Below are 54,737 nucleotides of genomic sequence, written 5' to 3'. Positions count from 1 at the left end.
CCGATGCCTATCGCGAGGGCTTTGCACCGATCGCGAGCGAGGCGGGCATGGACTGGAAGCTGCGCCGCAAGTCGGACCGGGTGAAAGTCCTGATCATGGTCTCGAAATTCGACCATTGCCTTGCCGACCTGCTCTATCGCCACCGCATCGGCGAACTGGCGATGGATGTCGTCGGCATCGTATCAAACCACCCGCGCGACGCGCTGGCCAATCCGCCGCGCGCCGAATTTCCCTATCACCACTTCCCGGTGACCAAGGATACGAAGTCGCAGCAGGAAGAGCAGATCAAGCAGGTCGTGGCCGAGACCGGCGCGGAACTGGTCGTGCTCGCCCGTTATATGCAGATTCTGTCGGACGACATGGCCGCGTTCCTGTCGGGCCGGTGCATCAACATCCACCACTCGTTCCTGCCCGGTTTCAAAGGTGCGAAGCCCTATCATCAGGCCCACGCGCGCGGGGTGAAGATGATCGGTGCGACCAGCCACTACGTCACCGAAGACCTCGACGAAGGGCCGATCATCGCGCAGGACGTAGAGGCGGTGACGCACGCTGACACGCCGGAAATGCTGGTCGCGCGTGGCCGGGACGTCGAACGCCGGGTTCTGGCCCGCGCGGTACGGGCGCATATTGAGGATCGGGTTTTCCTGAACGGCGACCGGACGGTGGTCTTCGCCTGAACCGGCGTTACTCCGCCAGAGTATCCGCCAGCATCGCCTCTGTCCGCGCGCCGGACCAGTCGTGCCCGCCGATCATGCGCCAGACTTCCTTGCCTTGCGCATCATACAGCACCGTCGTCGGCAGGACCTGCGTCGCATAGTCGAAGCCCAGCTCGTTCTGCGGATCCAGCCACGGCTCCAGATTGGTGAAACCCTTTTCCTTGAACCACGGGGCGACGACTTCGGCTCCGTCCAGATCCTGCGACACGGTCAGCACTTCCAGCTTGTCGGGATAACGCCCCGCCAGTTCGTCCAGCATCGGCATTTCCAGCACGCAGGGGCCGCACCATGTCGCCCACAGGTTCACCAGTACCGCCTTGCCTTTGAAATCGGCCAGCTTCTTGGTCGTGCCGTCGGGCAGGACAATCTCTACATCGGGCATCTCCGCCCCGCGCTGCGAAATGTCGAGCGTGCCGTTAAAGCCGCTTTCCTTTGCTTCGGCGTCGCTCGCTTCCGCTTCCGGTTGCTCCGGAGCCGCGCTTTGCCTATCGCACGCGGAAATCGCCAGCGATCCGGCAAGGAGAGCAACGGCGGCGAGGGAAATTTTGGACGGACGCGAAAGAATGACGGGCAAGACTGCCTCCGATAACAAGGCCGCCGTGGCAGCCAACCAGATGTGGGGCGGACGTTTTGCCCAAGGGCCGTCCGCGATCATGCGCGAGATAAACGCCTCGATTCCCTTCGACAAGGCGATGTGGCGTCAGGACATCGCCGCCAGCAAGGCGCACGTCGCGATGCTGGGTGCGCAGGGCATCGTTTCGGCAGACGACGCGGCGCTAATTTCGGATGGTCTGGACACCATCGCGGGCGAGTACGAGGCGAACGGCGTGCCCGAGGATTGGGACCTTGAAGACATCCACATGGTGACTGAGGATCGGCTGACTCAGCTGATCGGGGCCGCCGCCGGACGACTTCACACCGCGCGCAGCCGCAACGATCAGGTGGCGACCGATTTCCGCCTCTGGGTCCGCGATGCGATGGATCAGGCCGAGGCCGGTCTGCTCGCGCTGCAAAAGGCGCTGGTGACGCGGGCGGGTGAAAATGCCGATTCGATCATGCCCGGTTTTACGCACCTGCAAACCGCGCAGCCGGTGACGCTGGGCCATCACCTGATGGCCTATTACGAGATGTTCCGCCGCGACCGCTCGCGCTTTGCCGATGCGCGGGCGCGCATGAACGAATGCCCGCTGGGCAGCGCGGCGCTGGCGGGGACAGGCTTTCCGCTGGACCGGGGAAGCACGGCGGGCGCGCTGGGTTTCGACAAGCCGACCGACAATAGCCTAGACGCCGTATCGGACCGCGACTTCGCGCTCGATTACCTGCAGGCCGCGGCGCAGTGTTCGCTGCACCTGTCGCGGCTGGCGGAAGAGATGATCATCTGGGCCAGCCAGCCCTTCGGCTTCGTGCGGATGCCCGATACGCTTTCGACCGGCAGCAGCATCATGCCGCAGAAAAAGAACCCCGACGCCGCCGAACTGGTGCGCGGTCATGCGGGGCGGATCGTTGGTTGCCTGACCAGCCTGATGGTCACGATGAAGGGCCTGCCGCTCGCCTATTCGAAGGACATGCAGGATGATAAACCGCCCGTGTTCGAGGCGGCTTCTCTGCTGGCGCTCTCCATCGCGGCGATGACCGGCATGGTCGCCGACGCGACGTTCAGGACAGACCGGATGCGGCAGGCCGCGGAGCTTGGCTATGCCACCGCGACCGACCTTGCCGACTGGCTGGTGCGCCAGGCGGACATTCCGTTTCGCGAGGCGCACCACATCACCGGCGCGGCGGTCAAGCTTGCCGAAAGCAAGGGCGTGGCATTGGACCAGTTGTCGATGGACGAGCTGAAGGCGATCGACACGCGGATCGACGATCGGGTTTATGATGCGCTGTCGGTAGAAGCATCGGTCGCTGCGCGTTGCAGCCATGGCGGCACCGCGCCGTCCGAAGTGGCAAAGCGCGTGGCCGAGGCGAAGGCAGTTCTAGGAATGGAGCAGGGCGCATGAAGCGGATCGTTTTAGGCGGGGCGGTGCTGGCGCTGACGCTGGGGGCCTGCGCGAAGCAGACCGATCTTGAGCCGACACCGGGTGCCTCTCTACCGCCGCAGCCCTATGGCGCGCCGGAACAGCCCGACGCCGACGACCTGCTGGACCGCCCAACGCAGGCTGCGCCCGAACGCAACCGGGAACTGCGCACCCGTTCGGAAGAGCGCAAGCAGGACCCCTTCGACCTGCCGCCGGAGGGCTGACCCCAGGTGGACCATTTCCAGTACCGTGATGGCGTGCTTTTTGCCGAGGACGTTGCCCTGCCGACCATCGCCGAGACGGTGGGCACGCCGGTCTATGTCTATTCCGAAGCGACCCTGCGCCGCCATGCGCGTGTGTTCCGCGAGGCGTTGAGCGGCGTTCCGCGTACGCATTTCGCTTTCGCGGTTAAGTCGAACCCGAACCTCGCCGTGCTGCGCGTGTTGAAGGACGAAGGTTTCGGCGCCGACGTCGTCTCCATCGGCGAAGCGCGCCGGGCGCTGGCGGCTGGGATGCCGGCAGCGGACATCGTGTTCTCTGGCGTGGGCAAGACCGATGCCGAACTGGACGAAGCGGTCGAGGCCGGCATCGGGCAGTTCAACCTCGAAAGCGAGGAAGAGGGAATCGAGCTAGCCCGCATCGCGCATGAAAAGGGTCTGACCGCGACGGGGGCGCTGCGTGTGAACCCCGATGTCGATGCCGGGACGCATGACAAGATCAGCACCGGCAAGGCCGACAACAAGTTCGGCGTGCCGATCTTTGCGGCCAAGGAAATTTTCGCCCGGCTGGCGGCTCTACCGGGCATGAACCTGCGCGGGCTGGCGGTGCATATCGGCAGCCAGATCACCAACCTCGATCCCAGCCGCGCCGCGTTCGGGAAGATTGGCGCGCTGGTCGCGGAACTGCGCGCGGATGGCCACACGATCACCCACGTCGATCTCGGTGGCGGGTTGGGCGTGCCCTATCGCGCGGGCGAAACACTGCCGACACCGGCGGAATACGGCGCGCTTGTCGCGGAAGTTACGGCGGACTGGGACGTTACCGTCATGTTCGAACCGGGCCGCGTGATTTCGGGCAATTCGGGCGTATTGGTCAGCCAGGTAATCCGGGTAAAGCGCGGGGCGAACCACCCTTTCATCGTCGTCGACGCCGCGATGAACGACCTTGCCCGCCCGGCGATGTACGACGCGTGGCACGATGTCGTCGCGGTGGAGCCGAAGGGCGAGCGGCTGACTGCCAACGTCGTCGGCCCGATCTGCGAGAGCAGCGATACCTTTGCCAAGAACCGCGAGATGGACGCGGTCGAGACCGGCGATCTGGTCGCTTTTCGAACTGCCGGGGCCTATGGCGCGACGATGGCCAATACCTACAACTCGCGCCCCCTGGTGCCGGAAGTCTTGGTCAGCGGCGACCGCTATGCCGTGGTCGCCAACCGCATCGAACCGGCGACGATCCTTGCCGCCGAACAGGTGCCGGACTGGCTGAAATAGCATGAACTCGCTCCCGCTCTTCTTCCGCATCCGGGACCGCAAGGTCGTGGTGCTGGGTGAGGGCGAGGCGGCGGAGGCGAAGCGGCGGCTCGTTATTCGCGCGGGCGGCGAATGCGTGGGAGAGCCGGAGGCGCATCATGCCGCGCTGGGCTTCGTTGCGATGGAAGACGAGAAACAGGCCGAGGCGGCGGCGATCCGGCTACGCTGCAAGGGGCTGCTGGTCAACGTGACCGACCGGCCCGCTTTGTGCGATTTTACCGTACCGTCGATCGTCGATCGCGATCCCGTGCTGATCGCGGTGGGCACGGGCGGGGCGTCGGCGGGGCTGGCCAAAGTTCTGCGCCTGCGGATCGAACGGATCCTGCCGCAGAGGCTGGGGGCATTGGCGAGGGCATTGGGCACGGCGCGTGCGGCGATGAAGGCACGCTGGGCGTCGCCTGCACAGCGTCGCCGGGTTCTGGATGTCGCGCTGGATGCGGGCGGTGCGCTGGATGTGTTGGCCGAACATGATGACGATGCGGTGGGTCGGTGGCTCGCGACGGACGATGCCGAGACTGCCAGCGGGACGCACCGGATCGACTTGCGCTCGCACGATCCCGAAGACCTGACGCTGCGCGATGCGCGCCTGCTGGGAAGCGCCGATGTCGTCGCTCACGATCCGCAAGTGCCCGAGGCGATCCTCGTTCGCGCCCGAGCCGATGCAATTCGTTGCGGCATCGGTGAGGAGCCGGACGAAGGGCTGGTGGTTGTGATCCACGCCGCGCCCTGATCGCTATGCTTACTGGTCGTTAAGACCTCTCACATATCCTGTTAGCACTTGAACGTCCCTACAGGAGTTACGACCATGATGATCGCCGCTGCCGCCCTTGGCACCTTCGTCAGCTTCGTCGGCGCCGCGCTGGCCACCAAGACCATCGCCGAAGCCGATGCCGTGAAGGCTGCCGCCAAGGCCTGAACCCGTTACCGGCCCCTCCGTCAGTCGGCGGGGCGGGCCGTATCGGCCTTAATCGAGCCCGTCCTGAACCAGCGCGTCGAGCGCGGCTTGCAGGATTACTGCCGCCGCATGGCTGTCGATGCGTTCGGCTCGCTTGGCGCGGCTCATGTCCTGTTCGATCATCGCGCGTTCTGCGCCCACGGTCGACAGACGTTCATCCCATAACAGGATCGGCAGGTCGAAAGCCTGCTCCAGATTGCGGGCCAGCGCGCGAGTCGCTTGCGCGCGCGGACCTTCACTGCCGTCCATGTTGCGCGGCAGCCCGATGACGATTGCAGCGACCTTGCGCTCTGTGCGGATCGTATCGAGCGCGGCCCGTAGCGCCTCGAACTTGCCGCGCGGCAGGGTCTTGCCTGCCGTCGCGAATCGCCAGCCAGCGTCACATGTCGCCACGCCAACCGTCTTCGTTCCCGGGTCCAGTCCCAACAATACGCCGCCATGTGGCAGCGCAGCGGCCAGATCGCGCGCGGACTCGGTGATCATTGCGCTGCGGGTGAAGGCGCGGGCATGATCGGCCGCGGCTGCGGCGTAATCGGCGGGGTGGGGTTGATCACCTGATCGCTCCGCCCGTGCGCTTCCAGCCAGGCGATCTCGCGCCGCTCGAAATCCTTGCGCAGGTTCATCCAGAACAGCGGAATGTCGTAAACGTGGTAATTGTTGCCCGGCAGCACTGCGTTGCCCATTTCGGGCGGATCGCCGATCAGCAACAGCTTGTCCGGCCCGCACCGGGCCGGGACCGCGCCTGCCACCAGTTCGCCATCGGTAAAGTCGGCGTTCGGCACCAACGTGCCGAGGTTCGCGCTGGCCGGAGCGTCGCCGTCGACGCTGCCGGTCAGCGGATTGACGCAGAGCGTGTCTTCTTTCGCCAGAGGCTTTCCATCCAGCGTCGGCCCACGCTGATAGGCATCGAACAGCGCCTCCGCGTCGGCAGGCTCGGCATAGCTTTGCCAGCTGAGTACGCAGCCGGGCTGGCTGTCCGTCGCGCAGGCAGGCAGACCCATGGCGGGCAAGTCGCGCTCCATCGATACGGGCCAGCCGGCGACGTAAGCCGCCACGACTCGGTCGGCCAACGGCGTGCCTGCGACCTTTTCGGCGAGCACCCGCTTCAGCAGCAGCGCCCCTTGGCTATGCCCGGCCAGCACAATGGGCGTATCGGGGCCGATGCTAGCAACGAAATAGTCGAACGCTTGCGCGATATCGCCATAGGCGAGGTTCAGCGCATTGGTCGTGTTCTCTCCGCCGACAAGGAACGCCCCCACTGCCGCCTGCCGATAGCGCGGTGCCCAGATTTCCGGCGCGCGGTTGAAGGCACTGGCCAGCCCGCGAACATAGAGTTCCGCCCCCGACCGCGACTTCGCGTCGTCCAGCGGCGCGTTCCAGTTGTCCCGCTCCAGATAGCTGGTCGGGTGGATGAAGAAGACTGCCGCCTGCGACGGCACTTCGTCGTCGGGCAGGGTTTCGGGCCGCCAGCGGGCCGGATTGCTCGACGCCGTGCCGGGGCGGCTGATCCACATCGCCGGGTCTTCGTAAGCATTGCCCTCCAGCGGATCCTGCGCGACGTAATCGCCCTCTGGCGTGAAGGCGAGCTCGGTCAGCTCCTTCGACCAGATGGTCAGTACGAATCCGGCGGCGATGACGAGTACGATGCAGAATGCGATGAAATAGAGAAACTTGCGGACCATTATCGGGCAGGCTCCGGATCGGGGAATGTGTCGTGCGTGCCGCGCCCGGAATGCTCGCTACGGTGTTCAAGCATAACTTTCGCCATCGCCACCAGCGGATCGGCCAGCGCAAGGCCGAGGATGCCGAACAACAGTCCGAGGATCAGCTGCATGGCCAGCACCAATGCGGGGGCAAGATCCACCGTCTTGCGCGCAATCAGGGGGATGACGACATAGCCGTCGAACGTCTGCACGACGAAATAGACGCCTACACAGTACAGCGCCATGTCGGTCCCGCCGGAAAAGCCGACCAGCACCATCAGCAGCCCCGAAATCACCGCGCCGATATTGGGGATGAAGGCCAGCAACCCGGTCAGGATGCCCAGCAATGCCGCCATCGGCACGCCATAGAGCGCCAGCGCAGCCCAGGTCAGGATGCCTTCGAAAACCATGCCGACGATTCGCCCGAACATCAGGCGGCGCAGCGAATAGGCCATTTTGTCGGCCATTTCGAGGAAGCTGTCCCGGCTCTCGTTCGGGAGCATCCATGCGAAACCGCGTTCGTAAAGGCGCGGCTCCAACGCGATGTAGATGCCGATGATCGCGATGAGCAAAAGGGTCGTGAACCCACCGATGATCCCGCCGACCGCGCGGGTCAGCTGGCCGATGCCGCCTGCCGTCTGCTGCACGATATTGGTCAGGTTGTCGGAGTTGATCGCAAATCCCTGGTCGTTGAGCCAGTCGATCAACCGCACCGCCTGCGTCTCGACGATGGCGGGGAATTCCGCCGCCTGCTCTGCGATCTGCGTTCCTGCGAACAGGCCCAGCCATGCTAGGAATGCGAGGCCCAGTAATAGGACGATTCCGATCCGCAGGCCGCGCCCTATCGGCAGGACCCGGCCCAACAGTCGCGCGCCGCCGTCGATGATCGCGGCGAAGACCAGCGCGCCGAACACGACCAAAAGCGCCTGCGCCATGTAGATCGCTACGCCGACCAGCACGACGACCAATGTCCAGACCAGCGCGCGCCGCGCCTCGAACCGCAGTTGCGGATCAGAGATCGTGGTCGGGCTGTTCGATTGCGGATGGGGATCGGGAACGTCCATCAGCGACCCGCTTCCTGCATAAGCTTCATTGCTCCCCCTCAGCCGCAGGTTCGCGGATTACCGGACGCAGACTGCGCCACGCGCGCCCTTCGCGCAAGGCACCCCACCACGATAGCGGGTTCCATCCCTCTGACCCGTCGAGCGAGAAGGTGATGAACTCGGCCCGACCGCCGACATTGGCCAGCGGAACGGGGCCGTTCAGACCTTTGCCCGGTGTCATTTCACGGCTGTCTGCGCTGTGATCGCGGTTGTCGCCCATCAGGAACACGTGATCTTCGGGCACGACGATTTCGGGAAAATCATCGAGCGGTTGGCGTTCCAAATGATCGAGAATCAGATAGCTGGCACCGTTGGGCAGCGTTTCGCGCCGCATCGGCAGTTCGCAGACCTGCTGGCCCGAAGGTAAGCGCCGACGCAGGAACGGGAAGGTGTAATCGTCGCATGGCGCATTGGCGTCTACCGGCAGGTCGAGCGGCGGCTCTACTTCTTGCGGCACCATCTCGCCGTTCAGGATGATGCGCCCGTCGCGCACCTCGATACGGTCGCCGGGCAGGGCGACGACGCGCTTGATCCAGTCGTCCTTGGCATAGGGCGGCACGACGATAACGACGTCGCCATATTCGGGCGTGCCCGGCAACACGCGCCAGTCCGCGCGCGGCAGGACGTGGAAACTGGCCGAAACCCACGACCAGCCATAGGGATACTTGCTGACGATCAGCCGGTCGCCGACCAGCAGCGTGGGCATCATCGAGATCGAGGGGATGTAGAACGGCTTGGCGACAAGGCTGTGAAACCCGATCACCGCCGCCAGCATGACCATCAGGCCGAACAGTTCCTGCAACCAAGAAGTGCGTTCTTCGCGGTCCTGCGTCAGGCTTTGCGGGGCGGGCGGCACGGTTTCCCGCTTACGAAACAGCGGCATCAGGTGCGCACCATGATCGTCGGTCTCGCCTCAAGCACGACAAAGGCCTGAGCCCACGGATGATCGTCTGTCAGCGTCAGGTGGACGTGCACTTCGTGCCCATCCGGTGTCAGCTCTGCCAGCCGCAAAGCTGCCCCGCCGGTAAGCGCCAGCGTCGGCGCGCCCGAGGGGGCGTTCACGACTCCGATGTCTTTCATGAACACGCCGCGTTTGAACCCTGTGCCGACGGCCTTGGAAAATGCCTCTTTCGCCGCGAAACGCTTGGCATAGGTGCCCGCGATGGTGAACGGTCGGCGCTGCGCCTTGCGGCGTTCGATGTCGGTAAAAACGCGCAGCTCAAACCGCTCGCCAAAGCGATCCAACGAGTTCTGGATACGTTCTATATTGCAGAGGTCGGAGCCCATGCCGATGATCATTTTTGCCACCACCACAGACATTCACGATGTCCGAGTAAAAAATTGAACCACCGCCGTAACATTCCAGCGATTAGAAATGCGAAACACGCAAATAGTATACACGCAATGACAAAACCGAAAAAAGACCAGGTTGAACGGGAGCCATCGCCGGATTCGCAATAACTCAACGCGAATAGCGGCATCATAACGGTTACAAAGATCGCAAAGTTCCGCGTTGCACGCCATTGTGCTTTTAGAAGCGAGTTTGATCTCACCTACTCTCGTCCATCAGGCTCCGCATCCGGCGCACCGCATTCTCGAGCCCGACGAATATTGCTTCGCCGATCAGGTAGTGCCCGATGTTCAGTTCCGCCAGTTGCGGGATCGCCGCGATTGGCTGGACATTCTCATAGGTCAGGCCGTGCCCGGCGTGCGGCTCGATCCCGTTTTTTGCAGCCAGCGCGGCCATGTCGGAGATGCGGCGCAGTTCGCGCGCCATCTTTTCCGAATCGCCGTCGATCTGGGCATGGGCATATTCGCCGGTGTGAAACTCTACGACCGGCGCGCCCAACTTCATCGCGGCCTCGATCTGGCGTTCCTCGGCCTCGATAAACAAGGACACGCGAATCCCTGCATCGGCCAGCCGCGAACAGATCGGGGCAAGCCGATTATGCTGGCCCGCCGCGTCCAGCCCGCCCTCGGTCGTGCGCTCCTCGCGTTTTTCCGGGACGATGCAGGCGGCATGCGGGGCATGGCGCAGCGCGATTTCCAGCATTTCGTCGGTGGCCGCCATTTCCAGATTGAGCGGCAGGCCGGTAGCGGACTGAATGCGGGCGAGGTCGCCGTCGCGAATGTGGCGCCTATCCTCACGCAAGTGCGCGGTGATGCCATCACCACCGACTGCCGCGACGATTTCCGCCGCGCGCACGGGATCTGGATGGTCGCCGCCGCGGGCGTTGCGGATCGTGGCGACGTGGTCGATGTTTACGCCCAAACGCAATCTATCGGGCCGGAGACGTTCCGTCATGGCGCTCAGGCCTTGCGGCTGCCCGGCTTCACCGCCGGAGTCGCGGCCAGTTCGGGGGGCAGTTCGTCACCTGCATAAGTCGGGAACGTCAGGGACACGAGCGGGTGAAAAGGTACGTCCAGCTCCAGCTCTCCACCGGTGCGGTCGACCAGACAGGCCAGCGCGATGACCTTGCCGCCCTCTGCCTCTACAGCCTTGATCGCTTCGCGGCTGGACAGGCCAGTGGTGACCACGTCCTCTACCATCAATACCTTTTCGCCCGGCTCTATAGAGAAGCCGCGGCGCAATTCGAACGTGCCGGTGGGGCGTTCGACGAAGATCGCATCGACGTTCAATGCACGGCCCATTTCATGCCCGATGATCAGCCCGCCCATCGCAGGCGACACCACTTTATCGATCTTAGCGCGCAAGTCGCGCGGCAGTTTCGCGGCCAGAGCCACGGCCAGCCGACCGGCGCGGTCGGGGCTCATCAATACGCGCGCGCATTGTAGGTAATGGGCGCTGTGGCGGCCCGACGAGAGCAGGAAATGCCCCTCGAGCAAGGCGCCGGCGGCGCGGAATTCGGATAGGACGTCTTCGTCGGTCATTGGGCCAATTGACTTTCTTGAGCGATGGGCCGCGAAGGGCCCTTCGGTTTCGCTGCGATGGCGTTCATTCCGCCGCGGTGCAAAAATATCCCCTAGAGGTGCTTGAGACAGGCCGCAAGCGCGCGTATAGGCCCCCTCGCAAGCGGACCTTGAGGGGGTGCGCGCAATCGCCCTTGGGCCGGTTTCGCGCAGGAAATCCACACTTGGACCGCCGATTGAAGTTGAAGATTATTCAGGAAGGCATCGGACTGGTGATGGGATTGCGCCGCGCAGTTGAGACCTTGGCCGCAGGCGGCCTTGCATTGGCGGCCCTGCCGCAAATCGCACTGGCGGCCGTGACCGCTACCGACGCTCCGGCCCCAACCGGGACCGAAGCCGCTGCGGAGCCGGTTGCCACGGCGACCGCAGCCGCGACCGGCGGTTATGTTCCGATGGCCCCGACTCCGGGCAAGGGCATGCCGACCGACGGCGCGATCTGGTTCCAGGACCAGTATTCCCCGATCGGCGATTACGGCCTGTGGATGCACGATGCGCTGCTGATGCCGCTCATCACCGTGATTTCGCTGTTCGTGCTGCTCTTGCTGCTGTGGGTGATGGTGCGGTACCGCCGGGGCAAGAACCCGACGGCGTCGAAGACCAGCCATAACACCTTGATCGAAGTGATCTGGACCGGCGTTCCCGTGCTGATCCTGTTGGGCATCGCAGTTCCGTCGATCGACCTGCTGGCCAAGCAGTACGAAAGCCCGCCCGAAGACGCGGTGACCGTAAAGGTCAATGGATACCAGTGGTACTGGGGTTACGAATATCCCGACAACGGCGGGTTCGAAGTGATCTCGAACATGCTGGACGAGGAAGAGGCGATCGCCCGTGGCGAGCCTTCGCAACTGGCCGTCGACAATCGCATGGTCGTGCCCGTTGGCGTGCCGATCCGCATCCAGACGATGGGCATGGACGTCATCCACTCGTTCTCGGTCCCCTCGCTGTGGTTCAAGCTGGACGCGGTGCCGGGCCGGTTGAACGAAAAGACGATGTTCATCAAGGAACCGGGCGTTTACTACGGCCAGTGTTCGGAACTGTGCGGCGTGCGCCACGGCTATATGCCGATCGCGGTCGAAGCGCTGCCCAAGGAACAGTTCGAGGCATGGGTTCTTGAACAAGGTGGCGAACTGGCCGGTGCCGCAGAAGTGCCGGAAGCGGCCAACGACAACGAAGCTGATGCCGCCGAAGAAGCCGGAGTCAGCACCGAGGGCGAAGAGCCCGCCGCCGACTCCGTGACGGCCTGATCAGATTTTCGCATAGGGCAAGACGATGGCTACGACAGCAACCCCCGAAACCCTTCCCGCGCACGACGATCATGCCCACGCGCATGACGATCACGGTGCGCCGCCGTTCTTCCAGCGGTGGTTCATGTCGACGAACCACAAGGATATCGGCACGCTCTATCTGATCTTCGCCGTCATGGCCGGGATCATCGGTGGCGGCATTTCCGGCATCATGCGCATGGAACTGGCAGAGCCGGGTATCCAGTACCTCGGCTGGTGGACGAATTTCCTCGGCGGCGACGCGGCGAATTTCGACGAAACACTGCACCTGTGGAACGTTCTGATCTCGGCGCACGGCCTGATCATGGTCTTCTTCATGGTCATGCCCGCGATGATCGGCGGTTTCGGCAACTGGTTCGTGCCCATCATGATCGGCGCGCCGGACATGGCGTTCCCGCGCATGAACAACATCTCATTCTGGCTGACGTTCTTCGCGTTTCTGTCGCTGATGTTCTCGGCATTCGTGCCGGGCGGCACGGGTAACGGCGCGGGTACGGGCTGGACGGTCTATGCCCCGCTTTCGACCTATGGTTCGCCCGGACCGGCGGTCGATTTCGCGATCTTCTCGCTGCACCTTGCCGGCGCCGCGTCGATCATGGGTGCGATCAACTTCATCACCACCATCTTCAACATGCGCGCGCCGGGCATGACCCTGCACAAGATGCCGTTGTTCGTGTGGTCGGTGCTGGTTACCGCGTTCCTGCTTCTGCTGGCGCTTCCGGTTCTGGCCGCGGCGATCACCATGCTGCTGACCGATCGTAACTTCGGCACGACGTTCTTCGATCCGGCCGGTGGTGGCGATCCGATCCTGTACCAGCACCTGTTCTGGTTCTTCGGTCATCCCGAAGTGTACATCATGATCCTGCCCGGCTTCGGCATCATCTCGCAGATCGTCTCGACCTTCAGCCGCAAGCCGGTCTTCGGCTACCTCGGCATGGCATATGCCATGGTCGCGATCGGTGTGGTCGGCTTCATCGTGTGGGCGCACCACATGTATACCGTCGGCCTCTCGGTTAACGAGAAGATGTACTTCACCGCCGCCACGATGGTCATCGCGGTGCCCACCGGCATCAAGATTTTCTCGTGGATCGCGACGATGTGGGGCGGCAGCCTTGAGTTCAAGTCGCCCATGTGGTGGGCCCTCGGCTTCATCTTCCTGTTCACCGTGGGCGGCGTCACCGGCGTCGTCCTGGCGAACGGCGGCATCGACGATAACCTGCATGACACGTACTACGTCGTCGCGCACTTCCACTACGTGCTGTCACTGGGTGCGGTTACCGCTCTCTTCGCTGGCTGGTGGTACTGGTTCCCGAAGATGTTCGGCAAGATGCACTCCGAGTTCCTTTCGAAGCTGCAATTCATCGTCTTCTTCGTGGGCGTGAATACCCTGTTCTTCCCGATGCACTTCCTGGGTATGCAGGGTATGCCGCGTCGCTATCCCGACTACACCCCGGCGTTTGAGCTGTGGAACTGGGTCGCGACGAAGGGGTACGAGATTATGGCCGTGTCCATGGTCATTTTCTTCATCAACGTTTTCTACTCGCTGATCGCGGGCAAGAAGGCGGAAGGCAACTACTGGGGCGAAGGTGCGACGACGCTGGAATGGACGCTGTCCAGCCCGCCGCCGTTCCATCAGTTCGAGACCCTGCCGGTCATCGACGACAAGGCCGGAGCCCACTAAGGGAACCGGGACACCGTGATCACCACAGGCGCCCCGGGATATAATCCCGGGGCGTTCTGTTTGAACGGTGCCGCAATTGAGTAACCGGGCCCAACGGTTCATAGGACGATGATGATCACCGCCGACCATTCCGTGATTGTCCCCAGCGACTGGCGCGACTTCCTTGCGTTGACGAAGCCGCGGGTGATGACGCTCGTGGTGTTTACCGGCCTTTGCGGATTGCTGGCCGCGCCGGGGCATATTCATCCGGTGATAGGCGCAATCGTTATTCTTTGCATCGCGGTCGGCGCGGGCGGCGCGGCGGCCCTGAACCAGTGGTACGAGGCAGAGATCGACGCGCAGATGAAGCGCACGGCGCAGCGCCCGATCCCCGCGGGCCGCATGGACAAGACCAACGCGCGCGATTTCGGCATCGCACTGTCGGCCGGTTCGGTGATGGTCATGGGTCTCGCTGCCGGTTGGCTGACGGCGATCCTACTGGCCGTTTCAATCGTATACTACGCAGTCGTCTACACCATCTGGCTAAAGCCCCGCACGCCGCAGAACATCGTCGTCGGGGGCGGGGCAGGGGCGTTTCCACCGCTGATCGGCTGGGTCGCGGTGACGCAGGACGTGACGCTGATGCCGATCGTGCTGTTCGCGATCATCTTCATGTGGACGCCGCCGCATTTCTGGGCGCTCGCGCTGTTCGTGAAGACCGATTACGCCAAGGTCGGCATCCCGATGATGCCCGTCGTCGCGGGTGAAGCTTCGACCCGCCGCCAGATCCTTGCCTATGCCGTTCTGCTTGCGCCATTCGCGCTGGCACCATGGTTCCTTGGCGGCGCTGGCTTGATTTACGCTATCGTGGCTACGGTACTGTCGCTGGCGTTTATCGCGCTGTCGGTGCCGGTGGGCACGCGCCGCAGTGTAGAGGATGACGCGATGAAGCCTGAACGGCGCCTCTTCGCATTCTCGATACTCTATCTATTCGTCCTGTTCGGCGCGCTCGTCGCCGACAGGCTGGCCGCGCAAATGGGATGGATCGCATGACGCCCGAGGAAGAGACGCAGTTCAAGGCCCGGCAAAAGAGCCGCAACAAGGCGCTTGGCTTTGTGCTAGTCGGCCTGGTTGTGCTGTTTTTCGCGCTGACGATCGTGCGTTTTCCCGATGCAGAGGATCGTGCGGCGTTTGAGAAAGAAAAGGCGGAGGCCGGACAATGAGCGCGATTTCGCTACCCGAAAACAAAAACACCCGCGTTGCTTTGACGATGCTCGGCATGGCGCTGGCGATGTTGGCGCTCGGGTTTGCATCGGTCCCGCTCTATCGCATCTTTTGTCAGGTAACAGGCCTTGGCGGCACGACGCAGCGGGTAGGAGAGGCGCAGGCGGCCACCGTCGCCGCTACCGACCGTCAGATCTCGATCCGTTTCGATGCCAACACCGCGCCCGGTCTATCGTGGGATTTCCGGCCCGAAAAGCCGACGGAAACCGTAACAATCGGCGCGCGGGACATGGCGATCTTCCTTGCCAAGAACAATTCGGATCGTCCGATAACGGGCACAGCCACCTTCAACGTGACGCCGACGCAGGCGGGGCAATATTTCAGCAAGATCCAGTGCTTCTGCTTCACCGAACAGACCCTGCAACCCGGACAGGAAGTGCGGATGCCGGTGCTTTTCTATGTCGATCCGGCGTTCATCGATGATCCGGACACCGAAACAGTGGACCAGATCACGCTGAGCTACACCTTCTACGAAAGCAAGAAGGGCTGATTGACCGGCCAATGCCCCGTTTGAATGGGTCATAGGTCGAAATACCCGCGCAAAGGCTCTGGACCGGTCGCGCAGGCGGGGTTAAAGGCCCCGGCAGATTAATCCTCGCGCGGGGCGTCCAGACCCCGTTGCAACAAGGCTGACTTTCAGGGGACCAAGACCGATGGCCGGTGCGAAGAACCACGATTATCACATTCTGCCGACCGATCCCTGGCCGTTCATCACGTCGCTTTCGGCGCTGGTGATGACCTCTGGTCTTGCGCTGTACATGCACGACTATCCGTTCGGCACATACCTGTTGATCGCGGGTCTGCTTGGCGTGCTGATCTCGATGTTCAGCTGGTTCTCGAACATCATCAAGGAAGCGCGTGCGGGCGATCACACCCCGGTGGTGCAGCTGCACCAGCGGTACGGCATGATCCTGTTCATCGCTTCGGAAGTGATGTTCTTTGTCGGCTGGTTTTGGGCTTTCTTCGATTTCTCGCTGTTCCCTTCGGCCATTTCCGAAGTTGTCGGCGGGCAGTTCCCGCCCAAGGCGATCGAAGCGGTCATGGATCCGTGGGACCTGCCGCTGCTCAACACGCTGATCCTGCTCTGCTCGGGCACAACGGTTACGTGGGCGCACCACTCGCTGATCCACGGGGATCGCGACGGCCTGAAGAAGGGCCTTTGGGCGACGATCCTGCTGGGCCTGCTGTTCAGCTCGATCCAGGCTTACGAATATATCCACGCGCCGTTCCCCTTTGGTGAGAACACCTATGGCTCGGCATTCTACATGGCGACCGGCTTCCACGGTTTCCACGTCATCGTCGGTACGATCATGCTGATCGTGTGCCTGATCCGCACCTACAAGGGCGACTTCACGCCGAAGCAGCACTTCGGTTTCGAGGCTTCGGCCTGGTACTGGCATTTCGTCGACGTCGTGTGGTTGTTCCTCTTCGTCTCGATCTACATCTGGGGCAGCGCGGGTGCCCCCATCCACTAAGATGTCTGGACATTGATGAGCGATACGCCGGAAAGGGAAGGCGGGGGCCTGCCAGAGGTGCCCGCCGCCGCCTCGGTAATGAAGGCCGCTGCGCTAGGGAAATGCCCGCGCTGCGGCTCTCGCACGATGTTCGCAGGGTTGGTCAACTTCGCCGACAAGTGCGGCCAATGCGGTCTGAACTATGCGCGGTTCAACGTCGGTGACGGTCCGGCGGCATTCCTGACGCTGGCCATCGGTGCGGTGCTGGCGCTTTTTGCGATCCTGTTCGATCAGGCGGTGCATCCGCCTTTCTGGGTTCATGCCCTTATCTGGGTGCCGCTGACCGCGGCGATGGTCGTATACGGCCTGCGCATCGCCAAGGGCGCTCTGCTGATCGTCGAATACCGGCGCGATGCCTATGAGGCGGGCAGCCTGGAAACCGACGGCACGCGCCGCGACGATCCCCGCGCCGACCAGTGAGCACCATTCAGGCGAAACGCCGGATTCCCGTGGTCGCGACCATCGTGGTCATCGCTGCGGTTGCGACGATGATCGGGCTGGGCGTGTGGCAATTGCAACGGCTGCACTGGAAAGAGGCGTTGCTGACGCAGTACGCCGCGGCGCTGGATAACGACACGCCCATCGCATGGCCGACCGATGCTGACCGTTTTGAAACGGCGTACTTTCGCCGCTCCTCGGTCACATGCGCAACCGATGTGAAATTGAACGGGATCGCCGGACGTAACGCAGAGGGGGAATCGGGCTGGGTGCACATCGTTTCCTGCATGACACCAAATGCCGATCCGGCGGCGATCCAGTTGGGGTGGAGCCGCAGTCCCGAGCCAATCACGTTCAGTGGCGGCAGCGCCAAGGGCCGCATCGCACCCTATGGCGATTCGCTGCGCCTTGTGGCCGATCCGCCGCTCGCCGGGCTGGAGGCGAATGCCGCCCCCGATCCGCGCGACATACCCAACAACCACTTCGCCTATGCCATGCAGTGGTTCTTCTTCGCAGGCACCGCGCTGATCATCTATGGCATCGCGCTGCGGCGACGGGTTGCGCAGGGGCACAAGGCGGACTAGGCGCGCGGGCCATGGACTATGTTTCGACACGGGGTAGCGCACCGGCGCTCGATTTTCGCGGAGTAACGCTGGCTGGGCTGGCGGGCGATGGCGGGCTCTACGTGCCGCGTAGCTGGCCGAGCTTTTCCGCCGACGAGATCGCGGCGATGGCCGGTTTGCCCTATGCCGAACTGGCGGCGAAAGTCATGCAGCCGTTCGTCGGTGCTTCGATTGCGCCGGACCGTCTGCTCGAACTGACGACACAAGCCTACGGCCGTTTCGCGCACAAGGCGGTGACGCCGTTGAAGCAGTTCGATGAGACGCAGTGGCTGCTCGAACTGTTCCACGGCCCGACGCTGGCGTTCAAAGATGTGGCGCTACAATTGCTCGGCCTGTTGTTCGAGGAATTCCTGAAGGACAGCGGCCAGCATCTGACGATCGTCGGTGCGACCAGTGGCGACACCGGCAGCGCCGCGATCGACGCCGTGGCGGGGCGGGATAAGATCGACATCTTCATGCTGCACCCCAAGGGCCGCGTGTCCGATGTGCAGCGCCGCCAGATGACCAGCGTGATCGCGCCGAACGTCCATAATATCGCCGTCAAGGATGCCAGCTTCGACGATGCGCAGGCGATGGTGAAGCGGATGTTTGCGGACACCGCGATGACCGACCGGTTCCGCATCAGCGCGGTGAACTCGATCAACTGGGCCCGCCTGATGGCGCAAGTGGTCTATTACTTCGCCGCCGCCGTGCAACTCGGCGCGCCCGCTCGCAAGGTCGCCTTCAGCGTGCCGACCGGGAACTTCGGCGATGTCTTCGCCGGGTACGTCGCGGCCAAAATGGGCCTGCCGATCGAGAAGCTGGTCGTTGCCACCAACGTCAATGACATCCTGCACCGGGCGCTCTCGACCGGCGACTATTCGGCGCATGGCGTCACGCCGACCGATGCGCCATCGATGGATATTCAGGTGTCGTCGAACTTCGAACGCCTGCTGTTCGATGCGGGCGGGCGCGACGGGATCGCGCTGGCCGACCAGATGCGCGGGTTCGAAGCGTCGAAGGCGATGCAGCTGACCAATGCTCAGCGCGACGGGGCGGCGGCGCTGTTCACTTCGGCCCGCGCCGACGCCGCGCAGACTGCCGACGCGATGCGCTGGGCATGGGACAATTGCGCCGAGGTGATCGATCCGCACACCGCGATCGGCCTGCACGCGGCGCTGAACACGAAATTGCCCGCTGGCGTACCGATGGTGACGCTGGCTACTGCGCATCCCGCCAAGTTCGCTCCGGCGGTTGAGAAGGCCATCGGCGAAACGCCGGCATTGCCGCCGCGCGTGGGCGACTTGTTCGAACGCGAAGAACGCTACGACGAGCTGGACGGCACGTACGAGGCGGTCGCGGCCTATGTCGCGGGACGGGCGACCGAAAGCCCGCTGTAAACATGGCCGCGCTGGTCGAGACCCCGATCCTGCTTACCGGCGAGGGCTGGGACGGATATCGGCTGCTTGACAGCGGTGAAGGGCGCAAGCTGGAGGCCTACGGCCCCTATCGCTTCATCCGTCCCGAACCGCAGGCGATGTGGTCGCCGCGCCTGTCCGACTGGCGTGCTGACGGGGAATTCATTCCCGCCAGCGACGAGGATGGCGGTGGGCGCTGGCATTTCGACAACGCAGTGCCGCGCGAAGGCTGGCCGCTTGGCTGGAACGAGGTGAATTTCACTGCGCAGTGTACGCCATTCCGGCATCTTGGCTTCTTCCCCGACATGGCGCCGGTGTGGAGCTGGATGGATGCGCAGCTTGCCGGGCTGGACGATCCGCAATCGCTCAACCTGTTCGGCTATACCGGCGTCGGCAGTCTCAGCCTCGCCCGCAGAGGCCGGGTGACGCACGTCGATGCCAGCAAGAAATCGGTGGCACAGGCGCGAGAGAATGCTGCGCTGTCCGGTATGGAAGACGCGCCGATCCGCTGGCTGATCGACGATGCGGTCAAGTTCACGGCGCGAGAGGTGCGGCGCGAGCGGCGCTATGACGGCATCATCCTCGACCCGCCGAAATTCGGGCGGGGACCGGGCGGAGAGGTCTGGCGCATCGAAGAGGGGCTGCCCGGCCTGGTCGGTGACTGCCGCCAGTTGCTCGACGGCAACTCGCGCTTCCTTTTCCTGACTGCCTATGCGGTGCGGATGAGCTCGCTCAGCCTCGCGGGCTTGCTCGCCGAAAAGTTCGAGAGTCTGCCGGGCCGGATCGAACACGGCGAACTTGCGGTGCGGGAAGAGGGCGCTAATCCCCGCATCCTGCCCACCGCGATTTTCGCGCGCTGGGTCAACAGTGGAACCGCAGCATGACCGACAGCCTGACTCTTGAGTTCGACGATATGGTCGTCGACGTGCTGACCGGGATCTATTCGGAAGAGACCGGCAAGCCGCAGCCCCTGCGCATTTCCATCGCTGTCGATTACGTTGTGGCCGACCGGTTCGACGCCGATACGCCGCTATCGGCCAGCAAGAACTACATGGACCTGAAGTTCGCCGCGACCGAGGCACTTCCTAAAGGTGTGCATTTCAAGCTGATCGAGGCGGTGGCGGATCACATCTGCGAAACGCTGTTCCTCCAGGACGACAAGGTGCGCCGCGTATCGGTGAAGATCGTGAAGCTGGCCATTGCCGAGGCGGATGAGAAGATCGGCATCACGCTGGTCCGGAACCGCCGCTGATGGCGTGCCGCGTGGTTCAGGTTTGGCTTGGCGGCGCGGATCCGCTGGCCGCGGCCACGCGCTTTCATGTCGAATTCCTGCCAGCGATAGAGGCTGCACTGGGGGACGGCGAATCGGTGACCGTCCGGTTCGACCATGCCGAGGAAAAGCCGCATCGCTGGCGGAAAGAGGCCATCGGCGCATTGGCCCGCAAATATGCGCCACTGCGGGTGAATGCCGTTGCGCCCGCGTCCGGCGCCCACGATGCGAAGATGGAAGCCACCATCGCGTTCCTCTCCGCCAACGAAGGCGTGACAGGGCAATTGCTCATCGCCGGTTGATCTGGCACGATTGCGGCACATGACATCAACACCATCCTTGCTCGTCGACGGTTTTCAGCGCCGCGTCAGCTATCTGCGCCTGTCGGTGACGGATCGCTGCGACTTGCGGTGCCAGTATTGCATGCCCGAGCGGATGCAGTTCCTGCCGCGCGCCGAGGTGCTGACGCTGGAAGAACTGCATCGCATCTCGCTTGCCTTCATAGAGCGCGGCGTGACCAAGATCCGTTTGACCGGCGGCGAACCGTTGGTGCGGCGTGACATGATGGATCTGGTGCGCGCGCTGGGTCGCAAGGTCGGCGCCAACGACGGACAGGGGCATCTGGAAGAACTGACGCTGACCACCAACGGCACGCGGCTGACCGAATTTGCCGACGATTTGCGCGCATCGGGCGTGCGGCGGATCAATGTCTCGCTCGATACGCTGGACCCGGCGCGGTTTGCCGAACTCTCGCGCCGCGACCGGCTGACCGACGTGCTGAACGGGATCGCCGCCGCGAAAGAGGCCGGGCTGAAGGTCAAGATCAACGCCGTCGCGCTGAAGGGTGTGAACGAGGGCGAACTGCCCGACCTGATCGCATGGGCGCATGGCGAAGGGCACGATGTGACCCTGATCGAGGTCATGCCGCTGGGCGAGGTTGATGGCGACCGCATCGACCATTACCTGCCGTTGACCGCCGTGCGCGATGAACTGGAGAAACGCTGGACGCTGACCGCGAATGGGCACACCAGCGGCGGACCTGCGCGTTATGTCGATGTTGCCGAAACCGGCGGGCGGTTGGGTTTCATCACGCCGCTGACCGGGAATTTCTGCGAAGGGTGCAACCGGGTACGCGTGACCGCGACCGGTCAACTCTACGCCTGCCTTGGCGGTCGTGAGCAGGTGGACCTGCGCGCCGCCGTGCGTTCGCCCGATCCCGACACCGCGCTGTCCGCCGCGCTGAACCTGGCGATGGCGATCAAGCCCGAACGCCATCACTTCGCAATTCGCGAAAAGGGTGAGGCCCCCGCGCTGCCGCGCCATATGTCCGTCACGGGCGGCTGATGCTGACGCTATTGTTTCTGGGCCGGCTCGAAGACGTTGCTGGTGAGGAGAGCGTGGCGCTCGACATGGCCGCACCCGCGACTTTGGCCGAGATTGCCGAACGGCTTAAGCCCGAACTTGCGGTGGCGATCTGCGCGCCCGAAGTGCGCGTGGCACTGAATGGCGAACTGGTGGAGCAGGCCGCCTTGCGTGCGGCGAACGGCAACGAACTCGCCTTCCTGCCTCCGGTCAGCGGCGGCTGATGCGCACTGTCCGCCTTGCGTTCGAGGCGTTCGATCCGCACGAGGAACTGCGCCGCTTTTCGCAAGGGCGTGAGGAAGCAGGCGGAATTGTCAGCTTTACCGGCCAAGTCCGGGCAGAGGCGGGCGATCCGGTCGAGGCGCTGGAGCTGCGCCATTTCGGCCCGCTGACCCTGCCGGGGATGGAAAACCTTGCCATGCGGGCAGAGGCGCGCTGGCCGCTGCTTGGTGTGCTGGTGATTCACCGCGTCGGCGTGATGGTGCCGGGCGATCCCATCGTACTGGTCGCTTGTGCCGCGCGGCATCGGCGAGATTCGTTCCAGGCGGCGGATTTCCTGATGGATCACCTGAAGAGCAAGGCCTGGTTCTGGAAGCGGGAGAAGACCGCCGATGGCTGGGCATGGATCGAACCGCGCAGCGTCGATCACGAAGACCTGTCGCGCTGGGCAGACGTACCCTAGAGCGGGTTCCGTCCTGATCGCATCAGATCCGCCGCTCTAAGTTGTGTTTTGCCGCGTTTTCCGATGCATCAGGTGCTCCCACCTGATTAGAAGCCGCACTAGCGGCCGCGGACTTCGGCCAGCACCGCGTCCTCTGCGGCGACCAATCCCGCTACCCGATCGCGCAATTCCAAGATCTGCGGCAGACCCGCCGGAACCCCGGTCTCGGCCTGATCGACCGCGCCGGTGGCTAGCATCGAATCGAGATCGGCCAGCGCGAACATCGTATCGCTACGCGCGGATTCGAGGCTGGATAGTGCGACCTCTGCATCGGACCACGCCAGCGTGCCGGGTTCGGCGCGGGTCGCCTTGGCGCGGGCGATCCTGGCGCGTTCGGTGAAGGTGGCGTGCGATTTAGACGCGGCATCGGCAATCGCAGCAAGGCGACCGGCCAGATCGGCGGGCGGCTGTGCGGGCACTGGTGGCGGCGTCACGTCGGGTTCCGCGGGGGCGGCGCTGCCGCTCATCCGCTCCGCATCGCGAATCGCCAGCGACGGATAGCGCGATGTGTCGGAAGCGCAGGCCGATAGAGCGAATAACGCGGCGGGGGCGATCAGGGCTTGGATGCGAACCATCTATCCCGCATAGCAGCTTGCATTCGTGCTGCCAGCACCCACTTTGCGTGTCGCGCGTGATCGGCCCGCATTGGGCAATCGCGCGTTGACAGCGCGGGGCTTCTCGATTAACGGGCAGCGCTCCATTCGACATGGGTGCGTTTTCGCGCCCTGTCGGGATAATCGTCCGCAGATCGGCACGGATACAACATCGGCGCAACGTCGTCGGGTCGTGGCATCGCGGCAGAACAGACAGGTGAACAATGTTCGCAATCGTGCGCACGGGCGGCAAGCAGTATCGCGTTGCCGAAGGAGACAAGATCGCGGTCGAGAAGCTGGCGGGTGAAGCCGGCGACACGATCACGCTGGGCGACATCCTGCTTGCCGGAGAAGGCGACAAGCTGGAAGACGCCAGCAAGGTTACGGTTTCGGCCGAGATCATCGCCCAGGCGAAGTCGGAAAAGGTGATCGTTTTCAAAAAGCGCCGCCGCCACAACTATCGTCGCAAGAACGGCCACCGCCAGCAGATGACCCTGCTGCGCATCACTTCGGTCGGAGCAGCCAAGAAGGCCGCGCCGAAGAAGAAGGCCGAAGACAAGACGGAAGACGCGGCCTGAGCCGCCTGAGCAGATTCGGAGTAGAAGACCATGGCACATAAAAAAGCAGGCGGTTCGTCGCGCAACGGTCGCGATTCGATCGGCCGCCGCCTTGGCGTAAAGAAGTTCGGTGGCGAAGCGGTCATCGGTGGCAACATCCTCGTCCGCCAGCGCGGCACGAAGTTCTATCCGGGCAGCAACGTCGGCATTGGCCGCGATCACACGCTGTTCGCGCTGACCGACGGTCGCGTGCGCTTTCACGACGGCAAGCTTGGCCGCAAGTTCGTGTCGGTAGACGCGATGGCGGAAGCCGCGGAATAACGGACGGTCGATACAGGGCCGTCCCGATGGGATGGCCCCGCCGGTCCTTCTGACCGGCCAGAAAGGGAGAGGGGCCACAGCCCGTCTCCCTTTTTCATTTGCTCTCCCGCAATTGGCAGAATCCGGGGCGGAATAATTCGGACCGGGCCTGCCACGAACCTGCAACGCTTTCGTGCCATAGGGTGCGGCGGTGCGCCAAGGAGAGTGACGTGTTCATTCGTAGCGAGAACCTGTTCGTCCGCCCCGCATGGCCCGAAGACCGGGCCACGCTGGCGCGACTGGCCGTGCCGTCGCGGCACGATCCTCTGCGGGCGAGCGATAGCCCAGTCGGCGGGCTGGTCGTGACTATGCCTGGTGTGAGGGGGCCTGATGCACATGGTGCGAAGGTGATCGGCACGGCGGGATTCGAGGCCGCGCGCCATGAGTGGCAGCCGCGCCTGTGGCTGGCACCGTCGTGGCGGCATCTTGGTCTGTTTGCAGAGGCGGAGGATTCGCTGGCGCTACTGGCTGCGCAATTGCCGCCGCCAAATGCGCTTCCGCCGGTGCTGGTCGCCGCCTAGTCCGACGCCTGTTCGATCAGGGCGCTGTCGTCACGATTCCACGGGTGGAAACCCGGCAGGAAATAGGCGAGCCAGTGCGGTACGATCTTGCGCAGCGGGCCGGGTGACAACCAGACGTAGCGCAACACGCCCCGGTGCGCGCGCCAGCCGGTGATCCCGTCTTGCCGCAGCAACTCGATCGCGCCGCGATAGCGCAGCGTCACGAATTTGCGCGATGCGATGAGCATGGTGATTGCCTTGATCCGCCAGCGTTTGCCGCGCGGCCAGTCGCGCGTCGCGTGCAACCACGTGTCATAGGCGACGGCCTTATGTTCGATCTCTTCGGTCGAATGCCAGCGCCACAAGGCGGTCATTTCCGGATCGGCCCCGGCCAGTTGGCGCGGATCGCTCAGCAGGACATGTGCGAACATGGCGGTAAAATGTTCGAGCGCCATCGTCGCGGCAAGGTTGGCGATGGGCGGCCTGTCGCGCGCTTCGGCCAGTACTTCGGCAACGACGGAGTCGAGGTGGGCCAATTGGTATCCGGCAGCCGACACCGCCCGATTGAAGGCCAGATGCTCTCGGCTGTGGTTGACTTCCTGCCCCGCAAAAGCGCGAATCTGGGCCGCTAGCTGATCCGGCGCATCGTCGCGAAAGGCACGGACCGATTCGATGAAGAATGCCTCGCCGCGCGGAAAGCTTATCGATAGCGAATTGAAGATCGCTGTCGCATAAGGGTCATTATTCAACCACCAGCGACGCGTTGTTTTTGTTCGATCAAAGCGCCTGTCACGCACGATAAGCTTTGGGCGTGCAGCATTCGCGCATGCAGCATTTCGCGCAGCAAGTAGCGGCGACCGTTTGATTGTGCTACGCAACATCGCAAATATGAGGGTGGAGTTAACTGACAGGTATGTCAACAAGGAAGCGTCTCAACCCGGAAGACAGCCGCCGCGTCGCGTTGGCCGCCGCGCGTGAACTGCTGATCGAAAGCGGCCCGCAGGCGGTGACTTTGAAGGCCGTGGCGGCGCGAATGGGGCGTACACATTCCAACGTCCTACACCATTTCGGCAGCGCTGCGGGATTGCAAAAGGCGCTGGCCGGGCATCTGGGCTCCACCATCTGCGAAACCATTGGCGAGGCGGTTCAGGCGCGCCGTGCCGGGCTTGGCAGTGCACGCGATGTCGTCGATCTGGTGTTCGACGCCTTTGGCAAGGAAGGCGCGGGGGCGCTGGCCAGCTGGATGACCCTGTCGGGCAACGAAGACGCGCTCGACCCGATTTTCGAAGCGATCCACGATCTGGTCGACAAGATCGGGCCGGAGGGTGAGGATTGGCAACGCGTGCGCGAGGCGACGATGTCGTTGGTCTTGCAGGCGCTGGGCGATGCGATGATCGGCGGGGCGCTGGCCCAGTCGCTCGACTTCCGCCGCGAACATGTGCGCGAGATGGCGTCGCGCCAATTGCGCGACCTCTTGCCCCGAAATGAGCAAGCGAAAGAGGAAGCGTCCGTCCGTTAGTCCTGCGGCTGGCCTACGGGGCCGAGCCATGCGGGAAACAGCGATGGATCGGCATCGGCGATGCGCAGATGGTCGACCGCGACGTCCAGATCGGGATAGGCGACCTGTTGCCGCGCCGGATCGGACTTTGACAATGGCACGACTGCCAGCCGCCGGTTCACCTTCTGGCGCCAGTTCATCCGGGCGGTGTTTTCCTGCCCGATGAAGCAGCCCTTCTTGAAGCTGACGCCGTGCAGTTCGACGGCGTTGCATTCGAGCCAGAGCAGCTTGTCGAAACCCAGTTCCTCGCGCCCCTCAGGCACGCCCAGTTCGAGCCGATGTGCGCGATAGGCGGCGTCGGCGCAGTCTGCTTCGTCGGAGGGAACGACCGCCGCCAGCCATCGCTGGCCGATGGCCGCAAGGCGCGGATCGTCGGAGCCGCCGTCGCCACGATGACCGTGCCAGTGGACCGCAACCGACGGGTCGACCGCAATCTGGATCGGGCGGCGCAGGCGATAAAGCGACAGCTTTCGGACCAGTTCATCGGCATGGGCGGCTTCGCAATCGATCAGCATCGCGTCTTGCGCGGGCCAGACGAAGAAATCGAACAGCGCCTTGCCCTGTGGGCTGAGCAATGCGGACCAGACCGGAAGGATGCCGGTGACATCGTTGGTGACAAGGCCCTGCAGGAACGCCGCGACGTCTTCCCCGCCACCGCCTTCCGCGCCCGAAAGCCGGATCACCGCCCTGTCGCAAAGGCGCGATGCATTGCCGGTTTCATTCATATCCGATCCGTTTCCCATTTCCGTTTCATAAAGCCCTGTCGGACCCCTTTGCCAAACCGGGCCTTGCCGCGTAGAGCATGCGCCATGACCGAAACGCCCATCACCCCCGAGTGGGTCCTGAGCGGTGGCACCGTCCACACGCCGTCAGGTTCCGTGCAAGCCGATGTCGCCGTGGCCAATGGCCGTATTGTGGGAGTTGGGCATTATCCCGGTATTCGCAAGGTGGACGTGACCGGGCTGGACGTATTGCCGGGCGTGATCGACAGCCAGGTTCACTTTCGCGAACCGGGTCTGGAGCACAAGGAAGACCTTGAAAGCGGCAGCCGCGCGGCGGTGCTGGGCGGGATTACCGCCGTGTTCGAGATGCCGAACACCAATCCGAATACCGACACCGCAGATCGCGTGCATGACAAGCTGAAGCGCGCGCATCACCGAATGTGGTGCGATCATGCGTTCTACGTCGGCGCGACGGCGGAAAATGCCGAAAACCTTGCCGAGCTGGAGCGTATTCCCGGCACCGCTGGCGTGAAGATATTCATGGGGGCCAGTACCGGCAGCCTGCTGGTTGCAGAGGACGAGAAACTTGCCCGCGTGCTGGCTTCGGGCCGCCGCCGCGTGGCCATCCATGCCGAGGACGAGGAGCGGATGAACGCGCGCAAGGACCTGCGCGTAGAGAACGATCCGTCGAGCCATCCGGTGTGGCGCGACGACGAATCCGCCATGCTCGCCACCCGCCGCATCCTGCGTCTTGCGCGAGAGGCGAAGCGGCCGATCCATATTCTGCACGTGACCACACCGGCAGAGCTGGAGGTCATTTCGCAGCACCGCGATGTAGCGACCTGCGAAGTTACGCCGCAGCACCTGACCCTGAACGCAGAGGACGCCTATCCGCGTCTTGGCTCTCACGCGCAGATGAACCCGCCGATCCGCAGCAAGGCGCACGTCGACGGGCTGTGGCACTGGCTGCAGCAGGGTGTGCCCGACGTGATCGGATCGGACCATGCGCCGCACACGGCGGAGGAAAAGGCCAAGCCCTATCCGAACAGCCCCAGCGGAATGCCGGGCGTGCAGACTTTGTTGCCGCTGATGCTGAACCACGTGCTGGAAGGGCGTATGACGCTGGAGCGGCTGATCGACATGACCAGTTCTGGCGTGCAGCGCATTTTCGGGCTGGTCGGCAAAGGGCGCATCGCTGCCGGATACGACGCCGATTTCACCATCGTCGATCGCAAGGGCAATTTCACCGTTACCGATGAATGGCTCGCCTCGCGCTGCGGCTGGTCGCCATTCACGGGCATGGAACTGAAGGGTCGGGTCGTGGGCACGATCATTCGCGGACACACCGCGATGTGGGACGGGCAGCTTGGCGAAGCGGCGCAAGGCGAACCCTTGCGCTTTGCGGGCGCGCTTTAGACCGGATCGGGCCTAGATCGGATCCACCGGGCGCCGCTTGCGCCCGCGCGCAACGATATCGACGCAGAACAGCACGACTGCCGTCCAGATCAGGACGAAGCAGAACAGTTGCGCCGCCTTGAGCTCTTCGCCAAACCAGAACAGGCCGAGCAGGAAGACCATCGACGGCGCAAGGAACTGCACGAAGCCCAGCGCCGAATAGGTCATCCGCCGCGCCGCCACCGCGAACAGCAGCAGCGGCACCGCCGTCATCCCGCCCGCGCCGATCAGCAGAAGCGACACATTCAGGCTATACCCGAAATCCGCCGGGCCTTCGGGCACGATCAGCAAGAGCAAGGCGGCGGGGATGGCCAGCAACAGCGCCTCAACCGTCAAACCGGGCAAGGAATCGACCGCGACCTTTTTGCGCACCAAGCCGTAGAGCGCGAAGGACAGTGGCAGCGTCAGGCTGATCGCAAGGCTTGCCGTAGCCTCCACCACCAGCACCGCGATCCCGGCGGCGGCCACCGCAACGGCAATCCACTGCAACCGCGAGAGGCGCTCTTTCAGGAAAACCGTGCCGAGCAGCACATTAACCAGCGGGTTGATGTAATAACCAAGGCTGGCCGCATAGAAATGCCCGGCCTGCACTGCGACGATGTAGACGACCCAGTTGATCGAGATCAGCACCGCGCTGACCAACAGCATGAACACCGCCCGTCGATCGCGCAATGCCGTCGTAACGCTGCCCAGTTTGCGCATCGCGACCAGCACGACGAAGCAGATCGGCACCGTCCACAGCACGCGCCACGCCACCAGCCGATACGGGTTCACCGCGTTCAGCAGGACCAGATAGAGCGGCAGCACGCCCCACAGGAAATAGGCACCCAGTGCAAAGGGCAATCCGCCCCGGTGCGGGGCGCTGGCGGTTTGGGTCATTGGGTCGGGTCAGTCTTTCAGGCCGGTGGCGATCGTCGCTTCGGGTTCGTCGCCCTCTGCCGATGCAACCGGATAGGCGCAATAGTCAGCAGCATAGAACGCACCGGGCCGGTGATTGCCCGACAGGCCGGTGCCCCCGAACGGAGCGGCGGACGACGCGCCATTGGTGGGCCGGTTGCGATTGACGATCCCGGCCCGCGATTCGCGCCAGAAGCGCTGCCATTCGTCCTCCGTCCCGCCGACGAACGATGCGGAAAGGCCATAGTCGGTGTCGTTGGCAGCCGCGATCGCAGTGTCGAGATCGGACACGCGGGTCAGTTGCAGGAGGGGTCCGAACAGTTCGCGGTCGGGCAGGTCGGCCAGGCCAGTGACCTCGACGATGGCGGGCGTCAGGAAAGGCAGTGTCGGATCGGGCTGTTTCAGTGGGCGCAAAACTGTCGCGCCCTTTTCCAGCAGTTGCGCATAGCCCCGCTCCAGCCCGTCGGCGGCGTCGTTGTCGATCACCGGACCCATGTAGGGCTGCGGATCGTCGAATGGTGCGCCCACGCGGATTCGGTCGATCAGGGGGAGCAGTTCGGCCAGCAGCGCATCGGCCACGCTATGCTTCACGATCAACCGCCGCGCGGCGGTGCAGCGTTGCCCGGCGGTGGTGTAGGCGGATTGCACGACGATGGCGGCGGCGTCGGCCATGCGGGGCGTGTCCCAGATCACCAGCGGGTTGTTACCGCCCATTTCCAGTGCGCAGATCACGCCGGGACGCTCGGCCAGAGCCTTTCCGATGGCGACGCCGGTCGTCGACGATCCGGTGAACAGCACGCCGTCGATCCGGGGATCGGATGTCAGCGCGCGCCCTTCGTTCACGGCGCCGATCAGGCACTGCACGACGTCCTTGGGCATGCCTGCCTGATGGTATAGCGCCACCAGCGCCTCGCCCACGGCAGGTGTCTTTTCCGACGGTTTGAATACGCAGACATTGCCCGCCAGCAGTGCCGGGACCATGTGCCCGTTCGGCAAGTGCGCCGGGAAGTTATAGGGACCGAGCACCGCCATCACACCATGCGGCTTGTGGCGCAGCGCGCTGCGTCCGCCGGGGGCATCGTCGACGCGTTCTCCGGTGCGTTCGCCATGGGCGCGGATCGAAATCGCGACCTTGCCCGCGACGGCGGCGACTTCGGTTTTCGCTTCCCACAACGGCTTGCCGGTTTCGCGTGCGATAAGCGTGGCTAGATTATCGCCCTGTTCCTTCACCAGTTCGGCGAACCGTTCGAGCAGCGCTGCACGTTCCGCCAGGGGACGGGCGGCCCATGCGGGAAAGGCGGCGCGGGCACGGCTCAGCGCGGCATCGACATCGCCATGTTCGCCGCGCCAGAATTCGGCGCCGGTCGCGGGTTCGCGGGAGATCAGCATTTCGGCCATGTCCGGCCCTTCCTCTTGTCAAGACGGTCTGACACCGATCTAGGCGCGATCGGTTGCAATTGAAACCGCCTCAGGCCGGATGACCGGCGGGAATCGGGGCTGGGCCATGCGCCTCTCCCATGCGGCGCAGGGCGGCGACCTTGGCGTTCAGCGGCGACCAGTCGTCATCGCGATCGATCGCGGCCCAGATCGCCTCGACCTCTTCGATCAGCATCGATTGTGGTTCCGAGTCGGACCAATAGGCGTGGCCGTTGTCGGGCCATGGGCAATCGGCGACCAGCTCGGCAAAGGCGTCGGTCGCTTTACCGGCGGGCAGTGTGCCGGTCCGCGCGGCAAAGAAGAGCGCGTCGGGTTGCATCTCGCTTTGCGACAGGGCCTCCTCGGCCGGACCGACCAGCGCCTCGGCCTGCTCGGTACTGGCCCTGGTACATCCCAGTCGCCACGCGAACCGCCGTGCGACGTTCGCGGTGAACAGGTCCGGAAATCGCTCCAGCGCGGCGACCAGCGGCGGTGCCTCGCAGATCGGGCGTAGCGCAATCGCCAGTTGTGCGCAGTTCCAGTGGATCGCCTCTGCCTGTCGGCCGAACGCGTAGAGGCCCGAATGATCGAAATAGGCGGCGGTGAAACCCGGTTGCCAACTGGGTAGCCAGCGCCACGGGCCATAATCGAAACTCTCGCCCGACACGTTCATGTTGTCGGTGTTGAGCACGCCATGCACGAATCCCGCAGATACGTAAGACGCGGCAAGGTCAGCCATCCGCTCGACCACCAGATGCAGCAACCGCACCGGCGGCAGGTCGCGTTCGGGCGCGTCTTCGGGCGGCGGCGGGCCGGGATATTGCGCCAGCGCATAGCCGACCAAGGCGGCAAGGTTCTCGGTCTCGCCCAGCGCAGCCAGCCGCTGAAAGCTGCCGATGCGGATATGCCCGTGGCTCAGGCGGACCATCACGGCAGAGCGGGTCGGCGAAGGCTCGTCATTGCGGTCCAGTTGTTCGCCGGTCTCGATGACCGAGAAGGTCTTCGAGGTGTTGACGCCCAGCGCCTCCAGCATCTCGGTGGCCAGAATCTCGCGAACCGCGCCTTTCAGCGTAAGCCGTCCGTCGCCGAACCGGCTGTACGGCGTTTGTCCCGAACCCTTGGTGCCAAGGTCCAGCAGGCGATCCGCCCCGTCGCGCATCTGGGCGAACAGAAACCCGCGCCCGTCGCCGATGTCGGGGTTGTAATTGCGAAACTGGTGCCCGTGATAGCGCAGCGCCAGCGGCTGGGGCAGGTTTTCGGGCAACGCCTGAAACCGTCCGAAATGGCCGATCCATTCGGTTTCGCTCATTTCGTCCAGCCCGACCGCCTTGTCCCATCGGTCGTTGCGGAAACGGAGGATCGTCTGCGGGAAATCGGCCGCCGCGACCGGATCGGCGATCCAATCGGCAATCCGTTCGATCGGCGTGTCGGGCCGGTAGGGGGAAGGTTGCGGTTCGCCGCGCATCTGGCGATAGTGGGGATGCGACGCGCGCGGTGCAAGCCGCGATCGGTTTCAGGGGGCAAGACGACGATGAATGCGAACCCGGCTGTTGCCGGACAGACCATGATTGGGCAGGATTGGCACGACCGTAGCTGGCAAAGCGAGGACGGGCTGAGCCTGCACTATCGTGACTATTCCGGGCCGGATGGGGCGGACCTGCTGCCGGTGATCTGCATACCCGGGCTTACTCGCAATGCCCGCGATTTCGCTGGGCTTGCCTCTCACCTGTCGCAGCATCGCCGCGTGATCTGCGTCGATCTGCGCGGACGGGGCGATAGCGATTTCGCCAAGGATGCCGCGACCTATCAGCCGCTGCAATACGCGCAGGACGTGATCGCGCTGATGGATCAGGCGGGGCTGGACCGCGCGGCCTTTATCGGCAGTTCGCTGGGCGGGTTGGTGACGATGACTATCGCCATGTCGCGCCCCGCGCTGATCGCCGGGGCGGTGTTGAACGATGTCGGCCCGAAGATCGAGAAGGCGGGGCTGGAGCGGATCGCCGATTATGTCGGGCAACAGCGCAGCTTTCCCACGTGGATGCATGCGGCGCGTTCGCTTCAGGAAAATCACGGGGCGATCCATCCTGACTGGGGCGTGATCGACTGGCTGGCAGAGGCCAAGCGCGTGATGGTGCTGGGCAACAACGGGCGCATCACGTTCGATTACGACATGCGCATCGGCGAAGGCTTCGCCGATGCCGTGGACGAGGCGGCGGGGCTGGACCTGTGGCCCGCGTTCGAGACGATGGCGCGCTATCCGCTGGTGGTCGTGCGCGGGGAGAATTCCGACATTCTGTCCGACACGGTAGCGCGCGAAATGCAGGGCCGGATGTCGAACATCGAGCTTGTGACCGTACCCGGCACCGGCCACCTGCCGACACTGGCCGAGCCGGAGGTGATGCAGGCGATAGAGCACCTGTTGAACGAACGGCTGATCGAGCAACCGCTTTCCAGTGGCCGCGCGGGCGGCTAAGGCCCGGCCGCAATGGCTGGCAATACGAAAGCAAAGGCGAAAAAGCCGATCCGCGTCCACCGCGTGCGCAAGGTGCTGCACATCGGCATCGATCTCGATCGCGCGCCGTGGAGCGGGACCCTGGTCCGCGCGCTGCCCGACAATGTCGAGAACCATGGCACGCATGCCGATGACGGCACGGCTTCGTTTCTGCAACTCCACCGCCCGCAATTCCCGCCGCTGACGCCGCGCGCCGGTCCCGGCCCGATGAACCGGATGGCGCGGGTGATGAAGGGCTATGAACTGGTCGTTACCCATGGCGACCATGCTTTTCCCGCGACGATGGGGCACACGCTGTTCGGGCAGGGGCTGAAGCTGCCGCCGCTGGTGCACTATCACGATGGTTATGGCGAAGTGCCCGCCGGGTGGTGGGCGCGCTTTCGGCATAAGCTGGGCATGGCGCGCACGCCGGTGGTGGTTGCGCCGACGCAGGCCGCGGCGCGGTCCATCGCCAACGACTGGCAGGTGAAGGGCGCGAACCTGCATATTCTGCCGCCGCTGTTCCCGCCTGCGCCCAAATCCGCGCCCAAACCCGACGCGATCCCGCGCATGATGAAGCGCAAGGGCGAAAAGTGGATCGGGATGCGCGCCGCCGATGCGCTGACCCTGGCCGACGACCTGTTGCCCGCAATCGCCCGATTGGAGAGCGATTGGCACCTGGTTGCAGTCGGCCCCGCCGAGCAAACCGATGCCCTGATGAAGCGCGTAGAGGCCGAGGGCTTCGAGGATCGCCTCCACGTCACCGCTCGTCTGCATGGGCCGGGGGTGGTCGCGGGGTTGTTCGATCTTGCCGTGCTGGACGCGCGCGACGGGCGCGTCCCGCCCGACCTGCCCGCGGTGATGGCGGCAGGCGTGCCGCTGGTTGCGGTGGGGTCGGCGGGACTGGCCGAATTGATGCCGCGGGAAAATGCCGATTGGCGGATCGATCCCGATGCGCTGGGAACGCTCGGTCCGTGGGTCGACAGGGTTACCTTGAAGCCCGCGCTGTTGGAGGCGGCGGGCACTGCCAACGCCGCCTTCGCCGCCGCGCGCAGCGATCCGGGAGAGCATCTGACTTTGCTCGCCGGGGCCATCGGGCGCGATTCGCTGAGCGACCGCTAAACCGATGTTTCATCCACGGTTCACCGGCGTTCTGCTTGATCGGCGGTGGATGGCCGCGTGCAATAGCGGTTTGGCCGTTGAAATGGGGCAATTCCGCCCCTAAACCGCCTTCGTTTCTTCAGCTTGTTTCAGCCGGAAAGGCCGTTCCTTGGCGCTTCGCCCCACCAATCCCGCAAATCCCGCCGACAAATCCGCCCAGCAGGAAGCTGCCCGGCAAGACGTTTTCATGCGCGAAGTCGACGAGGCGGTTCGTCAGGACGAGATGCGCGGTGCCGCGAAGCGGTTCGGCATTCCCGTCGCGATCCTGTTGGTGCTGGGCCTTGGCGGGCTGGGCGGATATCTGTGGTGGGATGCCGACCGTACGGGCAAGGCAGAGGATCAGGCCGTCGAAATGACGCTGGCGCTCGACAGGCTGGAGGCGAACCAGCCCGATGCCGCGCGCGAAAAGTTCGCGCCGCTGACCGATAGCGAAATCGCGGGTTTCCGCGTTCCGGCAAAGCTGCTGGAAGCTGGTATCGCGCAGGGGCAGGACAAGCCCGAGGATGCGGCCAAGCTTTATCAGGAAGTTATCGACGATGCCGATGCGCCGCAGCCGATGCGCGATCTGGCGACGTTGCGGCTGGTCTCGCTGCAATACGATACCATGAAGCCTGCCGATGTGATCGCCAAGCTGAAGCCTCTGGCCGCGCCTGGTGGTCCGTTCTTTGCCAGCGCGGCAGAGATGGTGGCGATGGCCTATATCGAACAGGGCAAGCCGGAACTGGCCGGGCCCTTGTTTGCCGAAATTTCGCGCGATGAGAACGCGCCCGACACGTTGCGCGCCCGCGCCCGCCAGATCGCGGGCCTGATGGGCACCGACGCGATCGACGATGTCGACGAAATCATGGAACAGATCCGCCGCAACAGCGCTGCCCGTCAGCAGCCGGGCGGATGAGAGGGAGCTTGATGAAGAGCATGACCATTTCCCGTACTACCGGCCGTTTCGCGCGCCGCACCCTTGCCGTGGCGGCACTGGCGACGGCATTGGCCGGTTGCGGCGCGTTGAAGGGCGATGGCCCGGAAAAAACCCCGACGCTGGGCGAACGCATGCCGATCCTGTCCAAGATCGAGACCGGTGCAAAGGTCGATCCCGCGTTGGCCGGTGTAGCCGTGACTTTGCCCGCGCAGCAGGTGAATGCAGAGTGGGCGCAGGCTGGCGGTTCGGCTTCGAAAAGCTATGGCCACCTCTCTCTGGCGGCCAGCCCCGTTCGCGCGTGGACCGCGTCCATCGCCGGGTCGAGCAGCAAGCAACGCCTTGCCGCCGCGCCCGTCGTGGGTGAGGGGCGGCTGTTCGTGTTCGACACCGATGGCGTCGTCCACGCATTCGATGCGCAGAGCGGCGCGCGCGTCTGGCAGCACTCGCTTGAGGTCAAGGGCGATGGTTCGTCCTCGGTCTTCGGCGGCGGCGCCAGCTATGAAGGCGGCAAGGTCTATGTGACGACAGGCGTCGGCCAGGTCGCCGCACTGGACGCCGCGACCGGGGCGGAGGTGTGGAGCGTGAAGCCCGCCGGCCCGCTGCGCGGTGCGCCGACGATCGCGTTCGGCGCGCTCTATGTGATGACGCAGGACAACCAGGTAATCTCGCTCGATCTGGCGGATGGATCCGTGCAGTGGACCGAGGCCGGTTCGCAGGGCCAATCGGGCCTGTTCGGCGTGGCCTCTCCCGCAGCGGGCCAGGGCACGGTGATCGCCGGGTTCAGCTCTGGCGAGCTGATCGCCTACCGCTATGAAAACGGACGTAATCTCTGGGCCGATGCTTTGGCGCGGACCAGCATCAGCACGTCGGTCGGCATTCTGACCGATATCGATGCCGATCCGATCATCGATGGCGGCAACGTCTATGCGTTGGGGCAGGGCGGTCGCATGGCGGCCTACGAGCTCGTCACCGGCCAACGCGTCTGGGAATTGAACCTCGCTGGCATTTCGACCCCGGCGGTCGGCGGCAACTGGCTGTTCGTCATCACCGACGATGCCAAGCTGATGGCGATTGCGCGTGCCACCGGCAAGGTGCGGTGGATCGCCGACCTGCCCAAGTATCGGAACGAGAAGAAGGAAAAGGACGAACTGTTCTGGTCCGGCCCGGTGCTGGCGGGCGGTCGCCTGTGGGTCACGAATACCGAAGGCGATGTCTACGCGGTCGATGCCACAAGCGGGGTGGCCACGCCTTTCGCCGATCTCGACGAAGCGATCAGCCTTGCGCCGATCGTGGCGAACAACACGCTCTACGTGCTGGACGACAGCGGCAAGATCACTGCCTGGCGCTGAACTGGTCTATGCCGGGCTGCGAAAGGCGCTGTCCTGCGCTTCCGGCGCTCACGTACTCAAGTACGCTGTGCGCCGGTTCCCGGCCAGCGCCATACTCGCTCCGGCCTGAACCAGTTCAGAAGCTCTTCAACGCATAGAGACCGGTAACGTCTTCGTCCCAGTCCTTGTAATAGTGGTCCAGGCAGACCTCTGCCGGGGTCCGTCCGCTGGCCACGATGTCCTGTAGCGGCGCGAGGAATCCGGTTTCGTCGTCGCCTACCGAGTTGAGTTCGCCGCGCGCGGCAAGGCCCGAACGCGCGATCTTCAACACTTCGCCCGCGATATCCTGCAACGTTCCGCCTCCGGGGATCGGTGCCTTCAGGCCAAGCTTTGGCACACTGTCGCGCAGCATTTCGCGGCCCGCCATGTCCCAGTCCTTGACCAAGTCCCACGCCGCATCGAGCGCGGTCTGATCGTAGAGCAGCCCGACCCACAGCGCGGGCAGCGCGCAAATCCGGTTCCATGGGCCGCCATCGGCCCCACGCATTTCGAGGAAGCTTTTCAGGCGTACCTCCGGGAAGGCGGTTGAGAGGTGATCCTGCCAATCGCTGGCGGTCGGCAGTTCGCCCGGCAGGGCGGGCAATTCGCCCCGCAGGAAATCACGGAACGACTGGCCCGCCGCGTCAATATATTTGCCGTCGCGGAACACGAAATACATCGGCACGTCGAGCATGTAGTCGACATAGCGTTCGTATCCGAAGCCATCCTCGAACACGAAAGGCAGCATGCCGGTGCGGTCGGGATCGGTGTCGGACCAGATGTGGCTGCGGAAAGAGAGAAAGCCATTGGGCTTGCCCTCTGTAAACGGTGAATTGGCGAACAGCGCGGTGGCCAGCGGTTGCAGCGCAAGGCCGACGCGGAATTTTTGCGCCATGTCCGCCTCGCTCTGATAGTCGAGATTCACCTGGATCGTGCAGGTGCGCAGCATCATGTCGAGCCCGAGATTGCCGACCTTGGGCATGTAATTGCTCATGATGCCATAGCGGCCCTTGGGCATCATCGGCAGTTCGGCACGGGTCTTGTCGGGCCACATGCCCGCGCCGATGAAGCCGATCCCGAATTTCTCGCCAATGGCCTTGACCTGCGTCAGGTGCCGCCCGGTTTCCGCGCAAGTTTGGTGAATGTTCACCAGCGGTGCCCCGGACAGTTCCAGTTGTCCTGCCGGTTCAAGGCTGACCGTGCCGTCCGGCCCGGACATGGCAATGACGTTTCTTTTTCCATCTGGGCCGTTCTCTTCCACCGGTGACCAGCCGAACTCGGTCATCGCCATCAGGATGTCGCGAATGCCGCCGGGTTCGTCATAGCTGGGCGCGTGAAAGTCGTTCTTGGCGTAGACGAACTTCTCATGCTCGGTGCCGATGCGCCACTGGCTGGCGGGCTTTTCGCCTTTTTGCATCGGCCGGATCAGGTCGTCGCGGCTTTCGATGACTGGATCGTCCTTGCTGGAAAGGGTGCGCGTGCTCATGCCGCGCAAGTAGTGTTCGGCGGCGTGCCGCGCCAGATTTATTTTAGGTCTCGGCGCTGCCGGTCCAGTCGCCCATTGCCGCCATCCACACCGCGGTCGCGGCAATCGCAGCGGTTTCGGCGCGCAGGATGCGTGGGCCGAGCGATACGGGGCGGGCCTGAAGATGATCGCGCACCAGATCGCGCTCGGCATCGTCGAACCCGCCTTCGGGGCCGATCAGCAAGCCCGCCGGTGGCCAGCGTTCGGCAAAGGCGGTGGCGGCGGGCGGGACGGTGTCGTCCTCTGGTCCTTGCTCGTCGGCGAACCACAACACCGCATCCTCGGGCCATTCGCGCAGAAATTGCGCCAGCGGCTGGGGTTCGAACAGTTCGGGCAGTGCCGTGCGGGAGCATTGCTCCGCCGCTTCGGTGATGACCGTTCGGGCGCGGTCCATATTCAGCGCATCGGCCACGCAGCGGCGGGTGATGACCGGACGGATTTTTGCGACGCCCAGTTCGGTTGCCTTCTCCAGAACCTGATCGAAGCGCGGCTTTTTCAACAGCGCGGGGCAGAGCGTGAAGTCGGGCACATCCTCGCGCGGCCGGAGGTGATCCGCGATCTCGAGCACGACCTCGCGCTTCCCCGCGGTTACGACCCGCGCGGCCCACTCACCGCTGAAATTGTCGCACAGGATCACCGCGTCGCCTTCGCCCACGCGCATCACGCGGCCAAGGTAGTGCGCCTGCGGCCCTTCGATCGCGCGCTGCTGCCCGGCGGCCAGTTCGCCTTTGACGAAAAGGCGCGGCGCGCTACGCGGCGGCCATGCGGGGGTCGCGCTCATCGCAGCGGCTTGATCGCGCGGGTAGCGATGAAGGGATCGTAGTGATCGGCGATGGGATCGGGGGTGCCCCAGTTATCCTCGAACATGGCGGTCAGGTGCAGGCCCGCCGCCAGTTGTCCGCCGATCTGGTCGCTCAGCGTATGGCTGAATTCGACCGTCGGGCATTCGCGCAGCAACTCCTCGCGCTCATGCTCCAGCAGATCGAGATGGCTGTAGGGCAGCGCGTGCCGCACGACCAGCTTGCCTTCGTTGAGCGCGCGCCAGTCGAACAGGAAATTCACTGGATTGTTGAACCCGGCCAGCAGGGCGCCGCCGGGGCGCAACACCCGCGCGCATTCGCGCCACACCGGCAGGATTTCCGGGGCGAAACAGTTGGAGCAGGGGTGGAAAATCAGGTCGAAGCTCTCATCCGCAAACGCCGACAGGTCGTGCATGAAGCCCTGCACGGTGCGGATTTTCAGCCCCTCGCGCTCTGCCACCAGCCGATCCTGCGCCAGTTGCGCATCCGATGCGTCAAAACTAACAACCCGCGCACCAGCCGCCGCCAGCACCGGCACCTGCTGCCCGCCGCCAGAGGCGAGGCCCAGCACGTCGCGGCCCGCGATTTCGCCGAACCAGTCGCGCGGCACCGGCTTGACCGGGGTCAGGATCACCGACCACTCGCCCCTGCGCGCCCGCGCGATGGTTTCGCCGTCGACCGGGATCGTCCAGCGATCGCCATCGGCCACTTGCGCGTTCCACGCCTCTCTATTGTGTTCCAGCACGTTCATAACGCGCCGGTCTCTAGCACGGCCTCTCCGCCATGCCAGCCCGGCTGCATCTGGCAATGCGCGGTCCCCGCGCCTAAAGCCAACTCATGAACGAAGCGATCGTCCCCGATACGCAATACAAGGGCCTTGTCGGGCGCTTGCCCGCGAGCCTGCGGCCCTATGCCCTGCTGGCCCGGTTCGACCGGCCCATCGGCTGGTGGCTATTGTTCTGGCCCTGCGCATGGGGTGTGTGGCTGGCAGGCGGAGCGGACCGCTGGGGGTTGGTGCTGTGGCTCTTGGTGGGCAGCATCGCGATGCGCGGGGCGGGGTGCGTCTATAACGACATTCTCGACCGCGATCTTGATCGGCAAGTGGCGCGCACTGCGGCCCGCCCGTTGGCCAGCGGTGCGGTATCGCTGAGGGCGGCGTGGGTGTGGCTCTTGTCGCTCTGTGCGGTCGGTCTGGTCGTATTGCTTCAGCTGCGCTGGCAGGCGCAAGCCGTGGCGCTGGCCAGCCTCTTTCTGGTTGCGGCCTATCCGATGATGAAGCGCATCACCTGGTGGCCGCAGGCGTGGCTCGGCTTGGTATTCACATGGGGCGCGCTGGTCGGCTGGGTAGAGGTCGGCAATGCGAACTGGCCGGTTCTGGCCGCGCTCTATGCCGGGTCGATCTTCTGGTGCATCGGCTACGATACGATCTACGCGCTTCAAGACCGGGAGGACGACGCGCTGGTCGGCGTGCGATCCAGCGCGCGCGCTCTTGGCAATCATGTGCGCGGCGGCGTGGCGGTGTTTTACATGCTGGCGGTGGCGGCGTGGATCGCCGCGGTCTGGCTTTTGCGCGGCGACTGGTTGGCGCTGATCGCACTGGTCCCGGTGGCGCTGCACCTGTCTTGGCAGGTCGCGACGCTCGATACCGAAGACGGTGAAAACGCACTGGCACGTTTCCGTTCGAACCGAGCGGCCGGGCTGTTAATGGCGCTGGCCTGTCTGGTCGTTGGCACCGCCGGGGTCTGATTACTCGGCGGCGAGCAAGTCCTCGGCCGCTCCCAGATCGACGCTGACAAGGCGCGAAACGCCCTGTTCGACCATCGTCACACCGAACAGGCGGTGCATCCGGCTCATCGTCACGGCATTGTGGGTTACGATCAAATAGCGGGTCTCGGTCTGCTTGATCATAGCGTCGAGCAGGTCGCAGAACCGTTCGATATTGGCATCGTCCAGCGGTGCGTCGACTTCGTCCAGAACGCAGATCGGGGCCGGGTTGGTCAGGAACAGCGCGAAGATCAGCGCCACGGCGGTCAGCGCCTGTTCGCCGCCCGACAACAGGGTCAACGATTGCAGCTTCTTGCCCGGCGGCTGGGCGTATATCTCCAGACCTGCTTCCAGCGGATCGTCGCTGTCGATCAGGGCAAGGTGCGCCTGTCCGCCCCCGAATAGCGTGGTGAAAAGGCTCTGGAAATGGGTGTCGACCGCTTCGAATGCGGCGCGCAGGCGTTCGCGGCCCTCACGGTTCAGCGCGCCGATCGATCCGCGCAGGCGGTTGACCGCCTCGGCCAGTTCTTCCTGCTCTGCAAGGCCCGACCCGTGTTCCTGTTCCGCCTCTGCCAGTTCGTCTGCGGCGACGAGGTTGACCGGGCCAAGCCGTTCGCGGCTGGCGGTGAGGCGGTCCATCTCCTCACCCTCGGCATCGGCGTGGGCGACGCTATCTGACGCGAAATCCAGCCGTTCAGGCAGGATCGGAGGCGGGCAGTGGAAGCGTTCGCCGGAGGTGCGTGCGAACTCGCTGCGGCGGGCTTCTTCGTTCTCGGCACGCGCGGTGGACCCGGCACGGGCTTCGCGGGCGTTCGCCAGCGCTTCGTTGGCGGCGGCGAACAAGGCGTCGGCCTCGCGCCCGGCGGCTTCGGCACTGGTGAACACCTTCTCGGCCTCGCCCAGTTCTTCCGACAGGCGGTCGCGGGCCTTTTCGGCCATTTCAATCTCGCGCAGCAGCGCCTCGGGCCGGGCGGCGGTGATCGCGCGCTCTTCCTCGATCTCTTCGCGGCGACGCGTCATGTCGGCCAGTCGTTTCGCCGCATCCCCGGCGCGGGCCTGCCAGCCCTTCATGTCGGACTGCAACGACTTGGTCCGCTCCCGCCCGACGGCCAGCCCCTGATCCAGCGCGGCGAGTTCTGCCATCGCAGATTGCAGCGCGGTCTTCGCGGCATCGTTGCGCGCACGCGCGGTATCGAGCGCGGCCTGCTGCGCCGACGGATCGGGCAGGCCGCGGCGACGTTCCTCAGCCATCATGGCCTCCTGCTGCGCGGCGGCGAGGCGTTCGTGGATTTCCTCCAGCCGTTCGGCCAGTTCTTCGCGCGCGCGGCTATGGCGTTCGACCGCATTCTCGGCCTGATCGCGGGCGCGCAGGGCGGCGCGCTCCTCTTCCGACGCCGTGTTGACCGCGCGTTCGGCCGCGATGCGCGCGTCGGTTGCATCGGACAGCGCGGCGTTGGCATCGGCGACGGCACTCTCGGCATCCTCAACTGCCGCGCGCAGAGCCGGGAGTTGTTCGGCCAGCGCTTCCAGCCGGTTCGCCGCTTCCAGCCGAGCCGCTTCCGCCGCGCCTTCGCCGCGGGCAACGAACCCATCCCACCGACGCAAGGCCCCGCCGCGTGTGACCAGCCATTCGCCGGGGGTCAGAGCTTGCCCGTCGTCGCTTTCAGCAATGCGGACCATAGCAAGCCGCGCGGTCAGTTCCGCAGGCGCGTCGCGCACATGGGCGGCGATGCTGTCGGCTACCGCCTTCGGAGCCTCGGCCCCGGTCCAATAGCGTCCGTCCTGCCCTGTCTCGGGCGGACCCAACGGCGCGGCGGCATCGCGGCCCAGCACGGCGGCGAGCGCGCGTTCGTAACCCGGTTCCGCCTTCACCGCGTCGATGGCGCGCGTGCGGCCCTTGTTGCCCTTATCGGCCTTTTCGCGGGCACGCCGGTCGCGCTCCAGCGCGTCGTGCTCGCGCTCCACGCCCGCCAATTCGGCTTTCGCGGCGGACAAGGCGCTCGACGCTTCATCGCGCCGGAGTGACATCGTCTCACGCTCTGCTCGTGCCGCGTCCAGCGCCTCACGCGCGGAACCGACAGCCGCTTCCGCCTTGCCGCACCGCGCCTGCGCATTGGTCAGTGCCAGATCCAGTTCGCGCGCATCGCCCAGCGCCGCGCCCTGCGCCTCACGCTGGCTCATTTCCTGTTCCAGCCGTGCCAATGTGCCGCGCGCCTGCGTCACCGCCGCATCGGCAACGCGCCAGTCGGCCTCTACCCGCGCGAGTTCCGCCGTGGCCTGCGCCAGCGCCAGTTCGCCCTTGCGCTGCTCCTGCTCGGCCCTTTCCTGCCTCGCCACACGCTCTGGGCGGCTCGCCTCTTCGGCGGCAAGGCGTTTCTCCGCCTCCTTCACCTCACGCTCCAGCCGCGAGAGCGCCTCTGCCGCGTCGCGGGTGGTGCGGTTGGCATCGCCCTCGTCGGAATCGAGTCGTGCGCGCTGACGGTCGAGATCGGCCAGCTTTTCCTCTGCCGCTTCCAGCTTGCCGGTCAGCACCGCCAGCATGTTGGCCTGTGCGTGCAGGTCGTCGCGGCGGTCTGCCATTTCCTCGCGCGCTTTGGCCAGCGTTTCGGCGGATACACGCTGCTGGCCTTGCGCCGCATTGGTGCGGCTTTGCGCATCGGCAACCGCGGCCTCGGCCCGTTTCGCCTCGGCCCGAGCGGCATCGGCGGCTGCGGCGGCTTCGCGCCAGCGGGCATAGAGGACCCGCGACTCTGCCGTGCGGATCTGGGCGGACAGGTCCTTGTATTTTTCCGCCGCCTTGGCCTGACGCCGTAAGGAGCCGATCCGGCTGTCGAGTTGCGACAGGATATCGTCAAGCCGCGCGAGATTGGCCTCCGTCGCGCGCAGCTTCTGCTCGGCATCCTTGCGACGAACGTGGAGCCCAGAAATGCCTGCCGCGTCTTCCAGCATGGCGCGGCGTTCGACCGGCTTTGCGGCAATGACTGCGGCGATTCGGCCTTGGCTGACCAGAGCCGGGCTATGCGCGCCGGTGGCGGCATCGGCGAACATCAGCGAGATGTCTTTTGCGCGCACGTCGCGCCCGTTCAGGCGATAGGCGCTGCCCGCGCCGCGTTCGATGCGGCGGGTGACTTCCATCTCCTGCCCGGCATCGGTTTCGGTGGAAAGCACGACTTCGGCAAAGCTGCGGGCCGGGCGGCTGGCGGCGCCCGCAAATATCACGTCTTCCATGCCCGCGCCGCGCATGGATTTGGGGCTGGATTCGCCCATGACCCAGCGGATCGCTTCCAGCAGGTTGGACTTGCCGCAACCGTTGGGGCCGACCACGCCGGTCAGGCCCGGCTCTATCAGCAAGTCCGCCGGTTCGACGAAACTCTTGAATCCGGAAAGGCGCAGCCGGCGAAACCGCATCATGCCCTCCTATGGGGCAAGCGCCGGTTGCGCCCGGGCATTACCGGGCGCCGGCTTTCTGCAATTCGGCCTCCAGGGCTTCCCAACCCATCGATCCGATATTGCGGTTGTTGATCAGGAACGTCGGCGTGCCGGTAACTTCATAGGTTTGCGACGCGCTTTGCGTCTGGGCGGCCAGCTCGCTCGCCTTGGTGTCGTTAGACAGGCACTGGTTCGCCTGATCGCGCGCAATTCCGCGTGCGGCAAAGAAATCGGTCATGCCGTAAACGTCGGCCACTGCGGCGAAACGCTGTTCCGGGGGCAGGTTGTTGATCTGGTCATAGGCAGCCTGTCCGGCGGCCTGGCCTTTTTCGAAGAAAGAACGCTGTGCGCCCCAGAACTGTTCGGCCAGCGGAATGACCGCCTCGTCCGTCGAACAGGTCGCCAGCAGCGCGGCGGGAATGTCGAAGCTGTTCAGCATGAACAGGCGCAGCTCGAAGCTGACCCGGCCACTGTTCACGTATTCGTCGCGCAGCGTCTCGAACGAATCGGCGGCGAAATCCGCGCAGTGCGAGCAAGAGAGAGCACCGAATTCGACCAGCTTGATCGGGGCATCGGGGTTGCCCATCAGATAGCCGCCTTCATCGGTCTTGGTCATCATGTCGGCCCACTGCGTGCCCTCTGGCGCGGCGACTTCGGCGACAGGATCGCCGGATGCGCCTTCGCCAGCGGTATCGTCCGACCCGCAGGCGGACAGCGCCAGCGCCAACGGGGCGGCGAAGAGAGCGAGGGAAAGGCGGCGGGCGGCACGGTTCATGGTGACAATAAACTCCTGGGAAAGGGGAGGCTAACCAGCGCGAGGGCTGGCGGGGAGAGTGGCGCGCGGCTTTTGCACAGCCGCGATTTTGTCAGGGGCGGGCGGACCGGGCGTCAGAATCGCACGTCGAGCTGCGGTTTCAGGCTGTCCCAGTCATGCGTTCCGGCCAGCAGGACGCCGTTGATCTCGAAACTGGGCGTGCCGGTCACCCCCCTGTCTTTCGTGTACGACATCGTCATTTCGCTCAGCTTGCGGGCCAGCGTTTCGTCGGCAAGGCACTTGTCGATATCGGTGCGCGAATAGCCGCGCTTCAGCATCATTTCATAGAAGCCCGCATCGCGTGCGATGGCTTGGCGGCGAGTCGAGTAAGGGCCTGTGGCATAACGGTTTTTCTGTGCCTGACTGGCCGACTGGATTTTGCCCAGCCACTCTTTTTGAGATCGCATGAACATCACGTGATTGCGGTCGAACCGGCCCACGGGTCCGCAGTTGGTCAACATCGCGGCGGTCAGGTCCACTGGGTCGCGGACGAGGTGCCGCACTTCCAGCGCCATGCGCCCGGAGCCGACATAGACCAGCCGCAGGGCATCGCCCGAGTCCGCCTCGAAATGGGCGCAGTGGGGACAGGTGTAGCTGACGTATTCGGTCAGCGTGACCTCTGCCTGCGGGCCACCCATGCGGTGCACGCCGGGTTCGGTTTTCTTCACGACCAGCGGAGATTCGGCGGAAGCGGGCGTCGCAAAGGCCATTCCGGCGAGCAAAATCGCCGCGCCGACGCGAATCGGTTTCGCTATTGCTGAAAGGCTCACACGCACGATCATTCCCCTGTCTTCGTCCCACCGAGCGACCGGGCCAGCGATTCGAGCACCGTCCGCAGTTCCGGATCGCCGATGTCGCGAAGCGAATCGCCGAGTTCCATCGGAATCGGCTTTAGCGACGGTGGCGATTTTGCGCGGGTTTCAGCACGCGGAGGCTGAACCTGCCCTTGCCGCATCTTCACCTTGGCCACTGCACGATATCCGAAGAAGCGATTCACCCTCTCCATGATCTCGGGCAGGACGTGCTGGATCAGCGGGGCATGGGCGGGCAGGACGACTAGGTTCAGGGTGCCTTCTGACTTTTCGCCCGGCGGAAAGCGGATCGATTCGGGGGCGGACACCTTGGCATGGTGCGGTCCGACGATCTCGGCCCAGCGGGTAACGACGCTCGACTGCACGAAGCCGAAGCGGCGGAACGCGGTGCGTCCGACTTGCGGCATCAAATCCGCAATTGCCTTTGCTTCGCCGCCGCGCGGGCGTTCGTATGGCTTTGGCGCTTTTTTCGCCGCCTTCTTTCCCGTCGCTTTTTTAGAGTCGCTTCCCATCACGCCGGTGGCCATGCCATAGGCGCCGGTGTGGTGGCCAGCGGCAAGATCGGCGAAGTGGGGGACAGGCTGTTGGCCTGGTACGACCGCCATGCTCGCACCCTGCCGTGGCGGACCCCGCCGGGAAGTGGCGAAGCGCCCGATCCCTATCGCGTCTGGCTGTCGGAAATCATGCTGCAACAGACGACCGTGGCGGCGGTTGGGCCTTATTTCGCGAAGTTCACCGAACGCTGGCCTACACTTCAGGCGCTGGCGGCGGAGGATGACGCCGAGGTTTTATCGGCGTGGGCGGGGCTGGGGTATTACGCCCGCGCTCGCAACCTGATCGCCTGTGCCCGGACGGTGGCCGATGGAGGCGGGGCTTTCCCGGATACCGAAGAGGGCTTGCGCGAATTGCCGGGCGTGGGTGCCTATACCGCCGCCGCGATCGCGGCGATTGCGTTCGACCGGCGCGCGGTCGTCGTCGATGCCAATGTCGAGCGGGTCGTGGCGCGGCTCTTCGCGATCCGCGAACCTTTGCCAGCGGCGAAACCCTCGATCCGGGCGGCGGCCGACGAAATTACGCCAGACCGGCGCGCGGGTGACTTCGCGCAGGCGATGATGGACCTAGGTTCTGGCATTTGCACGGTGCGCGATCCGAAATGCCTTTTGTGCCCATTGTCCGATCTCTGTGTGGCGCGGGCCGAGGGAATTGCCGAGAATCTGCCTGCCAAAACGCCGAAAAAGGCCAAGCCCGTGCGGCAGGGCACCGCGTTCTGGGTCGAGCGCGACGGCCACGTCCTGCTCGTGACTCGCCCCGGCAAAGGGATGCTGGCGGGCATGCGCGCTTTGCCCGACGATGGCTGGTCGGCACGTGCCGACGGAGATGGCGAGCCACCTCTGGATGGCGATTGGCAGCATGTTGAAGGCACGGTGCGGCACGGATTTACCCATTTCACGCTGGAAATGCAGGTGCGGCGCCTGACAGCGCAGGGATCGCACCCGAAAGGTGAATGGTGGCCTATCGACCGCGTCGAGGCCGAGGCGGGCCTGCCGACCCTTTTCCTGCGCGCGGCACAACTTGTCCTGCGCGGATGAGCGGGGCGATTGCCAGCAAGGGCATGGCGACTTAAGCCAAGGGCCACGAGGAGACTTTTCACGGCATGGCAGATTTCGACACACGGCGCGCGCCCATCGTCAATATCGACCGCGCGGACCACGTTCGCAGCGATCCGGAGGCGCTGGCCGACTATTCGGGCATGCGCGCGCGGCTGCTCCTGCTGAACGGGCTGGACCCGCAGATCGACGCGGAGGGCGGACTGGTCTGGGGATCGCTGGCAGATGCGGAGCCGGATGCGGAACTGGTGTTCCTTGGCATCGACGGTGATCGGGGTTGTTTCGCCGCGGTGCCCAAGCGTCCGACCGGGGTGGGACGCGAAGGATTCATGCGGACGATTACCGCGCTGCACGATAGCCAGGTGCCGATTTATGCCTGCGCGCGCAGCCTTGTCGACTGGCATGCGCGGCATCGGTTCTGTGCGCAGTGCGGATCGCACACCGTGCCAGTCAAGGGCGGCTGGCAGCGTGGATGCCTGAACGACGCCTGCGGTGCGCAGCATTTCCCGCGTACCGATCCGGTGACGATAATGACGGTGGAGAACCGGACCGAGAAGGGCGAGCGCCGCCTGCTGCTGGGCCGAGGGCTGGGCTGGCCCGAGGGGCGCTATTCGGCGTTGGCGGGATTTGTCGAGCCGGGGGAAACCATCGAAGAGGCGGTGCGGCGCGAAGTGCTGGAAGAGGCGGGACTGCCCATCGCGCAAGTCCGTTATCGCGCCAGTCAGGCTTGGCCGATGCCCTCGCAACTGATGATCGGTTGCGCGGCCGTGACGTTTCACGAACGCATCGTCGTCGACAAGACCGAACTGGAAGACGCGCGCTGGTTTACCGAGGCGCAAGTACGCGATGTGATGTCAGGGCGCGACGGTTTGTTCTTGCCGCCCCCGCGCTATGCAATCGCGCATCGCCTGATCCGCGACTGGCTTGACGGGAACTAGACCAGCCCCAGCTTTGACAATTTGCCCAGCAGGCGGCCGGGCAGCACGTCGCCGGTATCCTCGCCTTCGCCAAGATCGGGCGGGGCGTCTTCGTGCTTCAGATATCGCCAGCCCTGATGCGCGCGTTTCGGGCGGCTGTGCACCCGGATCAGGCGGGGTTCGAGCTGGATCAGCCAGCGTCCGTTCTCCATCTGCTCGAACCCGATGATCGGGCTGCGCGCGACGATGGCGTGTTCGTGGATCCAGAACAGCGATCCGCCTTCCAGTTCCTCGACCCGTTTCGGGCAATACCGCGTCGTCAGCGACGGGCTGCGGCGACCGGCGAACCATTGCTCGATATCGGCATAGCTTTTCGCGCCGAATGCGATCTTGGTCAGGTGGAGTGGCCCGGCATCAACCATGCGACCGATATGGGAAGCAATCGCTAACTGACCAGCCCCGACGCGACGGCAAGGCCGAGGAAGGCGAAGAAGCCCATCGAATCGGTGATCATCGTGACGAAGACCGAGGATGCCACCGCCGGGTCCTGATCCAGACGGTCAAAGATCACGGGCACCGCCACGCCCGCAAGGCCCGCGGTGATGATGTTGATGACGACGGCTACAGCGATGACCACGCCCAGCATCGGCTGGAAGATAAACGCCGTTGCCCCGCCGATCAGCGCCGCAACCGTCACGCCGTTCAGCATTGCCACGCGCATTTCGCGCCACAACACGCGCACGGTATTGGATTGCGTCAGCTGATTCATAGCTAGCGCGCGCACCGCAACCGCCATCGTCTGCGTACCGGCATTTCCGCCGATCGAGGCGACAATGGGCATGAGCACGGCCAGCGCGACCAGCTTTTCGATGGCCGCCCCGAACATCGCGATGATCAGCGATGCGATCAACGCCGTACCAAGGTTGGCGATCAGCCAGCGCACGCGTTCCGAATAGGACTGCCGGATTGGCTGGTTGATGTCGCCCTCGCCCGCGCCGGACATCAGCAGGGCGTCCTCGCCCGCTTCTTCCTGAATGATGTGGACGATGTCGTCGGCGGTGATCTGGCCGATCAAGCGGCCCCCGGCATCGACGACGGCGGCGGAGATCAGCGCGTATTTCTGGAAGCGCAGCGCGACTTCTTCCTGATCCATGGTTGCCGGGATCAGCGTCTGGTCGCGCTTCATCACGTCGGCAATGGGCACGCTGCGCGGGGTGCGCAGGATCCACGAAAGCTGGCAGGTGCCTACCGGACGATGCGCGGGATCGACGACGAAGACTTCCCAGAACTCGGTCGTCAGGTCGGCATTGTCGCGCAGGTAATCGATCAGGTTGCCGACGGTGATGTGCTCGGGCACCGCGACCAGATCGCGCTGCATCAGGCGACCCGCCGATTCCTCGGGGAAGGACAGCGCATCCTCGATCGCGGCGCGGTCTTCGGGATCGAGCTCGGCAAGGACGGCGCGCTGCTCGGCCTCCTCCATGTCCTCGATCATGGCGACCGCGTCGTCGGTCTCCATCTGCTCGGCGATTTGCGCAACCGCGTCGGCGGACAGGTCTTCGAACAGTTCGTCGCGGACGTGTTCGTTCAGTTCGGAAATGACCTCGCCGGTCATCAGTTCGGCGATGGCCTTGCCCAGCGCGGGGCGTTCCTCTGCCGGGACAAGTTCGACAAGGTCGGCGATGTCGGCGGGGTGGAGCGGTTCGACCAGCTCCTGCACGCGCTCCTCGTCGCCTTCGTACACCGCGTCGCGTACGGCCTCGACGAATTCGCGCGTCAGGCGGTCGTCCTCGTCGAGATGCTCGATCTCGGCCTCGCGCACGTCTTCTTCGCCCACTTCGTCTTCGGGGCGGCGTTCTTCCAGCAGGGTCGGGTCTTCGCGGTTTGTCATGCCCCGTCCTGTTCGTGCGCGTGGGAAATGGCCGTCGGGCCGGTGCCGGTTACTAGGATGCTGCGCTGCAAAAGCAATGGGGAAGGCAGCTTCGTCGCAATTGTGGGCAAACTGTGGGCAGGGCTGTGGAGAAGCCGGTGGAGCAATCCGGCAGAGCGGTGGGCCAACCTGTGCGCAAGTTCGGGGAGAAGCCTGTGCACGCTGCGGGGATGACTTTGCGCGATCAGCCCTTATATCCGGCGCGACGAAGAACCCGCGCGGGTCTGCGCGGACAGATGTGACGAGACGGAGCTTTCATGGCCGACGAAAAACTGACCCTTTCCATCGACACCGGCGACGGCACGCCCAAGGACGTCGTGATCAAGCTCTTGCCCGAAATCGCGCCGGGCCACGTTGCCCGCATCAAGGAACTGGCCGGCGAAGGTTTCTACGACGGTGTGAAGTTTCACCGCGTGATCCCCGGCTTTATGGCCCAGGGCGGCTGCCCGAACGGCACCGGCATGGGCGGTTCGGACAAACCCGACCTGCAGGCAGAGTTCAACGATCACCCGCACACCCGCGGCGTCTGTTCCATGGCGCGCACCAGCGCCCCGCACAGCGCGAATTCGCAGTTCTTCATCTGCTTTGACGATGCGCGTTTCCTCGATCGCCAGTACACTGTCTGGGGCGAGGTCGAAGACGGCATGGACGTGATCGACGCGTTGCCCAAGGGTGAACCGCCGCGTGAGCCCGGCAAGATCGTCAAGGCCACTGTTGCCTGATCTGCTGCGCCGGGAGGGGGTTGCGCTTGCGGCCCTCCTGTCGCTCGGCGCGTGCAGCCATGACATCACCCGGCTCGGCCACGGTTGTGCCGGCCCGGGGGGATGGTGCCCCGATGCGCGGCGGGTGGCCGACGCTTCGTGGGAATATGCGCAGTTGGCTCAGAACGCGTATTGGGAAGAGGCGGAGACGAGCGACAAGTACCTCGACCGGCCCTATGTCCTGCCCGAAGAGCTGAAAGAGCGTTACGCCGCTGCGAACGACCGCTACGGGTTCGCCTATACCATCTTCGACCGTTTCGACGCGGACGACCGCCTGTCCGAAGTCGTGCTGGTCTATCGCGGAACCGAGGGCCCGAAAGACTGGTGGCACGGCACGCTGCTGGGCCGACAGGGGCCGCGCGGGGTGGCGATCTATCGCATGGTGCGCGATGCGATGGATAGGGCGGGCTATGCCGATGTGCCGATCACCGTGGCCGGGCACTCGCTGGGCGGGCGGATTGCCGATCATGTGTTGAAGAAAGTCGCGCGCGAAGACGGGGCGCTGCCGGAAACGCTGTCCAGCTATCTGTTCAATCCGAATGCATCGGGCAACGCGCTGACCAAGCCGGAAGACTGGTCGCGCCCGGTCCACGTGTCCATCGCGGAGTCGGGGGAGATTGCCGGGTGGGTGCGCGCCTTTTCGTCAGACCCGGAGTGGGATGGCTATGCCATCGATTGCCAGACTTCGGCCAATCCCATTGCAAACCATTACATGCGCCGACTGGCCGATTGCCTGACGTGGGTCGCGGCTCTCGACGATCCGGCGGCGAAGCGTTCCGCGCTACGCAACGAACTGGAACCACCGCCCGCGCAAGGGGCGACGATGGCGGCTGGCGGCGGTTAAAGCTGCGCGCCGACCAGCCAATCGTGGAACAGGCGCACCGGTCGGCTCTCCAGCGCGCGGGGCTTGCAGACGAACCAGTAACTGTATGGGCTTTCGACCTGCAGATCGAACAGCGTCGCGATGCGATCGTCGTTCGAACGGCTGATATGATCGCCATGCATGATCGCGATGCCCAGCCCCTGCGCCGCAGCTTCAAGCAATAGAGGACCGCTGTCGTAGTGATCGACCGTCGGATCGTATCGCGCGTCCAGCCCGGTCGCCTTGCGCCACGCTTCGAAGCTTTTCATCATTTCCGAATGGAGCAGATAGCTCTGCCGCGCCAATAGTTCGGGATTGGGGGTCGGCCCCATCTGTTCGGCCACGGCGCGCGATGCGATGGCGTGGACCTTGTTGTGATCCAGCCGCACGCAATGCAGCTTGTCGTCCGGCTCATCCGATAGGGTGATCGCCGCATCCAGCGTATCGCCCAGTTTCGGGATGGGGTGCGACGACGAATCGATATCGATGTGCAACGCGGGGTAAAGGCGGCGCAGTTCGGGCAGGCGCGGCACCAGCCTTTGCCCGCCGAACAGCGGCATCACGCCAAGGCGCAGGCGCATGATCTTGCTGTCGCCCATGTTCTGCCAGATGCGATCGGCCAGTTCGTCCAGCGCAGGGGCAACGGCTTCGAACAAGTCGGTGCCGTCCGCGGTGAGCACCATGGCCTGATGCTTGCGGTTGAACAGCTTTTTGCCGGTAAAGTCTTCAAGCGCGCTGACCCGGCGGGACAGGGCGGACGGGCTGATGGCCAGTTCCTCTGCCGCAGATTTTGCAGAGCCGAGACGGGCGATGCGGACGAAGGCTTCGAGAGAGCGTAGCGGAGGGAGGCGGCGCGGCGTCATCAGGCGGCTTCCTCTGCCTGATGGTCTCTGGCCCCCGAAGGGGGGTGCAGCCGCAATCGTTCGACGTGCCGCTCGTTCCCGGCGATTACTTCCAGCTTCCAGCCGCTGTCATGCGGCAGGATTTCGCCCACCACCGGCACGCGTTCGGCCAGCACGAAGGCAAGGCCGCCCAGCGTGTCGACCGCCTCTTCCACGTCGGCAAGGCGCGGATCGACGCGGCGGGCCACTTCGTCCAGCTCGGTTCGCGCATCGGCGTCCCACATGCCCTCGTCGATGGGCACCAGCAAATCGACCGGGGCATCGTCGTGCTCATCCTCGATCTCGCCGACAATTTCCTCGACTAGGTCTTCGATGGTGATGATGCCGTCAGTGCCCGAATATTCGTCCAGCACGATGGCAAGGTGCACCCGGCGCGCGCGCATGTCTGCCAGAACGTCCAGCGCCCCGCGCGCCTGAGGCACATAGAGCGGCTGACGCATCAGGCGCGTCCAGTCCGCCGGCGGTTCTTTATCGAGCGCGAGGAAGGGGAAGATATCCTTGATGTGCATCATCCCGATCACGTGATCGAGCGATTCGGAATAGACCGGCATGCGCGAATGGCCGTGTTCGGCAAAAGTCGCGACCAGTTCGTCCCAGCTGGCGCTGCGGTCTAGGGCGATGATCTCGCCGCGCGGAATCGCAACGTCGTCGGCGTCATGTTCGCTGAAATGGAGGAGGTTGCGCAGCATCTGGCGCTCGGTCGGCGAAAGATCGCCTTCTTCGGGCGGCAGGCCGTCGCGCTGCTCTTCCTCTTCGTGCTCGTCGATAACCTCCTCGATCTGGGCGCGCAGGGACTGATCCCCCTCGCTCGCATCGAAGAAGGTGCGGATGCGGTTCCACAGCAGGTGTTTCTCCTGCCCCCGTCGCTCAGGCTCCGGGTCGCGTGGATCTTCGTACTGGCTGCCGTCCGGCATGGTCGGCCTCTACACTCCTAAACAGGTTGGTGGCGATCCCCGTATGGGTCCGCAATGCCTAGCCTGGCCAGGATGCGCACTTCCAGCGCCTCCATGATTTCGGCATCGGCGTCGCCCGTCTCGTGGTCGTAACCGGCGAGATGAAGCAATCCGTGGACCAGCAAATGGGTCGCATGGTTCGCAAGTGCAACAGATTTTTCTTCCGCCTCGCGCGCGCAGACCCCTTTCGCAAGCACGATATCGCCCAGCATGACCGGCAATGCGGGCTGATCCGACAGTGCCTCGACCTCTTCGCGCGACAGCATCGGAAAGCTCAGAACGTTGGTCGGCTTGTCCTTGTCGCGCCATTCTCGATTAAGCGCGTGAACGTCGTCATCGTCGCTGAAAACCACGCTTATCAGCATGTTGGCACGCGCAAGTTCAGGCGCTTCGGCCGCTGCGGCCCCTGCGGTCCGGGTGCTCAGGGCGTCCCAATCGACATCTTCGCCCCACACCGGGTCGATGTCGATTTCCAATGTCGGCACGGTCATTTGCGGGCAGTCATTTCTGAGCAGTCATTTTTGGGCTTGGGGGCCCTCATAAGCATCGACGATCCGACCGACGATTGGATGCCGCACGACGTCGGCGGCGGTGAATCGCGAAACGGCGATTCCTTCGATTCCCTCCAACCGGCGCACAGCATCGGCCAGACCGGAGTGCGAATCGCCGCCCGGAATGTCGACCTGAAGCGGGTCTCCGCACACGACCATGCGGCTGTTCTGACCGAATCGGGTCAGGAACATCTTCATCTGCGCAGTGGTGGTGTTCTGCGCCTCGTCCAGAATCACAAAGGCATCGCCCAGCGTACGACCGCGCATGAAGGCGATCGGCGCGATCTCGATCTCTCCGCTGGCGATGCGGCGTTCGACCTGTTCGGCGGGCAGACAATCGTAGAGCGCATCGTAAAGCGGGCGCAGATAGGGGTCGACCTTTTCCTTCATGTCGCCGGGCAGGAATCCGATACGCTCCCCCGCCTCGACCGCCGGACGCGAGAGGATCAGGCGCTGCACACTGCCGGTGATCAGCTGCGCCACCGCTTGTGCGACGGCGAGGTAGGTCTTGCCCGTACCCGCCGGGCCGAGCGCGAAGATGATCTCGTTGCTGGTCAGCGCCTGCATATAGTCGATCTGCGCGGCGGAGCGCGGCACGATCGTTTTCTTGCGG

Annotated in this window: 61 protein-coding genes (2 of these 61 running past the window's edge); 34 read left to right on the top strand and 27 right to left on the bottom strand. The window is 64.5% G+C overall.

Annotation, left to right across the window (positions count from 1 at the left end; translation table 11 throughout):
• Positions 1-677, top strand: the 3' portion of a protein-coding gene (gene purU, locus AB433_RS12285) for a formyltetrahydrofolate deformylase (protein WP_047821317.1). The gene continues 175 nt to the left of window position 1, outside the view; only the last 677 of its 852 coding nucleotides appear in the window; its start codon lies beyond the left edge, outside the window; the stop codon is at positions 675-677.
• Between the two features lie 7 nt (positions 678-684).
• On the opposite strand, the gene AB433_RS12280 is transcribed toward purU, so the two are convergent.
• Positions 685-1,290, bottom strand: coding sequence for a TlpA family protein disulfide reductase (locus AB433_RS12280; protein WP_245626659.1), 606 nt, complete (start codon positions 1,288-1,290; stop codon positions 685-687).
• A 40-nt stretch (positions 1,291-1,330) separates the two neighbouring features.
• Here AB433_RS12280 and argH point away from each other — a divergent pair, with 40 nt between their 5' ends.
• Genes argH through AB433_RS12260 form a run of 4 tightly spaced genes read left to right on the top strand, consistent with a single transcriptional unit; the run spans position 1,331 to position 4,990 of the window.
• Complete coding sequence (gene argH / locus AB433_RS12275) at positions 1,331-2,713, top strand: argininosuccinate lyase (protein ID WP_047824012.1); 1,383 nt, start codon at positions 1,331-1,333, stop codon at positions 2,711-2,713.
• Positions 2,710-2,955, top strand: a complete 246-nt coding sequence (locus AB433_RS12270) for a hypothetical protein (protein WP_047821314.1) — start codon at positions 2,710-2,712, stop codon at positions 2,953-2,955. The genes argH and AB433_RS12270 overlap by 4 nt, the downstream gene beginning before the upstream one ends.
• Before the next feature lie 6 nt (positions 2,956-2,961).
• Positions 2,962-4,221, top strand: a complete 1,260-nt coding sequence (lysA, locus tag AB433_RS12265; protein ID WP_047821312.1) for a diaminopimelate decarboxylase — start codon at positions 2,962-2,964, stop codon at positions 4,219-4,221.
• Between the two features lies 1 nt (position 4,222).
• The gene (locus tag AB433_RS12260; protein WP_047821310.1) at positions 4,223-4,990 is read left to right on the top strand and encodes a precorrin-2 dehydrogenase/sirohydrochlorin ferrochelatase family protein; all 768 of its coding nucleotides are present in this window, start codon (positions 4,223-4,225) and stop codon (positions 4,988-4,990) included.
• A 234-nt stretch (positions 4,991-5,224) separates the two neighbouring features.
• Here the strand turns inward: AB433_RS12260 and ruvX are convergent, their stop codons facing one another.
• The 7 genes from ruvX to pyrE form a co-directional block, all read right to left on the bottom strand.
• The gene (gene ruvX, locus AB433_RS12255) at positions 5,225-5,698 is read right to left on the bottom strand and encodes a Holliday junction resolvase RuvX (RefSeq protein WP_047821308.1); all 474 of its coding nucleotides are present in this window, start codon (positions 5,696-5,698) and stop codon (positions 5,225-5,227) included.
• Positions 5,695-6,897, bottom strand: a complete 1,203-nt coding sequence (locus AB433_RS12250; RefSeq protein ID WP_082134916.1) for a DUF3089 domain-containing protein — start codon at positions 6,895-6,897, stop codon at positions 5,695-5,697. Before AB433_RS12250 ends, ruvX begins: the two co-directional genes overlap by 4 nt.
• Positions 6,897-7,982, bottom strand: a complete 1,086-nt coding sequence (locus AB433_RS12245; protein WP_053059141.1) for an AI-2E family transporter — start codon at positions 7,980-7,982, stop codon at positions 6,897-6,899. Before AB433_RS12245 ends, AB433_RS12250 begins: the two co-directional genes overlap by 1 nt.
• A 25-nt stretch (positions 7,983-8,007) precedes the next feature.
• Positions 8,008-8,904: a signal peptidase I gene (gene lepB / locus AB433_RS12240; RefSeq protein WP_082134915.1), complete on the bottom strand. Its 897-nt coding sequence runs from the start codon at positions 8,902-8,904 to the stop codon at positions 8,008-8,010.
• Positions 8,904-9,320: a holo-ACP synthase gene (gene acpS, locus AB433_RS12235; protein WP_047824005.1), complete on the bottom strand. Its 417-nt coding sequence runs from the start codon at positions 9,318-9,320 to the stop codon at positions 8,904-8,906. Before acpS ends, lepB begins: the two co-directional genes overlap by 1 nt.
• Positions 9,321-9,570: 250 nt before the next feature.
• On the bottom strand, positions 9,571-10,326 hold the full coding sequence (locus AB433_RS12230; protein WP_047821304.1) for a pyridoxine 5'-phosphate synthase: 756 nt from the start codon (positions 10,324-10,326) through the stop codon (positions 9,571-9,573).
• A 5-nt stretch (positions 10,327-10,331) separates the two neighbouring features.
• Complete coding sequence (gene pyrE, locus AB433_RS12225; protein WP_047821302.1) at positions 10,332-10,913, bottom strand: orotate phosphoribosyltransferase; 582 nt, start codon at positions 10,911-10,913, stop codon at positions 10,332-10,334.
• A 254-nt stretch (positions 10,914-11,167) separates the two neighbouring features.
• Between pyrE and coxB the strand changes: the two genes are divergently transcribed.
• The 15 genes from coxB to AB433_RS12150 all read left to right on the top strand — a co-directional run bounded on the left by coxB (position 11,168) and on the right by AB433_RS12150 (position 22,465).
• Positions 11,168-12,196: a cytochrome c oxidase subunit II gene (gene coxB, locus AB433_RS12220; protein WP_047824003.1), complete on the top strand. Its 1,029-nt coding sequence runs from the start codon at positions 11,168-11,170 to the stop codon at positions 12,194-12,196.
• A 25-nt stretch (positions 12,197-12,221) separates the two neighbouring features.
• Positions 12,222-13,916 carry a cytochrome c oxidase subunit I gene (gene ctaD / locus AB433_RS12215; protein WP_047821299.1) on the top strand — a complete coding sequence of 565 codons (1,695 nt, stop codon included), beginning with the start codon at positions 12,222-12,224 and terminating at the stop codon, positions 13,914-13,916.
• Between the two features lie 108 nt (positions 13,917-14,024).
• Positions 14,025-14,948, top strand: coding sequence for a heme o synthase (locus tag AB433_RS12210; RefSeq protein WP_156170806.1), 924 nt, complete (start codon positions 14,025-14,027; stop codon positions 14,946-14,948).
• Positions 14,936-15,118, top strand: a complete 183-nt coding sequence (locus AB433_RS12205) for a hypothetical protein (RefSeq protein ID WP_047821297.1) — start codon at positions 14,936-14,938, stop codon at positions 15,116-15,118. The genes AB433_RS12210 and AB433_RS12205 overlap by 13 nt, the downstream gene beginning before the upstream one ends.
• On the top strand, positions 15,115-15,669 hold the full coding sequence (locus AB433_RS12200) for a cytochrome c oxidase assembly protein (protein ID WP_047821295.1): 555 nt from the start codon (positions 15,115-15,117) through the stop codon (positions 15,667-15,669). Before AB433_RS12205 ends, AB433_RS12200 begins: the two co-directional genes overlap by 4 nt.
• Before the next feature lie 163 nt (positions 15,670-15,832).
• Entirely contained in the window at positions 15,833-16,654 is an 822-nt protein-coding gene (locus tag AB433_RS12195) for a cytochrome c oxidase subunit 3 (RefSeq protein ID WP_047821292.1), read from the top strand.
• 15 nt (positions 16,655-16,669) lie between these two features.
• Entirely contained in the window at positions 16,670-17,113 is a 444-nt protein-coding gene (locus AB433_RS12190; protein ID WP_047821290.1) for a DUF983 domain-containing protein, read from the top strand.
• On the top strand, positions 17,110-17,715 hold the full coding sequence (locus tag AB433_RS12185; RefSeq protein ID WP_311735590.1) for an SURF1 family protein: 606 nt from the start codon (positions 17,110-17,112) through the stop codon (positions 17,713-17,715). The genes AB433_RS12190 and AB433_RS12185 overlap by 4 nt, the downstream gene beginning before the upstream one ends.
• An 11-nt stretch (positions 17,716-17,726) precedes the next feature.
• Positions 17,727-19,133 carry a threonine synthase gene (gene thrC / locus AB433_RS12180; protein ID WP_047821288.1) on the top strand — a complete coding sequence of 469 codons (1,407 nt, stop codon included), beginning with the start codon at positions 17,727-17,729 and terminating at the stop codon, positions 19,131-19,133.
• Positions 19,134-19,135: 2 nt separating this feature from the next.
• A complete protein-coding gene (locus tag AB433_RS12175; protein WP_047821286.1) occupies positions 19,136-20,035 on the top strand; it encodes a class I SAM-dependent methyltransferase in 900 nt (299 codons plus the stop codon).
• On the top strand, positions 20,032-20,403 hold the full coding sequence (locus tag AB433_RS12170; RefSeq protein ID WP_047821284.1) for a dihydroneopterin aldolase: 372 nt from the start codon (positions 20,032-20,034) through the stop codon (positions 20,401-20,403). Before AB433_RS12175 ends, AB433_RS12170 begins: the two co-directional genes overlap by 4 nt.
• Entirely contained in the window at positions 20,403-20,723 is a 321-nt protein-coding gene (locus tag AB433_RS12165) for a Rossmann fold domain-containing protein (protein ID WP_047821281.1), read from the top strand. Before AB433_RS12170 ends, AB433_RS12165 begins: the two co-directional genes overlap by 1 nt.
• Before the next feature lie 19 nt (positions 20,724-20,742).
• On the top strand, positions 20,743-21,765 hold the full coding sequence (moaA, locus tag AB433_RS12160) for a GTP 3',8-cyclase MoaA (protein ID WP_047821279.1): 1,023 nt from the start codon (positions 20,743-20,745) through the stop codon (positions 21,763-21,765).
• Positions 21,765-22,007 (top strand): MoaD/ThiS family protein, encoded by a 243-nt coding sequence (locus AB433_RS12155; RefSeq protein ID WP_047821277.1) that lies wholly within the window; start codon positions 21,765-21,767, stop codon positions 22,005-22,007. Before moaA ends, AB433_RS12155 begins: the two co-directional genes overlap by 1 nt.
• On the top strand, positions 22,007-22,465 hold the full coding sequence (locus tag AB433_RS12150; RefSeq protein WP_047821275.1) for a molybdenum cofactor biosynthesis protein MoaE: 459 nt from the start codon (positions 22,007-22,009) through the stop codon (positions 22,463-22,465). Before AB433_RS12155 ends, AB433_RS12150 begins: the two co-directional genes overlap by 1 nt.
• 98 nt (positions 22,466-22,563) lie before the next feature.
• Here AB433_RS12150 and AB433_RS12145 read toward each other — a convergent pair whose 3' ends face one another.
• A complete protein-coding gene (locus tag AB433_RS12145; RefSeq protein WP_047821272.1) occupies positions 22,564-23,079 on the bottom strand; it encodes a hypothetical protein in 516 nt (171 codons plus the stop codon).
• A gap of 242 nt (positions 23,080-23,321) precedes the next feature.
• On the opposite strand from AB433_RS12145, the gene rplU reads away from it, so the two are divergent.
• The 3 genes from rplU to AB433_RS12130 all read left to right on the top strand — a co-directional run bounded on the left by rplU (position 23,322) and on the right by AB433_RS12130 (position 24,535).
• Positions 23,322-23,675 (top strand): 50S ribosomal protein L21, encoded by a 354-nt coding sequence (gene rplU / locus AB433_RS12140; RefSeq protein ID WP_047821270.1) that lies wholly within the window; start codon positions 23,322-23,324, stop codon positions 23,673-23,675.
• 30 nt (positions 23,676-23,705) lie between these two features.
• On the top strand, positions 23,706-23,975 hold the full coding sequence (gene rpmA / locus AB433_RS12135; protein ID WP_047821268.1) for a 50S ribosomal protein L27: 270 nt from the start codon (positions 23,706-23,708) through the stop codon (positions 23,973-23,975).
• Positions 23,976-24,184: 209 nt separating this feature from the next.
• Positions 24,185-24,535 carry a hypothetical protein gene (locus AB433_RS12130; protein WP_156170804.1) on the top strand — a complete coding sequence of 117 codons (351 nt, stop codon included), beginning with the start codon at positions 24,185-24,187 and terminating at the stop codon, positions 24,533-24,535.
• Here AB433_RS12130 and AB433_RS12125 read toward each other — a convergent pair.
• Positions 24,532-25,395 (bottom strand): metal-dependent hydrolase, encoded by an 864-nt coding sequence (locus AB433_RS12125; RefSeq protein ID WP_082134914.1) that lies wholly within the window; start codon positions 25,393-25,395, stop codon positions 24,532-24,534. The two genes, AB433_RS12130 and AB433_RS12125, sit on opposite strands and share 4 nt — an antisense overlap.
• 32 nt (positions 25,396-25,427) lie before the next feature.
• On the opposite strand from AB433_RS12125, the gene AB433_RS12120 reads away from it, so the two are divergent.
• Positions 25,428-26,033 (top strand): TetR family transcriptional regulator, encoded by a 606-nt coding sequence (locus AB433_RS12120; protein ID WP_047821264.1) that lies wholly within the window; start codon positions 25,428-25,430, stop codon positions 26,031-26,033.
• Here AB433_RS12120 and ygfZ read toward each other — a convergent pair.
• Entirely contained in the window at positions 26,030-26,815 is a 786-nt protein-coding gene (gene ygfZ, locus AB433_RS12115; protein ID WP_245626657.1) for a CAF17-like 4Fe-4S cluster assembly/insertion protein YgfZ, read from the bottom strand. The two genes, AB433_RS12120 and ygfZ, sit on opposite strands and share 4 nt — an antisense overlap.
• A 66-nt stretch (positions 26,816-26,881) precedes the next feature.
• On the opposite strand from ygfZ, the gene AB433_RS12110 reads away from it, so the two are divergent.
• Entirely contained in the window at positions 26,882-28,210 is a 1,329-nt protein-coding gene (locus AB433_RS12110; RefSeq protein ID WP_047821261.1) for a dihydroorotase, read from the top strand.
• Between the two features lie 12 nt (positions 28,211-28,222).
• On the opposite strand, the gene rarD is transcribed toward AB433_RS12110, so the two are convergent.
• The 3 genes from rarD to AB433_RS20945 all read right to left on the bottom strand — a co-directional run bounded on the left by rarD (position 28,223) and on the right by AB433_RS20945 (position 32,027).
• Positions 28,223-29,128 (bottom strand): EamA family transporter RarD, encoded by a 906-nt coding sequence (gene rarD, locus AB433_RS12105; RefSeq protein ID WP_047821259.1) that lies wholly within the window; start codon positions 29,126-29,128, stop codon positions 28,223-28,225.
• Between the two features lie 9 nt (positions 29,129-29,137).
• A complete protein-coding gene (gene astD / locus AB433_RS12100; protein ID WP_047821258.1) occupies positions 29,138-30,544 on the bottom strand; it encodes a succinylglutamate-semialdehyde dehydrogenase in 1,407 nt (468 codons plus the stop codon).
• Positions 30,545-30,614: 70 nt separating this feature from the next.
• Positions 30,615-32,027, bottom strand: coding sequence for a protein adenylyltransferase SelO family protein (locus tag AB433_RS20945; protein WP_047821256.1), 1,413 nt, complete (start codon positions 32,025-32,027; stop codon positions 30,615-30,617).
• Between the two features lie 15 nt (positions 32,028-32,042).
• Here AB433_RS20945 and AB433_RS12090 point away from each other — a divergent pair, with 15 nt between their 5' ends.
• The 4 genes from AB433_RS12090 (at position 32,043) to AB433_RS12075 (ending at position 36,479) form a co-directional block, all read left to right on the top strand.
• Positions 32,043-33,035 (top strand): alpha/beta fold hydrolase, encoded by a 993-nt coding sequence (locus AB433_RS12090; RefSeq protein WP_342670046.1) that lies wholly within the window; start codon positions 32,043-32,045, stop codon positions 33,033-33,035.
• A 12-nt stretch (positions 33,036-33,047) separates the two neighbouring features.
• Entirely contained in the window at positions 33,048-34,175 is a 1,128-nt protein-coding gene (locus AB433_RS12085; RefSeq protein WP_047821254.1) for a glycosyltransferase, read from the top strand.
• Between the two features lie 148 nt (positions 34,176-34,323).
• Positions 34,324-35,109 carry a tetratricopeptide repeat protein gene (locus AB433_RS12080; RefSeq protein WP_047821252.1) on the top strand — a complete coding sequence of 262 codons (786 nt, stop codon included), beginning with the start codon at positions 34,324-34,326 and terminating at the stop codon, positions 35,107-35,109.
• A 20-nt stretch (positions 35,110-35,129) separates the two neighbouring features.
• On the top strand, positions 35,130-36,479 hold the full coding sequence (locus tag AB433_RS12075) for an outer membrane protein assembly factor BamB family protein (RefSeq protein ID WP_047821250.1): 1,350 nt from the start codon (positions 35,130-35,132) through the stop codon (positions 36,477-36,479).
• 115 nt (positions 36,480-36,594) lie between these two features.
• On the opposite strand, the gene AB433_RS12070 is transcribed toward AB433_RS12075, so the two are convergent.
• From AB433_RS12070 to AB433_RS12060, 3 genes are read right to left on the bottom strand one after another with little or no spacing between them, the layout of a single operon-like run.
• Positions 36,595-37,983 carry a glutamate--cysteine ligase gene (locus tag AB433_RS12070; protein ID WP_047821248.1) on the bottom strand — a complete coding sequence of 463 codons (1,389 nt, stop codon included), beginning with the start codon at positions 37,981-37,983 and terminating at the stop codon, positions 36,595-36,597.
• 43 nt (positions 37,984-38,026) lie between these two features.
• Positions 38,027-38,803 carry a 16S rRNA (uracil(1498)-N(3))-methyltransferase gene (locus tag AB433_RS12065; RefSeq protein ID WP_047821246.1) on the bottom strand — a complete coding sequence of 259 codons (777 nt, stop codon included), beginning with the start codon at positions 38,801-38,803 and terminating at the stop codon, positions 38,027-38,029.
• Complete coding sequence (locus AB433_RS12060) at positions 38,800-39,573, bottom strand: class I SAM-dependent methyltransferase (protein ID WP_047821244.1); 774 nt, start codon at positions 39,571-39,573, stop codon at positions 38,800-38,802. The genes AB433_RS12065 and AB433_RS12060 overlap by 4 nt, the downstream gene beginning before the upstream one ends.
• An 86-nt stretch (positions 39,574-39,659) precedes the next feature.
• Here AB433_RS12060 and ubiA point away from each other — a divergent pair, with 86 nt between their 5' ends.
• On the top strand, positions 39,660-40,568 hold the full coding sequence (gene ubiA / locus AB433_RS12055) for a 4-hydroxybenzoate octaprenyltransferase (RefSeq protein WP_047821242.1): 909 nt from the start codon (positions 39,660-39,662) through the stop codon (positions 40,566-40,568).
• Here the strand turns inward: ubiA and smc are convergent, their stop codons facing one another.
• The 4 genes from smc to AB433_RS12035 form a co-directional block, all read right to left on the bottom strand.
• Positions 40,569-43,994 (bottom strand): chromosome segregation protein SMC, encoded by a 3,426-nt coding sequence (smc, locus tag AB433_RS12050; RefSeq protein WP_047823989.1) that lies wholly within the window; start codon positions 43,992-43,994, stop codon positions 40,569-40,571.
• 40 nt (positions 43,995-44,034) lie between these two features.
• Positions 44,035-44,790, bottom strand: a complete 756-nt coding sequence (locus tag AB433_RS12045; protein WP_156170802.1) for a thioredoxin domain-containing protein — start codon at positions 44,788-44,790, stop codon at positions 44,035-44,037.
• Positions 44,791-44,903: 113 nt separating this feature from the next.
• Complete coding sequence (locus tag AB433_RS12040; RefSeq protein WP_218916949.1) at positions 44,904-45,497, bottom strand: DsbA family protein; 594 nt, start codon at positions 45,495-45,497, stop codon at positions 44,904-44,906.
• A gap of 110 nt (positions 45,498-45,607) precedes the next feature.
• Positions 45,608-46,168: a DUF721 domain-containing protein gene (locus AB433_RS12035; RefSeq protein ID WP_179944996.1), complete on the bottom strand. Its 561-nt coding sequence runs from the start codon at positions 46,166-46,168 to the stop codon at positions 45,608-45,610.
• Between the two features lie 54 nt (positions 46,169-46,222).
• On the opposite strand from AB433_RS12035, the gene AB433_RS12030 reads away from it, so the two are divergent.
• Entirely contained in the window at positions 46,223-47,230 is a 1,008-nt protein-coding gene (locus AB433_RS12030; RefSeq protein ID WP_221403468.1) for an A/G-specific adenine glycosylase, read from the top strand.
• Positions 47,231-47,295: 65 nt separating this feature from the next.
• Complete coding sequence (nudC, locus tag AB433_RS12025) at positions 47,296-48,186, top strand: NAD(+) diphosphatase (protein ID WP_047821238.1); 891 nt, start codon at positions 47,296-47,298, stop codon at positions 48,184-48,186.
• On the opposite strand, the gene AB433_RS12020 is transcribed toward nudC, so the two are convergent.
• Together AB433_RS12020 and mgtE are read right to left on the bottom strand one after the other, a co-directional pair.
• Complete coding sequence (locus tag AB433_RS12020; protein WP_047821236.1) at positions 48,183-48,587, bottom strand: DUF1489 family protein; 405 nt, start codon at positions 48,585-48,587, stop codon at positions 48,183-48,185. The genes nudC and AB433_RS12020 overlap by 4 nt on opposite strands.
• A 23-nt stretch (positions 48,588-48,610) precedes the next feature.
• Positions 48,611-50,056: a magnesium transporter gene (mgtE, locus tag AB433_RS12015; RefSeq protein WP_047821234.1), complete on the bottom strand. Its 1,446-nt coding sequence runs from the start codon at positions 50,054-50,056 to the stop codon at positions 48,611-48,613.
• Positions 50,057-50,352: 296 nt separating this feature from the next.
• Here mgtE and AB433_RS12010 point away from each other — a divergent pair, with 296 nt between their 5' ends.
• Positions 50,353-50,817, top strand: coding sequence for a peptidylprolyl isomerase (locus AB433_RS12010; RefSeq protein ID WP_047821232.1), 465 nt, complete (start codon positions 50,353-50,355; stop codon positions 50,815-50,817).
• Entirely contained in the window at positions 50,810-51,700 is an 891-nt protein-coding gene (locus tag AB433_RS12005) for an alpha/beta hydrolase family protein (RefSeq protein WP_047821229.1), read from the top strand. The genes AB433_RS12010 and AB433_RS12005 overlap by 8 nt, the downstream gene beginning before the upstream one ends.
• On the opposite strand, the gene AB433_RS12000 is transcribed toward AB433_RS12005, so the two are convergent.
• The 4 genes in view from AB433_RS12000 to AB433_RS11985 are tightly spaced (at most 24 nt apart) and all read right to left on the bottom strand, a layout consistent with a single transcriptional unit that may run on beyond the window.
• Positions 51,697-52,581, bottom strand: a complete 885-nt coding sequence (locus tag AB433_RS12000) for a LysR substrate-binding domain-containing protein (RefSeq protein WP_047821227.1) — start codon at positions 52,579-52,581, stop codon at positions 51,697-51,699. The two genes, AB433_RS12005 and AB433_RS12000, sit on opposite strands and share 4 nt — an antisense overlap.
• Positions 52,581-53,534, bottom strand: coding sequence for a hemolysin family protein (locus AB433_RS11995; RefSeq protein ID WP_047821225.1), 954 nt, complete (start codon positions 53,532-53,534; stop codon positions 52,581-52,583). Before AB433_RS11995 ends, AB433_RS12000 begins: the two co-directional genes overlap by 1 nt.
• Positions 53,535-53,551: 17 nt before the next feature.
• The gene (gene ybeY, locus AB433_RS11990) at positions 53,552-54,064 is read right to left on the bottom strand and encodes an rRNA maturation RNase YbeY (RefSeq protein WP_047821224.1); all 513 of its coding nucleotides are present in this window, start codon (positions 54,062-54,064) and stop codon (positions 53,552-53,554) included.
• A 24-nt stretch (positions 54,065-54,088) separates the two neighbouring features.
• Positions 54,089-54,737: the 3' portion of a PhoH family protein gene (locus AB433_RS11985; RefSeq protein ID WP_047823981.1), read on the bottom strand. The gene runs 374 nt beyond the window's last position; 649 of the gene's 1,023 nt are visible here — the last part of the coding sequence; its start codon lies off the right edge, out of view; its stop codon occupies positions 54,089-54,091.

Source organism: Croceicoccus naphthovorans (assembly GCF_001028705.1).
GTDB classification, from domain to species: Bacteria; Pseudomonadota; Alphaproteobacteria; order Sphingomonadales; family Sphingomonadaceae; genus Croceicoccus; species Croceicoccus naphthovorans.
This window is presented reverse-complemented; position numbering and strand designations above follow the sequence as displayed.

Excerpts from the sequence above, each read along its gene's own strand:
- argH (WP_047824012.1), top strand. The coding sequence starts at position 1,331 with ATGTGGGGCGGACGTTTTGCCCAAGGGCCGTCCGCGATCATGCGCGAG.
- AB433_RS12270 (WP_047821314.1), top strand. The coding sequence starts at position 2,710 with ATGAAGCGGATCGTTTTAGGCGGGGCGGTGCTGGCGCTGACGCTGGGG.
- AB433_RS12260 (WP_047821310.1), top strand. The coding sequence starts at position 4,223 with ATGAACTCGCTCCCGCTCTTCTTCCGCATCCGGGACCGCAAGGTCGTG.
- ruvX (WP_047821308.1), bottom strand. The coding sequence starts at position 5,698 with ATGATCACCGAGTCCGCGCGCGATCTGGCCGCTGCGCTGCCACATGGC.
- AB433_RS12250 (WP_082134916.1), bottom strand. The coding sequence starts at position 6,897 with ATGGTCCGCAAGTTTCTCTATTTCATCGCATTCTGCATCGTACTCGTC.
- AB433_RS12245 (WP_053059141.1), bottom strand. The coding sequence starts at position 7,982 with ATGGACGTTCCCGATCCCCATCCGCAATCGAACAGCCCGACCACGATC.
- lepB (WP_082134915.1), bottom strand. The coding sequence starts at position 8,904 with ATGCCGCTGTTTCGTAAGCGGGAAACCGTGCCGCCCGCCCCGCAAAGC.
- acpS (WP_047824005.1), bottom strand. The coding sequence starts at position 9,320 with ATGATCATCGGCATGGGCTCCGACCTCTGCAATATAGAACGTATCCAG.
- AB433_RS12230 (WP_047821304.1), bottom strand. The coding sequence starts at position 10,326 with ATGACGGAACGTCTCCGGCCCGATAGATTGCGTTTGGGCGTAAACATC.
- pyrE (WP_047821302.1), bottom strand. The coding sequence starts at position 10,913 with ATGACCGACGAAGACGTCCTATCCGAATTCCGCGCCGCCGGCGCCTTG.
- coxB (WP_047824003.1), top strand. The coding sequence starts at position 11,168 with ATGGGATTGCGCCGCGCAGTTGAGACCTTGGCCGCAGGCGGCCTTGCA.
- ctaD (WP_047821299.1), top strand. The coding sequence starts at position 12,222 with ATGGCTACGACAGCAACCCCCGAAACCCTTCCCGCGCACGACGATCAT.
- AB433_RS12210 (WP_156170806.1), top strand. The coding sequence starts at position 14,025 with ATGATGATCACCGCCGACCATTCCGTGATTGTCCCCAGCGACTGGCGC.
- AB433_RS12205 (WP_047821297.1), top strand. The coding sequence starts at position 14,936 with ATGGATCGCATGACGCCCGAGGAAGAGACGCAGTTCAAGGCCCGGCAA.
- AB433_RS12200 (WP_047821295.1), top strand. The coding sequence starts at position 15,115 with ATGAGCGCGATTTCGCTACCCGAAAACAAAAACACCCGCGTTGCTTTG.
- AB433_RS12195 (WP_047821292.1), top strand. The coding sequence starts at position 15,833 with ATGGCCGGTGCGAAGAACCACGATTATCACATTCTGCCGACCGATCCC.
- AB433_RS12190 (WP_047821290.1), top strand. The coding sequence starts at position 16,670 with ATGAGCGATACGCCGGAAAGGGAAGGCGGGGGCCTGCCAGAGGTGCCC.
- thrC (WP_047821288.1), top strand. The coding sequence starts at position 17,727 with ATGGACTATGTTTCGACACGGGGTAGCGCACCGGCGCTCGATTTTCGC.
- AB433_RS12175 (WP_047821286.1), top strand. The coding sequence starts at position 19,136 with ATGGCCGCGCTGGTCGAGACCCCGATCCTGCTTACCGGCGAGGGCTGG.
- AB433_RS12170 (WP_047821284.1), top strand. The coding sequence starts at position 20,032 with ATGACCGACAGCCTGACTCTTGAGTTCGACGATATGGTCGTCGACGTG.
- AB433_RS12165 (WP_047821281.1), top strand. The coding sequence starts at position 20,403 with ATGGCGTGCCGCGTGGTTCAGGTTTGGCTTGGCGGCGCGGATCCGCTG.
- moaA (WP_047821279.1), top strand. The coding sequence starts at position 20,743 with ATGACATCAACACCATCCTTGCTCGTCGACGGTTTTCAGCGCCGCGTC.
- AB433_RS12155 (WP_047821277.1), top strand. The coding sequence starts at position 21,765 with ATGCTGACGCTATTGTTTCTGGGCCGGCTCGAAGACGTTGCTGGTGAG.
- AB433_RS12150 (WP_047821275.1), top strand. The coding sequence starts at position 22,007 with ATGCGCACTGTCCGCCTTGCGTTCGAGGCGTTCGATCCGCACGAGGAA.
- AB433_RS12145 (WP_047821272.1), bottom strand. The coding sequence starts at position 23,079 with ATGGTTCGCATCCAAGCCCTGATCGCCCCCGCCGCGTTATTCGCTCTA.
- rplU (WP_047821270.1), top strand. The coding sequence starts at position 23,322 with ATGTTCGCAATCGTGCGCACGGGCGGCAAGCAGTATCGCGTTGCCGAA.
- rpmA (WP_047821268.1), top strand. The coding sequence starts at position 23,706 with ATGGCACATAAAAAAGCAGGCGGTTCGTCGCGCAACGGTCGCGATTCG.
- AB433_RS12125 (WP_082134914.1), bottom strand. The coding sequence starts at position 25,395 with ATGTTGCGTAGCACAATCAAACGGTCGCCGCTACTTGCTGCGCGAAAT.
- AB433_RS12120 (WP_047821264.1), top strand. The coding sequence starts at position 25,428 with ATGTCAACAAGGAAGCGTCTCAACCCGGAAGACAGCCGCCGCGTCGCG.
- ygfZ (WP_245626657.1), bottom strand. The coding sequence starts at position 26,815 with ATGGGAAACGGATCGGATATGAATGAAACCGGCAATGCATCGCGCCTT.
- AB433_RS12110 (WP_047821261.1), top strand. The coding sequence starts at position 26,882 with ATGACCGAAACGCCCATCACCCCCGAGTGGGTCCTGAGCGGTGGCACC.
- rarD (WP_047821259.1), bottom strand. The coding sequence starts at position 29,128 with ATGACCCAAACCGCCAGCGCCCCGCACCGGGGCGGATTGCCCTTTGCA.
- astD (WP_047821258.1), bottom strand. The coding sequence starts at position 30,544 with ATGGCCGAAATGCTGATCTCCCGCGAACCCGCGACCGGCGCCGAATTC.
- AB433_RS20945 (WP_047821256.1), bottom strand. The coding sequence starts at position 32,027 with ATGCGCGGCGAACCGCAACCTTCCCCCTACCGGCCCGACACGCCGATC.
- AB433_RS12090 (WP_342670046.1), top strand. The coding sequence starts at position 32,043 with ATGCGACGCGCGCGGTGCAAGCCGCGATCGGTTTCAGGGGGCAAGACG.
- AB433_RS12085 (WP_047821254.1), top strand. The coding sequence starts at position 33,048 with ATGGCTGGCAATACGAAAGCAAAGGCGAAAAAGCCGATCCGCGTCCAC.
- AB433_RS12075 (WP_047821250.1), top strand. The coding sequence starts at position 35,130 with ATGACCATTTCCCGTACTACCGGCCGTTTCGCGCGCCGCACCCTTGCC.
- AB433_RS12070 (WP_047821248.1), bottom strand. The coding sequence starts at position 37,983 with ATGAGCACGCGCACCCTTTCCAGCAAGGACGATCCAGTCATCGAAAGC.
- AB433_RS12065 (WP_047821246.1), bottom strand. The coding sequence starts at position 38,803 with ATGAGCGCGACCCCCGCATGGCCGCCGCGTAGCGCGCCGCGCCTTTTC.
- AB433_RS12060 (WP_047821244.1), bottom strand. The coding sequence starts at position 39,573 with ATGAACGTGCTGGAACACAATAGAGAGGCGTGGAACGCGCAAGTGGCC.
- ubiA (WP_047821242.1), top strand. The coding sequence starts at position 39,660 with ATGAACGAAGCGATCGTCCCCGATACGCAATACAAGGGCCTTGTCGGG.
- smc (WP_047823989.1), bottom strand. The coding sequence starts at position 43,994 with ATGCGGTTTCGCCGGCTGCGCCTTTCCGGATTCAAGAGTTTCGTCGAA.
- AB433_RS12045 (WP_156170802.1), bottom strand. The coding sequence starts at position 44,790 with ATGAACCGTGCCGCCCGCCGCCTTTCCCTCGCTCTCTTCGCCGCCCCG.
- AB433_RS12035 (WP_179944996.1), bottom strand. The coding sequence starts at position 46,168 with ATGGCCACCGGCGTGATGGGAAGCGACTCTAAAAAAGCGACGGGAAAG.
- nudC (WP_047821238.1), top strand. The coding sequence starts at position 47,296 with ATGGCAGATTTCGACACACGGCGCGCGCCCATCGTCAATATCGACCGC.
- AB433_RS12020 (WP_047821236.1), bottom strand. The coding sequence starts at position 48,587 with ATGGTTGATGCCGGGCCACTCCACCTGACCAAGATCGCATTCGGCGCG.
- mgtE (WP_047821234.1), bottom strand. The coding sequence starts at position 50,056 with ATGACAAACCGCGAAGACCCGACCCTGCTGGAAGAACGCCGCCCCGAA.
- AB433_RS12010 (WP_047821232.1), top strand. The coding sequence starts at position 50,353 with ATGGCCGACGAAAAACTGACCCTTTCCATCGACACCGGCGACGGCACG.
- AB433_RS12000 (WP_047821227.1), bottom strand. The coding sequence starts at position 52,581 with ATGACGCCGCGCCGCCTCCCTCCGCTACGCTCTCTCGAAGCCTTCGTC.
- AB433_RS11995 (WP_047821225.1), bottom strand. The coding sequence starts at position 53,534 with ATGCCGGACGGCAGCCAGTACGAAGATCCACGCGACCCGGAGCCTGAG.
- ybeY (WP_047821224.1), bottom strand. The coding sequence starts at position 54,064 with ATGACCGTGCCGACATTGGAAATCGACATCGACCCGGTGTGGGGCGAA.